This is a genomic window from Cyclobacterium plantarum, from assembly GCF_011290685.1.
Lineage (GTDB): Bacteria > Bacteroidota > Bacteroidia > Cytophagales > Cyclobacteriaceae > Cyclobacterium > Cyclobacterium plantarum.
Window position 1 is genome coordinate 115343 of sequence record NZ_JAANYN010000009.1, and the last position, 57671, is coordinate 173013.

Below are 57671 nucleotides of genomic sequence, written 5' to 3' on the forward strand. Positions count from 1 at the left end.
TTTAAATATTAAAAACCAACAAATTATTATACTGTTATTTATTCAATGATTCCCTGATGATTCCCTGAAAGTAAGCCACAAAATCCTCCAGCTTGAAGCTTCCCATATCCCCTTCACCGTGCTTTCGTAAGGAAAGCTCATTTTCTTCCTGCTCCTTTTCACCTACGATAACCATGAATGGAATCTTTTTCACTTCTGCATCTCTGATTTTCCGGCCAATTTTCTCATCCCTGTTGTCAATTTCCCCGGAAATACCATTATCTCCTAGCAAAGATTTGACCTTGGCCGCATAGGTAGCAAATTTTTCGGAAATCGGCAAGATCACCAATTGCTCCGGCGCAAGCCAAAGTGGGAAATTCCCTGCGCAATGCTCAATAAGCACTGCCACAAAACGCTCCAGTGAGCCAAAAGGTGCCCGGTGGATCATCACTGGTCGGTGTTTCTGGTTGTCAGAACCGGTATATTCCAGCTCAAAGCGCTCAGGCAACTGGTAATCTACCTGAATGGTACCCAATTGCCAGCTTCTTCCCAGGGCATCCTTGACCATGAAATCTAGCTTTGGCCCGTAAAAAGCCGCCTCCCCAAGTTCAGTGACCGTCTGCAGCCCTTTTTCGGAAGCGGCTTCAATAATGGCTGCTTCCGCTTTGTTCCAGGCCTCCCCCTCTCCAATGTACTTCTCCATGTTTTCAGGATCCCGGAGTGAAATCTGCGCTGTGTAATCATTAAAGCCCAGGGCTTTGAATACATACAAGACCAGATCGATGACTTTGATAAATTCCTCTTTTACCTGATCCTGACGGCAAAAGATGTGTGCATCATCCTGGGTAAAGCCCCTCACTCTGGTCAAGCCATGCAGTTCACCGCTTTGTTCGTACCGGTACACGGTGCCAAATTCGGCATACCTTACCGGCAGGTCTTTGTAGGACCTGGGCTTGCTTTTATAAATCTCACAATGGTGGGGGCAATTCATGGGTTTCAGCAAAAACTCCTCCCCTTCATGGGGTGTGGTGATGGGCTGAAAGGAGTCCTTGCCATATTTTTCATAATGGCCCGAAGTCTCATACAGGGCTTTGTGACCTATGTGTGGGGTAATCACCTGCTGGTAACCGGAATGATCCTGCTCCTTTTTCAGGAAATTGACCAGTCGCTCACGAAGCAGTGTGCCCTTGGGAAGCCATAAGGGCAAACCCATACCCACCTTTTCCGAAAAGGTAAACAAGTCCAACTCCTTGCCCAACTTACGGTGATCCCGTTTTTTGGCCTCTTCCAGCATCTCCAGGTATTCCTTCAATTCTTTGGCTTTGGGAAAGGTAATGCCGTAAATCCGGGTAAGCATTTTGTTTTTTTCATCGCCACGCCAGTATGCCCCTGCGATATTGAGCAATTTCACGGCTTTCACAAATCCCGTATTCGGGATGTGTGGCCCACGGCAAAGATCGGTAAATTCACCCTGCTTGTAAAAGGTAATGGAGCCATCTTCCAGCCTGTCCAAAAGGTCAAGCTTGTATTCGTCTCCTTTGTTTTGGTAATAACTGACCGCTTCATCCTTCGAAATTTCCCTGCGGATGTATTCATTTTTTTGCCGGGCCAATTCCACCATTTTGGCTTCAATTTTTTCCAACTCTGCCCCTTCAAGGGTCATGTCTCCAAAATCCACATCGTAGTAAAACCCCTGAGCTATCGGAGGCCCGATACCAAATTTAATTCCGGGATAAAGGGCTTCCAGTGCCTCAGCCAAAAGGTGGGCAGAAGAATGCCAAAAAGTGGATTTTCCTTCCTTATCGTTCCAGGTAAGCAGGGAAATGCTCACATCTTTATTTATCGGCCGTGTAGCATCCCATACCTCACCATCTACCTTTGCTGCCAGAACATTCCGGGCCAGGCCCTCGCTAATACTCCTGGCGATATCCAGGCCGGTAACTCCCTTTTCAAATATCCTGACAGATTGGTCGGGAAAGGTTACATTGATTTCATTTTCGGATTTTGACATGCTTTCGCTTTCTGTTTAACCTACACCTTTACAAACAGGTGATTTTAACGGACTGCAAATATGCACATTCGGGAGGGGAAAAAAAAGAGGAAGCCGGGCTTATCACTGGGATTGGGATAATGGGGGCTGGATTGGCTGGGATTTAGCTAGTCTTGGCAGATACCTTAAGAAACAAACTGCTATTCGATGCCGAAGCCTGAAGGGCTTCAACCACAATAACCCTAGGCGCAACCCGGGGTTTTGAATCAGACCAAAAAATTTGTGTAAATCTGTGGCTATCTTTGGTGAATTTATCCCTAAATTAAACCGCTCTGCGGAATTTGTAATTCCGTGGTACAGATGAAGGGGATTTGTAATCCCCGGACGTATTTGAAAAAATAATAATCCTCCGCCCTCCTTTGCGGTGAAGGGATTTTGTGTGCAATGGCTTTGGTGTCTCCGTAATCAGGATTGCAAATCCTGTTTATCTGGATTCGACATTGCAAATGTCGAACAGCAGGGCAAACACCTTAAAACACCCTATAAGCCAGCTCCTAACGCCCTCTGAGTCCCTTCTATCTAATCATAATGAAACCTGCATTTTGCAATCAAAATCTCATCTGCTTTTACCTGATAAATCAGTCGATGTTCACCATTAATCCTCCTGGACCAAAAACCGGAATATTTGTATTTCAGTGGCTCGGGTTTACCGATTCCATCAAATGGGTGCCTTGCAATATCCTTTATCAGGGAATTAATTCGCTTCAGCATTTTTTTATCCGTCTGCTGCCAATACAAGTAGTCTTCCCAGGATTCATCCACGAACACTAACCTCATTCCTCTATCAGGCCTTTTTCAAATGAGGAACCTGAATTAAGTTTGGAGATAGCCGCATCAAGCCTCTTTTCGTTGGCCTTTGAGGATAATTCATGCTGAGTTGCCGTAAGCGAATTGTACTCTTCCAAGGAAATGATCACTACCCCGGTATCCTTGCCGCGGTTAATAATCAAGGTTTCAAAATTACCTGTAACACTGTCCAGATATTTTTTAATATTTTTCCTGAAGTCGGATAAAGTGGTTGTCAGCATGCTTTTAATTATTTTTGTACACAAACATGTACAAATATACCAAATTCAGGATACCAGGAAAATGTTTCTCAGACAAATGAGCCAACATTCAGATAAAAAATGTGCCCTTCCGACATTACTGGGCTATATGAAATTGGTTTGATGACTAACCTTACTCATTCCCATCCAATTTGCAAGGGAATCCAACATGCAAATACCGGCCTTCGATCTGATAAAGATAATTTGCTTATGCCCCGGCTTTTACTCGGGTGTATTTATTCCAGAAACAACATTAGTGGGAGTGGTAGGAATAACCACCCGGAAAATTTCGGAAACGAAGCAAGATGCAAGCCGGATTAAAACAAGCCCAATTGCTCCTTATCCTCATCATCATCCTCGTCTTTCTTCTTCAGATCAAAATTGACAGTGGAGCCAACAGAAAGGTTTTCATCGGCTTTGCCCTGCTTTCTTTTTTCTGATTCCACCAACTGCACGGCTTTTACCGCATGGTTGCTCAGCCGGTTACCAACGGACCTCCAACCCTTTACATCAATGAGCATGTCCATATCGTAAACATTTTCCTCAACCTCTTTTCCCTTCTGCAATTTCACCTTTACCTGTGGTTGCTTCTCGGTGGTGACCACTATTAGCCGCGAATTTCTGTGGTCAGAAATAAAATTAAACTTCTTGTTTAAGGTTGATGTCTCTATCTGAAATCTTTTGATAAAGTGCTGCTTGCTGGCCCCATCAAAATAGATAACAGAAACAACCCTTTCCGGATCGAATTTTTGAATCAGCAGCAGGTTTTCCTGATCAAAGCGATTGGTCAATTCAAAATTAGTCAGTTCATAATGACCGTCTTTGAAAAAAGCGATGATTTTGTCATCCCCCAGGAAATTTCCCACCAATTCACCCCGCTCGTCGGTATTGAGTCTGCCCACAGAGGGGTCATAATAGATGTTCAATCCCCCCAAAGTGGAAACTCCTTCCATTTTGAGCTGAATTTTCCGAACAGGATGTTTGGTCAAAATATTTCCCTGAGCTCCTCTTCCCTTGATTTCTATGTCTTTGAAATCAAAATCGAAAACCTTGATCCTGGCTTTGCTCCCTGCTGTCAGGTAAACCGTTATGATTTCGGCTTCTCCATTGGAATTGGCCGTAAAATACAAAATTTTAGACCCTTTGGTCCCTTTGGTAAGCGGATATTCCCGGTCTCTGGTCACGCTCAGCACCTGAAACCTTTTGATCATCGCCCTCCCGGTGGCACCATCCAGATACACCAGATTGTAGACCATGCGCTCGTCCCCTTTCCGGTACACTGCCACATGAATGATATCCTTGCCCACAAATACCTTGTCCTGAATCCGGGACACCTGGCAAACACCATCCTTGCGGAAGACAATGATATCATCCAGATCCGAGCAATCGCAGACAAACTCATCCTTTTTTAGACCGTATCCGATAAAACCATCTGCCCGGTTCACGTACAATTTTGCATTGTTTGCCGCTACCACATTGGCTGCAATGGTGTCAAAAGTGCGAATCTCGGTTTTTCTCTCCTTGCCTTTGCCATATTTTCCTAGCAGGTTTTTATAGTATTGAATGGCATAATCGGTGAGGTTTTCCAGGTGATGGTTTACTTCTTCCAGCTCTTCCTGAAGCTTCCGCATCAGTTCGTCTGCCTTAAAAGTGTCAAATTTGGAAATACGCTTGATTTTGATTTCAGTGAGCCGAATGATGTCGTCCCGGGTAATTTCTCTGTAAAATTCGGGTTTAAAGGGTTCCAGTCCTTTATCGATGGTTTCGATAACTGCTTCCCAGGTTTCGCATTCTTCGATGTCCCGGTAGATCCTATTTTCTATAAAAATCTTTTCGAGAGAAGAAAAAAGCAACTTCTCCATCAATTCCCCTTTACGGATTTCCAGCTCCCGGTTCAGCAGGGTTTTGGTCTGATGGGTATTGTATTCCAAAATTTCATTTACCGTCAGGAAAACGGGTTTTTCCTCGATGATCACGCAGGCGTTGGGCGAAATGCTCACCTCGCAATCGGTGAACGCGTACAGCGCATCAATGGTCATGTTGGGAGATTGTCCGGAAGCCAATTGTACCTGGATTTCCACCTCCTTGGCCGTATTGTCCACTACTTTTTTGATCTTGATCTTGCCTTTATCATTGGCTTTGATTATAGATTCGATCAGGGAGTTGGTGGTGGTACCGTAGGGAATATCTTTGATCAGCAAGGTCTTGCTGTCCTCTTCTTCAATTTTGGCACGGACCTTTACCCTTCCTCCACGCAGACCTTCATTGTATTCGGAAAAATCGGCCAGTCCACCAGTGTTGAAATCAGGAAGCAGGTTGGTTTTTTTGCCTTTGAGAATTTGTATGGATCCTTCGATCAGTTCACAGAAATTATGTGGGAGGATTTTGGTGCTCAAGCCCACGGCTATACCCTCCACTCCCTGCGCCAGCAGCAAGGGGAATTTTACCGGCAGGGTTACGGGTTCCTTTTTTCTTCCGTCGTAGGACAACTGCCATTCCGTAGTTTGCGGATTGAAAACCACCTCCAGGGCAAACTTGGATAGCCTGGCTTCAATGTACCGGGCCGCAGCAGCACCATCACCGGTACGTACATCTCCCCAGTTACCCTGTGTTTCGATCAATAGGTCCTTTTGCCCCAGGTTCACAATGGCATCGCCTATAGAAGCATCTCCATGAGGATGGTATTGCATAGACTGTCCAATAATGTTGGCCACCTTGTTAAATCGTCCATCATCCATTTCCTTCATGGCGTGTAGGATGCGGCGCTGCACGGGTTTAAGCCCGTCTTCTATGGCCGGAACCGCCCGCTCCAGGATCACATAGGAGGCATAATCCAAAAACCAGTCCTTGTACATCCCTGTGACGGGGATAGAATCGTGCAAACTTTCGTCCCCGTTTTCGGGGTTTATGTCGTTATCACTCATATTTTATTCAAATAACTCCAATCCATAATTCATTCAGCCGTAAAATATCACGTCAAAGATATACCACGGATTACTTTCTGCATAACTGGATTATCAAAGATCTTATACATCTAGAAAAACCATAGGTCCTTACCTTTTCATAAAAAATGAAATAAAGGAGGTTGTTTCACAAAAAGTGAAATACCCTAACTTAAATGCCCACCAGTCATCAGACTGCCTCGGTCTCCTCCTCTTCCGTTGTCTTTACCGCCGGATCATCAAAAACGATGTCTTTTTCTATTTTCAGGTTATCGATGATGAAAGTTTGCCGGTTAGGGGTATTTTTGCCCATATAAAATCCCAGCAGGTCTGCAATTTTGGTCTCCTTATTTAGAATAATCGGCTCAAGACGGATATCTTCTCCAATAAACCCGCCAAACTCTCCGGGCGATATCTCTCCCAAACCCTTAAACCGGGTTATTTCAGCCGTTTTACCCAATTTATGGATGGCCCGCTGCCGTTCTTCATCGGTGTAACAGTAAATGGTTTCCTTTTTATTCCTGACCCTGAACAGGGGCGTATCCAGAATATACAGGTGCCCATTCTTGACCAGATCAGGAAAAAATTGCAGGAAATAGGTCATGATCAGCAGGCGGATGTGCATGCCGTCCACATCGGCATCAGTGGCAATCACGATTTTACGGTAACGCAGGCCCTCAATACCGTCTTCTATATTTAAAGCATGCTGCAGGAGATTAAACTCCTCATTTTCATACACCACCTTTTTGGTCATTGAATAACAGTTCAAGGGTTTACCTCTCAAAGAAAAGACGGCCTGGGTCTGTACATTCCGGGACTTGGTAATGGATCCAGAAGCTGAATCACCCTCTGTGATAAACAGCATGGTACCGTCCTTTAACTCTGCATCCGCCTTATTGTCATCATAATGCACCCTGCAATCCCGAAGCTTTTTGTTGTGCAGGTTGGCTTTTTTAGCCCTTTCATTGGCCAGTTTCTTGATTCCGGAGATTTCTTTTCTTTCCCTTTCAGATTGCAATATCCTTTTTAGCAGGGCATTGGCCGTGTCCGGGTGCTTGTGCAGGTAATTGTCCAACTCCACTTTTACAAAGTCATTGACAAAGGTCCGCAGGGTGGGTCCATCCGGCCCAACGCTGTGAGAACCCAGTTTGGTTTTGGTCTGGGATTCAAACACCGGTTCCTGCACCCTTACGGCAATGGCGGCCACTACGCTCTGCCGGATGTCAGAGGCATCATAATCTTTTTTGAAAAACTCGCGGACCGACTTCACAATGGATTCCCTGAATGAAGACAGGTGTGTACCCCCCTGGGTGGTGAATTGCCCGTTAACAAAGGAGTAATATTCTTCTCCATATTGATTGGAGTGAGTAAGTGCGATTTCTATATCTGTGCCCTTTAAATGGATGATGGGGTACCTGCGGCTATCCTCATCTACTTTTCTGTCGAGCAAGTCCAGCAAGCCATTTTGGGAGTAAAATTTGACCCCATTGAAATTGATGGTCAACCCTGAGTTCAGAAAAGCATAATTCCAGATCTGATTTTCAAGGTACTCCGGGATAAAATGGTAATTTTTGAATACTGTGGAGTCCGGAGAAAAAACAATCTTTGTACCGTTTCTTTCTGAACTCTTTTCTACCTTTCTGTCTTCGACCAACTCTCCTTTTTGAAACAAAGCCACTTTGCTCTCCCCTTCCCGGAAGGACTGTACCATAAAGTTTTCCGAAAGTGCATTGACAGCTTTGGTACCGACTCCATTGAGGCCTACTGATTTTTGAAATGCCCCGGAATCGTATTTCCCTCCGGTATTTATTTTGGATACACAATCGATGACCTTGCCCAGGGGAATACCCCTTCCATAATCCCTGATTTCGACCTTGTGCTCGCTGATTTTTACTTCAATGGTCTTTCCGTGACCCATCATGTGTTCGTCAATACTGTTGTCCAGTATTTCCTTTACCAGCACATAAATACCGTCATCCTGAGCACTGCCGTCACCCAGTTTCCCAATGTACATACCTGGCCTGAGCCGGATATGTTCCTTCCAATCAAGGGATTTGATGCTGTCTTCTGTGTATTGTACGTTAGCTGCCATATTTTTCAACTTAAAATATTACCCGTTCTCACTTGTTTCATTTTGCCTGCCAAAAGGTAAAAGAGCACCAACACCCAAACCAGCATCAGTACCGGAGCCAGGTAAAAAAAGAAACTGAATTCTGAACTACTGATTTCATTTTGATTACTAAGGCTGTGGATATAAAAAACAAGCACAGCCGTTGCAATATTGAGTATGCCAATAAATGAATAGATCCAGGAGAGCATTTTATCCCTGTAGGGATCTCCTACCGGAAACAGCTTTTTTAATGAAACATTGATTTTCATTTCTATTAATTTGGCTGGTATGATCAAGAGCAGATTATAAACCAAAAACAAAGCCACCGTACCATAAAAGAAACTATCCTTGCTCACCTGCTTGAGTGGCATCCCTGCTTCGTTCACAACATAAGTAGCAAATTCAGGCAAAGCCGCATACACATATAACAATAAAAACAAAAATAAACCTATGGACAGAAAATAAAACACTTTGGCAAAACGGGTATACATGATTTCTCTTTTAATCCGCTAATATAAAAATTAATCCAGTACCAAAAGGGGAAATTTCGAGAGGCTTTTCAATGGACCAGGGGTACCCGGGAGTAATCACCTGAATTCCAGTATCCGATCTGCTTCATGACCAATGCCATGGATGATTAATTTATTTGGGTGTACTGTCACCACTGCCCCTAGTACCGGAGAAGTGGCTTCCACCATACCCTCAAAAGTCAGGTGGTGCACCCCATGTTCATCTTGCACATAATTCCCCTCATGGTGGTGTCCTGAAAACCAGGCAAGCAAAGCGGGGGATTTGCCTATGGTATCCAATACTTCCCGGCTGTTGAGCAGGTGAAGGCCATTTTCAGGCAATAGGGGATAATGGCAAAAGACCAACACTTTTTTACCTGCGCTTTCTGCATCCTTTACCTGACTGCTTAACCATTGCATCTGGGCTTTTCCGATCGCCCCGTTCCAGGGCTTGGCATTATTGGCGCCTGCAACCTCCAATCCGGCCATCATTGCCTCCGCTTTTTTATAATTTTCACTGCCTTTAGGGTGACCTTCCAGACTGATATCCATGCCATTCAAAACCAAAAAAACCATCCTTCCATGTTCAAAGGCATAGTAACCCTTTTCATTGCCCAGTCTTTTTCCCACTTCCTGCTTGAGGCTGTCAGCCACGGAAAAGTCATGATTTCCCCAAACATGGTGAAAAGGTGCCCGGCTGTTCTCCAGTAGGGCCAGGGGCTTGTCGAAACTTGCAAAGTCCCTGTCTATCAGATCGCCCAGACTGACAGAAAAGTCGAGATTATAGGCATTCAGAAATGGAATGGTTTGTTCAAGAATGTTCAGGGTTCCCCGGTAATTGCGCTTGCCGGCGGTTGCCACATCTGCATATTGCACATCGGCTATCACGCCAAAGGCGAAGCTTTCTTTTGCCTGTTTCTGATCCAATAGTGTCTGCATTTTATAGGCGTACCTTTCTCCCAGCAAAATCTGACTGGGACTGTCAAAATGAGTACTGTCAAAGGTAGTCGTTCCATGGCTGCTTACCACTGCAGTATAGGGCAGCCTATCAGGTAAATTAAGGATCATTTGATTGAAAGGTTTCCTATTTGCTTTGTCCTCAGAGACCTGCCCCGCCACAAAAGGAAGGTCTGCCAGGCCCAGGGTATCCCGCAAAGCGACGATCAACTGACTGAGCTGGTCCAAATACTGGTCCGCCCTGTTAACATTGGACTCCCCTTGGTGCCATATTACCCCTTTGATCGTGCCATTCTTTGCTGCAAGCCTGGATTTGGCTACTATTTCGTTAAAAAAATGAGTTCCCGGCAACCATTCTTCAATGGCACTCCCCCCTTTGGCATTCACCACCATACCAATTTTCTTTTCTGGATTCAACGCACTGATTTTTTGCACAAAGCCATAGGCAGGACTAAGCCTTTGCATGCTGCTGTCCTTTCTTATACTGGAATAAATATTCATGGGATTGGCCGCAGGCACCCAATCGGTTCCGGTAAATAGATAAACACCGGTTAAAGGAGCTGCCAAGTCCTCCTTCACTTCTGCCCTGCCTGCCATATTGGATTGCCCTATGCCCAGGTAAATGTCCAGAGAATCTTGTGCTGACAATTGGCCACAAAGAAAAAGAAATAAGGGTAAAAGAAATGATCTTTTTAAAAGAGGGCTCATCATATGTGGTATTTGTGCCTGTTAACATGAATACCCAAGAATAAATAAAAAGTACTGAAATTCCCCCAAATTAATCACCTTTTTCCAACAGCCCAGCCAATTTTTCTTCTATCAGGGGAACCGAAGTATATAAAGCGGCATAATCCTCGATAATAAAATACCTGTCCTGGAATTTATTTTTCCAGTATGGGGTATTCAATACCATCTCCACTTCATAGGGAAAGTGTTGGGGTTCATCAGACAAACAAAATTTAGTCTCCCCGGCTGAACTAAGAATACCTGCCCCATAAACCCTGAGTTGCCCTTTCTCCCGAATCAAACCAAATTCTATGGTGTACCAATAAATCCTGGAAAGCAGGTCAATGGCCAGGGGGTTATCTATGTGTTTGAGCGCAATTGCTGCCAGGTCTTTTAAAAAACGGGTGTAATCCGGGTCTGTAAGTAGAGGCAGGTGGGCAAAGGCATCATGAAACATGTCCGGTTCCTCCAGGTAATCCAGGTTTTCTTTTTTGCGCAGCCAGGTAGAGGCCGGAAAACGTTTGTGGTACAACAGACTAAAAAACAGGTCATCATCGATCAAACCCGGTACAACCTGAATGGCCCATCCGGTTACCCCTGCCAAGCTTTTGTTTACCTCCTCAAAATTGGCTATGCTGTCTGCTGAAAACCCAATGGTTTCCAGCCCCTTCATGAATTTCTCAGAGGCGGCTCCTGCGAGGATTTTATATTGACGCTCGTAAAGAATTCTCCAAACCTGAAAATCTTCAGGGGTATAGCTGTCATATTCTTGATCAAGCTTTTTTAGCCTGGGGTCTAAAAAAACATCTTCCGGTTTTCTTTCAATCATTATGCTTTCATTCAATGGTTAGGAATACCCACACTTTCCCCTTCTTCATTCAAATCCTGCAGCTGGCAAATACCGGGTAACCTTCTTTTAAGAGAACGAAAAAATATACTTCCTGTTTAGTACTCTTTACAGATTCATGTTTTTACCAGGTAAATTTTAAATTTATAACGATAGAAACTATAAATTATTTTTTTATCTCGATCATGTTATAAAATTGGGCAAAAAATCGTGCCAAAAATAGCTGAAGGTCCATCCCTTCGCAGACGGGAAATACCCAGCTTTCCTAACTACAGCTAAATCAGCCGGAGACAGCTTTCCAACTCATGTCCATCAGGAAAGGGTATTTTTCCCTTAAAAAAGGTTTTCCCGGATAAAGTAAGCTCGCAAACACCACCATCAAGAAAAGAAAGGGACTCCAACCTGGTCTTATTAAAAAGAACTCGCAGCCGGTAGCATAAAACCTAAACTCCCGGCCAAATTATAACTTCAGGGCATGGCCTTTACAATAAATCAAAAGTTTTTCTCAAAGCAAATGTTCTTCTGATCTGATCGGCCAGAAGGGCACTTTGGTCAAAATTTAAGGTTTGCTGCCCGTCTGAATAGGCTTTATCAGGGTTTTCATGAGACTCGTAGATGATGCCATCCGCACCTGCCATCACCCCGGCCAATGCCATTTGGGGCACAAATTCCCTGATACCGATTCCATGGGACGGATCTACTATTACGGGTAAATGGGATTTGGATTTCAGGATTGGTACAGCGTTCAGGTCAAGTGTATTTCTACTGGCCTTCTCGTAGGTTCTGATCCCTCGTTCACACAGGATCAATTTTTCATTTCCTCCGGAGAAAACATATTCGGCAGATTGCAAGAGCTCTTCTATGGTTCCGGATATCCCCCTTTTGATCATCACAGCCTTATCCACCTTTCCCAATTCATCCAAAAGGTTGAAATTCTGGGTGTTTCGGGCACCTACCTGAAACACATCTACATAATCGTGCATTTCCTCAATCTGGGATACCTGCATGACTTCAGTTACAATTTTGATCCCCGCAGCTTTGGCCTGTTGGTACCATAATTTAAGCCCATCCATTCCCAATCCCCTAAAAGCATAAGGGCTGCTCCTGGGCTTGAAAACACCACCCCGCATCATCGTGATCTGGTTTTCCTTCATGTGGGCTATCACCTTGGCAATCTGTTCTTCGGACTCAATGGAACATGGCCCGGTAATGATGGCCATATCCCCGTCTTCTATTCCAATGCCCTCACCCAAATCAATTCTTGTGGGCTTTACTTTCCATTTCTTAGAAACCAACTTGTACTCATCGGAAACGATATGTATATCCTGAATACCGTCAAGCACCCCAATTTTCCTGATATCGAAAGCAGATTTACCGATACCTATCAGGTAATCTCCCACCTGGGTTTTTACTTCCGTCACCTTGTAGCCCATGCGGTTGACTTTATCCATCAAGGCCTCTTTTTGGGAAATACTGATATCCTGGTTAAGTTGAATGATCATGCTATAATACTTTGAATATAATGGTAAATGTCTTTTTTCAGATCCTTTGAGTCCCGGAGCACATGGATAAAGGCACTACCGATTATGGCACCATGAGAGTGGGCCGCAGCAGTATTGAACGAAGCCTTATCTGAAATGCCAAAGCCGATCAGTCTTGGATTTGATAGTTCCATGGCCTTTACCCGCTCGAAGTAAGCTATTTGCTCGGGTGACACGGCTTTTTTGGCACCGGTAATGCTGGCAGATGAAACCATATAGATGAACCCATCCGTATTTTGATCGATTTGCCGGATACGGGTTTCGGATGTCTGAGGTGAAATCAAAAAAGTATTCCTGAGATCATAAGCATCAAACAGGCTTTTGTATTCGGTCAGGTATTGCTGCATGGGCAAATCAGGCAAAATAAGTCCGTCCACGCCTACCTCTTTACACTTTTTGCAAAAGGCCTCCATTCCATACTGCACCACTGGATTCAAGTACCCCATCAAAATTACGGGAATGCTAATCTTTTCCCTCAGATTTTTTAGCTGCTCAAACAAAAGGTGAAGTGTCATCCCATTCTTCAGGGCTACATTATTGCTTTCCTGAATGGTGGGTCCATCAGCAATGGGGTCGGAATAGGGCACACCTATTTCAATGATATCTGCCCCGGCAGCTTCGATGGCTTCCATAATAGGCAGGGTATCTTCCAACTGAGGGAAACCAGCGGTAAAATAAATGGACAAAATCGACTCCTTCTTGTTTTGAAATAATTTATCTATGCGGTTCATAACGGTTTAGTAATTTCCCCATTTGATGTAAGTTTCGAGATCTTTATCGCCCCTTCCGGAAAGATTGATCACTATCACATCCGTTGATTTGTATTCGATTTGGTTCAGGGCATGGAATGCATGTGCAGATTCAATGGCAGGAATAATCCCTTCCAGGCGGCTGACCTCTATACCAGCCTTCATGGCATCTTCATCCTCTACAGCCACAAACTCTCCCCTTCCGGAATCAAATAAATGCGCATGAACGGGTCCTATGCCCGGATAATCAAGGCCTGCTGAGATGCTGTGGGGTTCCACTACCTGCCCATCTGCCGTCTGCATCAACAGGGTCCGGCTGCCATGTAGGATGCCCGGCTTTCCAAGCATGGTCGTCGCCGCTGATTTGCCGGAACTGACCCCCAAACCTGCGGCTTCCACAGCAATCAACCTTACCTCCGGCTCATTGTAATAATGGTAAAATGCCCCGGCGGCATTGCTTCCTCCTCCCACACAGGCAATCACCAAATCGGGATTTTCCCTGCCTTCTTTTTCCTTCAACTGGATTTTCATTTCAGCAGAAATCACCGATTGAAACCGGGCCACCATTTCCGGATAAGGGTGAGGACCTACTACAGATCCTATGATGTAATGGGTGTCTACCGGATTATTGATCCATTGCCGCATGGCTTCATTGGTGGCATCCTTCAACGTTTTGCTCCCTGAGTTGGCCGGCACTACCTTAGCTCCCAGTATCCGCATGCGTTCCACATTCGGTTTCTGCCGCTCCATGTCAACTGCACCCATATAAACGGTGCATTCCATTCCCATTAAGGCACAGACAGTGGCCGTGGCCACACCATGCTGTCCTGCTCCGGTTTCTGCGATGATGCGCTTCTTGTTCAATTTTCTGGCCAAAATAATCTGCCCAACTGTATTGTTGATCTTGTGAGCTCCCGTATGGCAGAGATCCTCCCTTTTCAGATAAATTTTTGCACCATATTTTTCAGATAGCCTGTTGGCATAAAAAAGAGGTGTAGGCCTTCCGACATAGTCTTTTAAAAGCCGTTCAAATTCTTCTTTGAAAGCCTCAGACGCCATGATCTGCTCATAATTTTCCCGAAGCTCCTCTATGTTGGGATACAGCATTTCGGGGATAAAGGCACCCCCAAATTGACCGTAAAATCCATTTTCGTCTACTTTTATCATTGATGTATCCATCTATTCTTTTATTTTCATTGCTTTGTTTCTAATCCTGAGGGTAAATTCACGGATCAAATCCAGGTCTTTTAACCCGGGTCGTATTTCAAATTTGGAATTGATATCTATGCCTGCCATGGCTGGCAAGTTATGGTAACATTCCATGATTTCGTCCACCTGATCAATACTTATCCCTCCACTCAACAAAAACGGTTTGTTGAAGGGGTATTGTTTTAAAATTTCCCAATTGAACCTGTGACCGGTTCCTCCAAATGAGGGCCCATCGGTATCAAAAAGAAAATAATCCACATGGGCCAGGTAGGCCTCCAGTCCCTTCCAGGACCAATCTGCGCCAATCCGAAACACTTTGATGAGCTCTACATTGGTTTGATTCCTAATTTCCTCCACCTCTTGGGGGGTCTCATCCCCATGCAACTGCACCTTTTCCAAACCATAAGCCTTAACTGCTGAATGGATCGTTTCTGCGGATGCATTTACAAATACACCAACTTTAGGGATGGTCCATCTGCGATAGGCCTCAGGGGGCTGACCAAAATCCGGCACATACCTTTTGGACGGGGGATAGAAAATCATGCCCATCCAGTCGACAAGGCCCAGTTCCACAAGGCCTTCCATGTTGGCGATATCTGCCATGCCACAGACCTTGATGATCATGCTCCTGTGGTTTTGGTTTGCCCGGCAAGTAATTTCCTGTAATGCTGCATGAAATTGTAAGCAGCCTGATGGGGTCTGATGGTTTTCATGAAATTTTCCCCTATAAGGAAGCCATCAAAACCCGCTTCCTTTAGCTGAACCAGGGTGCCCGGATCAGAAAGACCGCTTTCTGAAATTTTTACAAATCCTTCCGGTATCATTTCTGCCAATTCCAGTGAAGTGTCCACATTAACCTCAAAAGTTTTGAGGTTTCTGTTATTGACACCTACCAGATCTATGTTTTCGTTGAGGCTTTCCTCCAACTCTCTCCGGTCATGAACTTCCAACAGTACTTCCAGGCCCAGGTTTTTTGCCAGGCCTGCAAGTCGTTTCAATTCCATCGGGGCCAGGGCTGCTGCAATCAACAGGATACAATCGGCCCCCAGTGACCTGGATTCTATGAGCTGATATTCGTCTATCATAAAGTCCTTTCGCAAGATGGGACAATAATTGAACTTTCTGGCCTGCTTCAGGTCATCTTCCGATCCGCCAAAAAACTCCTGATCTGTCAAAACAGACAAGGCTGAAGCTCCTGCTTGCATGTATCCTATGGTGGTTTGCTCCACTTTGGCATTCGGGTTGATCCAACCTTTGGAAGGAGACTTTCTTTTGAATTCGGCAATGATACCGGTTTTCTCAGGGTCCTTCACATATCGCTTCATGGATACTGTCCGGCTATCGAAAAAAAGGCTTTTTTCCAGTAATTTAACCGGGTAAAGGCTTTTCTTTTCTTCGACTTCGGTTTTCTTAAAGGCAATGATTTTATCCAGAATATTCATGATCAACTAATGTTTATTGAGGTTTTAGGATCTACCAGTTCTTTAAACACCTTCAGCGCTTTTCCATTTTTCAGGCAAGCGGTAGCTACCTCCCTGGCTTTATCATAATCCCATTCCGGTTTTGAGGTGAGCAAGGCGGCGGCGGCATTGGCGATTACCACGGCTTCTTGTTCTTTACTGCCCTTTCCCTCCAGTATCCGGATAAATATTTCGGCAGATTTTTCCACCGTGTTGCCCCCTTTGATGGCCTCTGGGCTAATGGTCTTAAATCCCAGGTCCTCCGCACTCAATACCTGTTCACCACGGTTGGAAATCCACTTGAGACCTCCTGTCAGGGATATTTCATCATAGCCGTCCAAAGCATGCAAAATACTGAACCGGACATCATTATTTTGGTACAGATAGGCATATAGCCTAGCCAATTCCAGACTAAAAACCCCCACCAGCTGCTTTTTAGGAAAACTGGGATTAACCATTGGGCCCAGCATATTGAAAAAGGTTTTGACACCCAAGTCTTTTCTCACGGGGCCTATGTGCTTCATGGCCGGATGAAAAAGCGGGGCATGAAGAAAACAAATGCCTGCCCTGTCCAGACTGCTCTTCAGTTTATCTATATCATTGGTAAATTCATAGCCGAAATGAGCCAGGAGATTGGAGGAGCCACAAACCGAAGACACCCCTACATTACCATGTTTGGCAACCGGCTGTCCTGCACCTGCTACGATAAAGGAAGCAAGGGTGGATATATTAAAGGTATCCTTACCATCCCCACCTGTTCCGCAGAGGTCTATGGCATCATATTCCGGAATTTCTACCGGAATACATCGCTCCAGCATGGCCTCCCTAAAGCCCATCAACTCTTCTACCCGCACACTGCGCATCATAAAAACTGTAAGAAAGGCGGCCATTTGGCTATTGTTTACCTCTCCTGAAGTCATTTCTTTCAGCACCCCTTTGGCTTGTTCCTTGCTGAGGGTTTTATGCTCGATCAGGTGATTCAGTATTTCTTTCATTGTACTTGATTTAAGCTCCTTCAATCCAGTTTTTGATAATCTGCACCCCATTTTCTGTAAGAATGCTTTCCGGATGAAACTGCAGACCTTTCACCCGGTATTCTTTATGTCTTACTGCCATGATCTGTCCATCAGGTGTTTTGGCTATCACTTCCAGCTCTGCCGGAAACAGCGTTTCATCAATGACCCAACTGTGGTACCTGCCAACAGTAAAAAACTCAGGCACCCCCTCAAACAAAGGATCCGCCTGTATCCTTACTTTTGAAGCCACCCCATGTACCACTTCCGTAAGGTTAATCAGGCCTCCCCCAAAAGCCTCTCCTATAGCCTGATGTCCCAGGCAAATGCCCAGGATATCTTTATAAGCAGCATATCTTTTTATCAATTCGGGCATAATTCCTGCTTCAGACGGAATTCCGGGTCCGGGAGAAAGCAATATTTTGTCATAAGCTTCCACTTCTTCCAGACTTATTTTATCATTCCGGTAGATATCCGGATTGTAGCCCAGGTCTCGGATAATATAGACCAAATTATACGTAAAAGAATCGTAATTGTCCAGTACCAGTATTTTCATTGGTTAATCATTTTCTTGTAAAAATCTAAATACCCTCTGCTGATTTAAGGGCCACCCTCAGTGCCTCCAGTTTGTTGCTTACTTCCTGCAATTCACTTTCAATGGAGGACTTGGCTACTACCCCCGCTCCGGCCTGAAAGCGAAGCTGGTTGTTTTCGGAAACAAAAGACCGGATCAGGATGGCATGGTTAAAATCCCCGTTGAAACCCAAAAAACCTATGGCCCCGCCATAAAACTTCCTGGAACAATTTTCCAGGCCGTCGATCAATTCCATTGCCCGGTATTTGGGCGCTCCCGACAAAGTGCCCGCAGGAAAGGTATCGGCCACCAATTGGAGCGGATTGGCTCCTTTTGGAAGCTGTCCGGTCACTTTGGAGACCAGGTGTATGACATGGGAATAATACTGAATCTCTTTAAAAACCTCTACATTCACCTTTACCGAAGAGCGGCTCAGGTCATTTCTGGCCAAATCCACCAACATCACGTGTTCTGAATTCTCTTTGGGATCGTCATAAAGTTTGACCGCCAGTTTGGCATCTGCCGCATCATTACCGGTACGCTTAAATGTTCCGGCAATGGGATAAATGGTGGCTTTGTCTCCCTTGACAACTATCTGGGCTTCCGGACTGCTGCCAAAGACCTTGTAGGATCCGTAATCAAAATAAAACAGGTAAGGGGAAGGATTGATGGAGCGCAAAGCCCGGTAAACATTGAATTCATCTCCTTTAAACCCGGTAGAAAAAGTGCGGGAAAGTACAATCTGAAAAACATCTCCCCTGAAACAATGATCCCTGCCTTTGGCCAGAATCTCCAGAAATTCAGGATCGGTATAATTGGAACTTACCTCGCCTTCCAACTGAAAACCATAGCTGGGAAGGTTTTTATTGTTGAGGATCATTTCAATTTTTGGAATGCCTGATTCTCCTGGATCACCCTCAAGGTAATGTTCAAAAATGTGCAGCTCATTTTTGAAGTGATCCACCACTATCATGTTTTTATACACGGCATAATGGATCAATGGTATGTCCGAATCCTGGGTATTTTGCAAGTTGATGTCTTCAAAATAATTAACGGCATCATACTGTATGTACCCAAAAAGCCCATTGGTAATGAATTTATAATCAAGCTGCTCTTCCTGAAAATTATTGGAAAACGCCCTGAGGGCATCCATTATTTTTTCCCCTTTAGTAAGACCATGCAGGGTAGTTTCCTGCCCTGGCAGTGATTGTCGTATTTTGCCCCTAACGAGAGAAAAAGATGCCATGGGCTCACAACAAATATAGGAATAGCTGTTTTCATTACCGTGATAATCAGAACTCTCCAGAAGAATGGTATTGTTGTACCTGTCACGGATCTGCAGGTAAATACTCACCGGAGTGATGGTATCTGCCAGCAGTTTTTTGTACCGGGTTTTGATTTTGATAGGTTTCATTGACTGAGTTTTACATAAAAAAAGGCTTGCCGGGAGTCCAGCAAGCCTAAGTATATTTGTATTATCAAATTTTGGCAATGGTTAGCTGTTCTCCCTCTAAAAGAAGTAAGTAAGCCACCACCAGATTTGAATCGTTTTTTTCATAAGCTGAGGCAAATATAGAAAAGGCCCTTCATTTTCAAAAGTTATTTTGATTTATTTTAATGCCAAATACAACAGCTTTTCCCAAGGGAATTTTGGAATTTATCGCATGTTGAAATTTTGATTTAAGTTAAAACCAGGAATTTGCATCAGCCTTAGTAACTGTTGAGTTATGGCCTTTTTAATACCCAAAATGAGAAATACCTCCGGTTTGATGGAGGTAATTATTCATTTTTTAACCCTTTTTGGCAAATCCTTGCCTTTAGCCTTTATATTTGAGTTAAAACTACAAAGAAACAATTATTGTATGAACCAGACTGCACCACTAATCAGCGTCAAAGACCTTTTGATTTTAATGGAAGCCCAAAACCTGGTATTGATTGATGCCAGTTTTGACAAGGAAAAATACCAATCCATACACCTGAAAGGAGCCCTTCATGTGGACCTCAACAGGCAATTGTCCCATATCAGGGAGGATGCCTCGATAGGAGGGCGTCATCCCCTACCAGATCCCGGGGAGTTCGGAAAAACACTGGGTGCCCTGGGCATAAGCCCGGAAAGCCGTGTAGTGGTTTATGACGATAAAAATGGAGGCATGTCTGCTGCACGGTTTTGGTGGATGCTCAAAGCACTGGGTCATGATAAGGTGCAGGTGTTAGATGGAGGGAAAGAGGCAGGGCTAAAGGCCGGCCTTTCTACAAGCAGCCAAACCGAATTCCCGAAAGCAACTTCTCCCTATCCGGCTAAGGAATGGCAATTACCTTTGGCAGATTTTCAGGAAGTAGAAAAAGCAGCCAAGGATAAAGATAAAATGGTCATTGATGTACGGGAATCCACCAGGTATTTGGGAATATCGGAGCCAATAGATCTGGTAGCAGGACATATCCCCGGTGCGGTCAATATCCCGTTTTCAGAGAATTTGGATGAAAAGGGAGTTTTTTTAAAGCCTGAAACTTTAAAGCAGAAATATAAAACCGTATTGGACAAATCATCCAAAAACACCATCGTGCATTGTGGTTCAGGGGTCACCGCCTGCCATACACTGCTGGCATTGGCCCATGCGGGTATGGAAATCCCTAAATTGTATGTTGGGTCCTGGAGTGAGTGGTCCAGAAATAACCTGCCAGTGGCAAAAGGGAATGAGTAAGATAAGCCTCCGGTCCGTTAATGTCATGCAATACAAAATGCCCCTGCGGGAAGGCGGTTCTTTACCCGCTTTAGCGTTGGCAGATGATGGGTTTACGTACGTGGTGAAATTTCGCGGTGCCGGGCAGCGGGAAAAGGCTTTGCTGGCAGAACTGCTGGGCGGGGAGATCGCCCGACTTTTGGGATTCAAGGTACCGGAATTGGTCTTTGCCAGGCTGGACGCGGCATTTGGACAAACGGAGGGAGACGAAGAAATACAGGATTTATTAAAAAGCAGCCAGGGATTGAACCTGGGGCTTCATTTCTTGTCCGCAGCGGTCAATTTTGACCCGGCAGCCGATGTGGTTTCAGGCGACCTGGCTTCCGCCATCGTATGGCTGGATGCCTTCATCACCAACGTGGACAGAACCTTTCGGAATACCAACATGCTAATGTGGCATCGGGAACTATGGCTCATTGATCATGGCGCCTCCTTTATTTTTCACCATACCTGGGAAAACTGGGAAAAACATGCCAAAGGCCCTTTCCCTTTAATCAAAGACCATGTATTATTGCCTCGTGCAGAAAAGCTCGAAGAAGTGGATGCAGCCTTCAAACGAATCCTTTCTCCGGAATCCCTGTGGCAAATCGTCAACTCACTTCCCGATGAGTGGCTGAAAGCCATGGGCGAAACAGGCACCGTAGAAGTTTGGAAACAGGTGTACCTGGATTTTCTATTGCTCCGGCTCAAGCATTCTGAAATATTTGTAAATCAAGCCCAAAATGCCAGAAAAGCACTTGTATGAATACGCCATCGTCCGGGTAGTTCCACGGGTGGAGAAGGAGGAATTTATCAATGTCGGAGTAATCCTGTGCTCCATACAACAACAATTTTTAAAATGCGCCATCCGCTTGGATAAAACCAAATTGCAAGCCCTTGATCCGGATGCGGATCCGGACACCATACAAGATCATTTGAATGCCTTTATCCGGATTTGTAAAGGTGAAAAAGCAGCCAGCCCTATTGCTTCGCAAAATACCGCTTCGCGTTTCCGTTGGCTGACAGCCGTAAGAAGTTCTATGATTCAAACCTCCAGACCACATCCGGGCCTTTCGCACAATTTGGAGGAAACATTTAAAGCCCTTTTCGAGGCCTATGTCGGCGCTTATTAGTTTATCATTCGCTGCATATAACCAGCACACATAACCTCTCGCTTATTTTCTGATCGCTATAAAAAAACAAGGGTTAGCGGGAGTTACCATTTTCCCGGACCAGGTTAGTTTACCCGGCATGATTGAATTATCGTATTATTTTTTACCTAAGGATCGGGGAAATGCGCCGCAGGTTATTATTTTTGGTTTTCTAAAAATAGAAAATGAACGATAACTTACAAAAAAACAGCCTGTTGGATCGCTTTTTAACTGCTATTGAAAAAGCAGGGAACAAACTTCCTGACCCTGCCATTTTATTTTTATTCCTGTTGCTGCTTACCTGGTTTTTATCAGCTTTGCTGGCTCCGGTAGATTTTGGCGAACTGGATCCCAGAACGGGAGAAAAGTTGTACATACAAAACCTGCTGACGGGTGAAAAAATCGCCGATTTCCTATCCCGAATGATTTCTGTTTTCATCAATTTCCCCCCTTTGGGTGTGGTATTGCTAGCCATGTTGGGCGTAGGAGTGGCAGAATACTCCGGATTTATTCCCGCCGGATTAAAATACCTTTTGGGTTTTACTCCTAAAAGCCTGCTTACTCCCATACTGGTATTGGTAGCCATAGTGAGCCATACTGCTGCTGATGCCGGGTATGTGCTTGTCATTCCTCTGGGAGGGGTCATATTTTATGCAGCAGGAAGGCATCCATTGGCAGGAATTGCAGCTACCTTTGCAGGGGTGTCCGGCGGCTTTAGTGCCAATTTTATCCCTTCTGCGATAGATCCTCTGCTGCAAAGCTTCACCCAATCTGCGGCCAGGATTATCGACCCTGATATCAATCTCAACCCCCTGAATAATATTTATTTTACAGGACTTTCCAGCATTGTGGTAATAGGAGTGGCCTGGTACCTGACTGACCGGATCATTGAACCGCGATTAAACAGCAATAATCCGGTAGATAAGGACCTTAATGATATACCCAAAATGGATCTGCTGGAAAAATCAGAGAAAATAGGATTTAAAATTGCCAGCCTTGTCATGATCCTTGGCCTGACAGGCTTATTTTTTTGGGCTTATCCGGTCGGATCCAGTCTGCGGGATCCTGAAGGAGAAATCACCTCCTTTGCAGCACCACTGATGCAGTCTATCGTTCCGCTGATTTTCCTTGTTTTTTGGATTCCCGGAATCATTTTTGGTTTCATCTCAGGAAGCTACAAAAATTCAAAAGATGTAATTGCATCCATGAGTAAAGCTATGGGAGGCATGGCGCATTATATTGTCATGGCCTTTTTCTGTGCCCTATTTATTGATGCCTTTACCCAGTCCAATATAGGATCCATGACTGCCCTGAAGGGAGCTGTTTTTCTTCAAAGTTTACAGCTTCCTTCCCAGGTAACGGTGGTGGGCATCGTCTTTTTAAGTGCCTTTGTAAACCTGCTTGTGGGTTCCGCTTCTGCAAAGTGGGCACTGATCAGCCCCATTTTTGTCCCCATGTTGATGCAATTGGATATTTCACCTGACCTTACCCAGGCCGCCTATCGGGTGGGAGATTCGGTATCCAATATCATTACCCCATTAATGCCTTATTTTCCTCTGGTGGTGATCTTCTGCCAGCGGTATGTGAAAAACACGGGAATAGGCACATTGGTATCCCTGATGCTTCCTTATACCTTATTCCTCTTGCTGATCTGGACAGTATTTTTATTGATTTACTGGACTTTGGGCTTACCTTTAGGCCTACAATCTTCCTATACTTATCCAGCCATTTAAGCCCTCCCAAATGATACATCCCAGGGGTATAAAATCCTTGTTTTTGTTAATGCTGCTCTTCCCCGGTTTTGCCTCCGCCCAGAAGGATTGGCAGGATTTTATGAAGCAGTTTCCCGATCACCTGGATATCTCCCTGTTGATTCAGGATGAAACAGGAGAGCCCCTTTTCCAACAGCATGCCGGCAAACGCATACCCTCTGCCAGCATCATAAAAATACCCATTTTGATCAGCCTGATGGAGAAAGTGGACGAAGAACACATGCACCTGGATTCACTATATACCCTGCAGGCATCCGATAAGGTGGGTGGAGCGGGAGAGCTACAGCATTTGCCGGAGGGCTCCAGGATTACTTTTCGCTATCTGGCTGAGGAGATGATCCGCATCAGTGACAACACCGCCACCAATATCCTGATCCGTACCATTGAAATGGATTACATTCAGCATTGGCTAAGGGAATATGGATACGAGGACACCCAATTGAACCGGATTATGATGGATTTTAAGGCGATTGAAGAAGGGAGACAGAACTATACCAGTCCTCAGGAAATTAACGACATACTTATAAAACTGTGGAATGGAGCCTGGCTGAATGAAAATTCAAGAGCAGAAATCATGCATTGGCTCAAAGGATGTGCAGACAACAGCACCATACCCAGCCAATTGCCCGCAGGTACGGTAGTGGCGCACAAAACAGGTACCCTGGATTATGTACGGGGAGATGCGGGAATAATCTTAGGGGATAAACCGCTGATATTGTCCGTATTTGTAGAGAAATTTGACTCTATGGAGGAAGCAGAGTCTGCTATAGGACAGATTGCCTTAAAAGCCTTCAGGGATTTTGGCAGGTAATATCTATTATGCAAACCAGATTCTGCGTAAATGGGGCATGGTTTTTGGACATCTGAGATTTTAAACCCAAATGAATTAACCATGAAAAGTGCTGATTTAATCCAAATTCTAAATGAATGCGCAATGACCTGTAACCATTGCGCTAATGCCTGCCTGGATGAAGACAATATTCACCATATGGTAGACTGCATCAGGACAGACAGGGCCTGTGCGGAAACCTGCAGTACCACAGCAAAATTATTGTCCATGTCTTTCGGTCCCCTGGATGAATTGCTGAAATTTTGTGCAAGAATATGCGGGGCATGTGCCGATGAATGTGAGAAACATGAGCACGAGCATTGTCAGCGATGTGCCAAAGCCTGCCGCAAATGTCAGGAAGCCTGTTTATCGGTATTGACTGACTAATGACAGTTTTTGATTGCTGTATTGAAAAAAGCCCGGTAAATTCTTCTACTTCAATGAACCCGAAATCAAGTCCAATTACAGGGCGCTGTTTGAAGTATTGGCCTATTGCATTCAGGTTCAACTATTTCTTTGCCCAATTCACCTTTTCCCGGTATTGGGAAATCTAATAATCTGAGTTCGACTGAATTTCGTTAAAAAACCGTCATTCCGAGACCTAACATTTTATTAAACGCAGAAATCGGGATGACGATAGGTTTTTTGCACTATATGGGAATATAAACTTCTCATTGTTTAAGGGATAATTATGAGTTAAAGTTTATTTTTAGTATTTTACCGTATTTCTATTGTACTTTTTCCTTGATGAAAAAGTACCAAAAAATCAAGACAAAAAAATCCTTCCCCCCTCCGACCTGCCGCACCCCCGGTTTTTTGTCAGGCCAGCCCTCTATGCGTATTAAAATATATTTCTTTTTTTTTTCTCATATTTTCTAGGGTTTCTACAATATCAAAAACAACTGGTTCAATTACGTCATCGGTAGACCTAACATTTTAAAAATTGCAGAAATCTGGATGACAATATATTTTTTTAACTCATTAAATTCTAATCATTTGAATACATATCTAAGTAGCCCATACAGATACGCACCGGTTCAGATCGCTACGCTGCACTCGCGATGACGTAGAAAACGTTATCGGTACGCCTGGAGCCGATTTTGAGCGGTGAAAGCCGTGGGAATCTCTAGCCAAACGAGACTGCCACACCCTTTCCCAACTCCTATAGCCACGACAAAGGGTTCGCAGTGACGATTCAATTGGTTTTTATTGACGATCTTAATTCGAACTCAGGTTAATACCTAATCCGGGTTGAACTTCCAACCATCAAATTTTTCTTCATCTTTTGGTTTGGAAAAAATTGACCCAAACTGAGGCAATCAAAGCCAGAAAGGCCAGCAAAACGGTAAAGAAATCCACCCATCCAGCAGGAGGCAAAATACCGAAAAACCTGCTGAACAGGTAGCTGATATAGGAATTGGGCATACTGGATTCCCCCAAATCTCTCAGGATCTGCCAATGCCAGTCGGTGAGGAAGCAATAACCCCAACCATACCAGATACCCAAAAGAAACCAGGACAAAAAAGTTAGGGAAATCGTCAAAAGATGTGCTTTATGCCACTTTTTCACCATCCATCCAAATAAATTGAATCCGATAAGCGTAGTATGCAATACCAAAAACGAGTAATCGGCAAAAACTAACCAATTCACTGAAATTGCTGACATTTTTTCAAGGTTTATACAAACAAAAAGATTGCCCGGAAATGGTTTGTACCTATCCGGAATAAAGCCATCCATTCAATATACGGATTCATCCGCAATTTAAACGGGTCCGTCCAACATGATTTCCGTCTGGCCTGACAGCCCCTTTACTTTGCCTGCATGATAACCACACACGACATGAGACAACAACTAATCACACTAATGATGCTGCTATGCCTGAGCCATTGGGCAGCAGCGCAGGAAAAGACACCGTACACCCAAACAGTAAGGGGCAAAGTACTGGATATGGTAAGTCAATCTCCCCTGCCGGGAGCTTCGGTAAGCATTCCGGGTACGGATCCACTGATAGGAACTGCCACTGACCTGGATGGCAGTTTTGAATTGGAGGAAGTACCTACCGGCAGGGCAACGATTCAAATCAGTTATCTGGGGTATGAATCTACCAGTCTTCGGGAAGTCCCCATTACCAGTGGCAAGGAGGTCGTACTGACCATCGCCTTACAGGAAAACCTGGAACAAATGGAAGAGGTAGTGGTACAGGCCGGAGGGGATTCCCGGGAAGCTCAAAATGAAATGGCCACCGTTTCTGCCAGGGGTTTTGACATGGAAGCTACCAATCGCTTTGCCGGAAGCAGGAATGATCCTGCCCGAATGGCTCAGAATTTTGCTGGGGTAAGTGGTGCCAATGATTCCCGGAACGACATCATCATTCGGGGAAATTCACCTACCGGCGTACTTTGGAGACTGGAAGGGGTGGACATTCCCAACCCCAACCATTTCGGTGCCATGGGGACGACGGGAGGTCCGGTAAGCATCCTGAACAGCAACCTCCTGGATAAAAGTGATTTTATCACAGGGGCATTTCCAGCTACCTATGGAAACGCCACCGCAGGGGTTTTTGATCTTAATTTAAGAAAAGGGAACGCCTATCGCAGAGAGCATCTGTTCCAAATGGGTTTCAATGGATTTGAGCTGGGCACAGAAGGACCCCTGGGAGGCAAAAACAAAGCATCCTACCTGCTGAATTACCGCTATTCTACCATTGCCATGATGCAGGAAGTAGGTTTTTCTGCCGGCACTGGTGATGCCGTGCCTTATTACCAGGATTTTTCCATGAAAGTGGATCTGCCCACCGAAAAAACAGGACGTTTCTCCTTATTTGCTCTTGGAGGAAAAAGTAACATCGATTTACTGGGTTCGGAATCGGACAGCAGCACCACAGATTTATATTCCGAGATGTCCCAAAACATTTATAACCGTGCCAAAATGGGTGTGGTAGGCATCAACCACACACTATATTACGATCCCCAAACCTTTGCTGTGATCACCCTGTCCGCTGACCATAGTTTTTCCGGTAACCGGGTGGATTCATTGAGTATGGAAAACAGGGAAGCTGTACCGCTTTACCGCAACCATTATGGTTTGAGCAAATTCAGGGCGCAATATGAGGTTCACCGGAAAGTGGACAACAAAAACAATTTTCGTGCGGGTATGAATTACGACTACCTGAACTTCAATCTGCGTGACAGCCTGTACCAGGCCGATGAAAACCGCTTCCGGGATTTGAGAAATGAATCCGGTAATTCCGGCCTGTTTCAATCCCACCTGCAATGGCAACATCGTTTTGACCAAAGGTTCAAAGCCAATATAGGGATACATTACCAAAACTTTATGCTGAACAATGCCCAACAGCTGGAACCAAGGCTGGGTCTTTCCTTTGATCAAAACGAAAGAAACACCTTTAGTCTTGGCTATGGACTGCACAGCCAATTGCAGCCCTTACCCGTTTATTTTCTGGAATCTGAAGGTCTGAATCAGGACCCCATTAAAACCAACAAAAACCTGGATTTCACCAAATCTCATCACTTTGTAGCCGGACACAGGTATCAATTAAGCCCGGACATTCACCTGAAATCTGAGATTTACTACCAGCATTTGTATGGCATTGCCATAGAAGAAAATGCCAGCAGTTTTTCCATGCTGAATGCTGGTGCGGATTTTGGCATACCGGATGTGGACAGCCTGACCAATCGCGGAAGAGGCAGGAATTATGGTCTGGAACTTACCCTTGAAAAACAATTTAGCGGCGGCTCCTATTTTCTGCTCACCACATCATTGTTTGATTCCAAATACAAGGGCAGTGATGAAGAATGGAGAAATACGGCTTTCAACAGTCAATATGTACTGAATGGCCTACTTGGCAAAGAATGGCAAATAGGAAGTCCGAATCGCATTTTGTCCCTGGACTTCAAAATAACCTTTGCAGGCGGTCAATACATTACACCCATCGATTTGGAGCGCAGTATCATGGAAAACCAGGCCGTCTATCAGGAGGAGAGGGCCTATTCGGTAAAAAACCCCGATTATTTCCGGTCCGATCTGAAAATAAATTACCGGGTGAACAAGAAAAACCTGACGCACGAATGGTCGCTGGACATACAAAACCTGACCAATCACCAGAATTTGTTCCGGCAAACCTATAATCCCATTACTGAATCCGTGGTGAACAGTTACCAGTTGGGAATTTTCCCCATTCCTCAGTACAGACTTACCTTTTAACCCCGTTTATGCATTAGAAATCGCAATGAGAGCTGAAACTGCAAGAAAACCAGGCAGTTTGGAGACTGAGGCATAGCATCGCTATGGTGAAATCGAAAACAGCAGCGTAGCGGCTGATTTTGAAGCAGTTTCAGGTCGTAATAGATAGGCTAATGCATATTTCGGGTTTAACCAATAGCTTTGATTATATTGTCAGCAAAGCGTCCTGTAAAATGAAAATAAAAGCTCCTTTTGACCGATACCTGTTGATGCTGGGCCTGGCTGGTATTCTGGCCTATTTTGGACATGACGCCGATTTTTGGCCTTATGTTCTGGTCAACCTGGCCTATACCTTTGCCTTTTGGGAAGGGAATTACCAGCTTGTGGGTTGGGTCAGGGAGCGTTTTCCACTTATGCAACAAACCAGTAGAAGAATATTTACCCAAATCGGGCTTTCCGTTGCCTATACGCTACTTGCCGGTACGCTGGTTACTATATTTTTCCATTTGATTGACTGGATACCCTATGAATGGGATTTTCACCAGCGTATCCTGATCATGGGGCTATTTATTACAGCCATTATTGCCATCGTGTATGAAACTGTTTTTTATTTTGACCTGTGGAAATCCTCCTTGCTGGAAAGTGAGCGGTTAAAGAAAACAGCAGCCCGTTTACAATTTGAAAGCCTGAAAAACCAAGTAAATCCGCACTTCCTGTTCAACAGCCTGAACACCCTGGCCTCGCTGATCCCAGTGGATCCGGTAAAAGCAGAAAAATTCGTGCAGGAATTTGCGGGTATTTACCGGTATGTACTGGAAGTGAAGGACCGGAATTTCGTTTCCCTGAGAGAAGAGATGGACTTTGTCTCTTCATTTGTTTTCCTGCTTAAAATCAGGTTTGGCGAGCAGCTAAAATTTGAACACCAGCTGGAAAAACACCTGGACCATTATTATATTCCACCCTTAATCATGCAAAACCTGGTTGAAAACGCCATCAAGCACAATGCTATTTTGAAAGAACGCCCATTGATCATCCGTCTTGAGATACAAAATGACACCCTGCTGGTAAGCAATAACCTGCAAGAGAGGAGTTACCCTGCGGCTTCAACCCAGACAGGATTGCGGAATATGGTACAGCGGCTGCAGCTGGTAGCAAACAAGGAGGCAAAATTTTATAAAAAGAGGGATATTTTATGGCTGAAATCCCACTGATTACTGAATCTGATTGATCAAAGATGTACAGTACTTTACTTGTAGAAGATGAAAAACTGGCGGCAGACCGGCTAGAACGGATGCTCCAACAGATAGCTCCGGATATCCGTATCCTGGCAAAAGTAGACTCCGTAAGTGCAGCAGTAGAATTCCTGAAAAATAATAATCCGGAACTTATTTTTCTGGACATACACCTGGCAGATGGATCGGGCTTTGAAATTTTCGATCAGGTAAGGGTTGCCTGTCCTGTGATTTTCACCACGGCATACGACGAATACGCCCTGCGGGCCTTTCAGGTCAACGGCATTGCCTATCTGCTGAAGCCCATCAGTCAGGAGGCATTGGCAGGCAGTTTACAAAAACTAAAAAGCATTCAGGCATCAGACAAACAGCTGGCCCAGGTGGATAGGCTACTGGAACAAATCAGGAAGCGTGAGATAACTTACCGGAAGCGGTTTCTGGTAAGCGCTGGAAATACCATTAAATCCATTGCCATTCAGGAGCTGGCTTATTTTTATGCCGAAAACAAAGCGGTTTATTTGGTGGAGCAGACAGGGTACAAATATGTTTTGGATGAAACTCTGGACCAATTGCAGGAAGTTTTGGACCCGGAGCAATTTTTCCGGGTAAACCGCAGTTTTTTGGTGCAGGTTTCGGCCATCCGGCAAATGCACCCTTATTCCCGCAGCCGCATCAAACTGGACCTGGAGCCTCCCTGTAGCAAAGAATGCATCAGCAGCTCGGAGAAAACGGCGGAATTTAAGGATTGGTTGGGGAGGTGAGGAAGGGTATGTTATCGCCTTGCTCAACGCTGCGGGACAATAGACCTCCCCCTGCTTGATAGCCCATTCCTTCGTACCGGTTTGTACATTCCTGGATACACGCGTTCGTTACCCAGGTAGCAGGCTAGTCGAGGGTACAATTCGCAACCCACGGTTAATCGCAAGGTTCCTTTTTTGAGCGATGCTTGGTACCGCATGGAAAGCGTCAGTGAGCGCAAGTCAGTTCCCCGGCAGTATTATCACTTACGATTGCGTGCAAACCGGAGGATCCAATCCCCAGTTAATACAGCCGTGTTTTTACTGTCCCTGAACGCTTCCATCTTTTTTTAAAAAAAAATTTGTAACAACCGTGTGAAGCGGGCGGTGTTGGGGATTACAAGTGAATACAAACCATAACTTAAGAAACCATGAAAAAATCTGCAGTAACATTCGCCTTTGTTCTTTTCTTTTCCGTGTTCATGACTGAGACATCCTTCGGCCAGGTTATAAAATTGAAGACCACCGCCCTGGCAATGAAATTCAAGCATGACGACAACCGATGGAGCGACTGGTCCGATTGGGAACGTACTTCTGTCTTGATCGTCGCCGATGACAACCGCATCACCGTTTATTCCAAAGAAAAACAGGTATACGATATCATCGAAAACGAAGGAAAAAAAACCGATAGCGACGGCGACGATGTTTGGTCGTACTTCTGCATCAATGAAGATGGCGCCAGGTGCCGCTTGCGACTGATTAAGCGCAACAGCCGAAACGGTGAAGCCCAGCTATATGTCGATTTCAACGACATGAAATGGGTCTACAACATCGAATTACTGGAAACCTAAGATCCTAAGATGTGGCAAAGCAAGGGACCCTCTTGCTTTGCCGCATTCCCATCCAAAAACTTCGAAATTCTCCAGCGGATTTGTCAACAGGCCGCAAACCGAACCGGTTGCTTTTTTGAATACAGCCAACCGCCTATAATTAAAAAAATACCAGGATCTCCGCAGGAATACCTTGCGCTGCATGCGAAGGATTTGTAAATTAGGCAGATAGAAATACAGACCTACCATGTACCGACTTCTTTTCTTACTTTTCTGCACCCTACTATCGAGTACTGCCATTAACGCCCAGACCCCACTACTCGATGCCATCAAAGCCGGAGACCTGCCCCAGGTGCAGGAACTGGTCGAAGCCGGGGCAGATGTAAACGCACTGGATACAAACGGTGCCACCCCGCTGATGTGGGCAGCCTATCGGGCCGATCTGGAAATGGTGAAATGGCTGGTCGATTACGGAGCCGACCCATTTTTAAAAAAAGGGGTCATTTACCTAAATGAAGAAAAAACCGCCTACAACGGCAACCTCACGGGCATAGCCGCAGGAGAAGGCAAGTTGGAGATGCTCCGCTACCTGATAGAAGATGTGGAGATTGAGGTGGACGACAGGGAATACAACCCCGAAACCGGCCAGGAAGATGGCTGGACAGCCGCAGAATGGGCGGATAACAGGGTACAGGGTGAGGTGATGGCCTATCTGGAAAAAAATGCCAACCTCAGTTTTTTGTCGGATACGCTCAGGAATGTCAATGGAGATCTTAAAAATGGAGCCGACTTCTATGCTTCATCAGCTTATCAGGCCTCCATGCTACTTTTTGAAAAGCATATCGCAACACTCAAGGAAACCTTTGGCGCAACAGATACCACAACCTATGCGAAATTTCTTTATGCATTGGCAAACGCAGCTAAGCAATCCGGTAATTACGAGGGGGCAGAGCAATACTATTTGGAGCTTACGGTCCTCTGGAAATCAGTCCTGGGCGAAGACCACCCCGACTATGCCAACTCCCTGAACAGCCTGGCCTTGCTGTATAAAAGTATGGGCCGATACGCCGAGGCAGAGCCGCTCTACAAGCATTCCATGGAAATCAGGAAAGAACAACTGGGCGAAGACCATCCCAACTATGCCACCTCCTTGAACAACCTGGCATCGCTATATGAAAGCATGGGCAGGTACGACGAGGCTGAGCCGCTGTATGTGGAGGCGATTGGAGTATTGAAAGCGCAACTCGGTGAAGACCACCCCTCCTACGCCACTTCCCTGAACAACCTGGCCGTGTTGTATGAAAGCATGGGACGGTACGCCGAAGCAGAGCCGCTTTACCTACAAGCCATGGAAATCAGGAAAGTACAACTGGGCGAAGACCATCCCGACTATGCCACTTCCCTGAACAACCTGGCATCGCTGTACGAAAGCATGGGCCGGTACGATGAAGCAGAGCCGCTGTATGTGGAGGCCATTGGAGTATTGAAAGCGCAACTCGGTGAAGACCACCCCTCCTATGCCACCTCCCTAAACGGCCTAGCAAGGCTGTACGAAAGCATGGGCCGGTACGACGAGGCTGAACCGCTCTACTCGCAGGGTTTGGAAATATATAAAGCCCAACTCGGAGAAGACCATCCCTACTATGCCACCTCTCTACACAACTTGGCGGGGCTGTATGAAAGCATGGGCCGGTACGACGAGGTTGAACCGCTCTACACGCAGGGTTTGGAAATATATAAAGCCCAACTCGGAGAAAACCATCCCAACTATGCCAGCTCCTTGGACAACCTGGCGGACCTTTATAAAAGCCTGGGCCGGTACGACGAGGCTGAACCGCTGTACATGCAGGGTTTGGAAATATATAAAGCCCAACTCGGCGAAGACCACCCCTTCTATGCCACCTCCCTAAACAACCTAGCATGGCTGTACGAAAGCATGGGCCGGTACAACGAGGCAGAGCCGCTGTATCTCCAAAACTTGGAAATAACGAAAAAAGCACTGGGGGAAAACCACCCCTACTATGCCACCTCCCTGCACAACCTGGCATCGCTGTATAAAAGCATGGGGCGGTATGCAGAGGCAGAGCGGCTGTATCTCCAAGACTTGGAAATAACGAAAAAAGCACTGGGGGAAAACCACCCCTACTACGGCATATCGCTCTACCAACTGGCCAGCTTGTACAACAAGACCTATCGATTAGAAAATGTGGATTCTTTGCTTTTGCAATCTGCTTCCGTCATCGAAAAAGCATTGGGTCGGGAACACCCACGATACACCAACATAGTCTATCAAAAGGCCCTACTCGCCCGAAAAAGAAATCAATTTACGGAAGCAGAGGTGCTGTTTGCTACGGTTTTGGAAAAAAGGGCAGGTATTTTTGGGAAAACCCATCCTGATTATGCACTTGCCCTGGGGGAGCTGGGCAAACTGTATTTAGCCACCAATCAGCACCAAAAAGCGGAGCAAGCCTATCGGAAAGCCAATGAAACACTAAAGGCCATCGTGGGAGTGCAGCATCCACGATACTTGCAAAACCTCGGCGAACTGGCGGGCATGTATCAGAAAACGTTTCAGTACGATAAAGCAGGCACCGTCTACCAGGAAATACAGCGCATATCCGAGGGGATACTGAAAAGCGGTGAAACAGACCGTGAGCAGGTGCCCCGCAACTTGCAGGCATCGGGCGAAGAGGCGCTTAAAACAGCCAATACCCATCCTTTTATCAATATCTACTCCCCCGAACCATTGCAACGCAACGAGCGGGGCGTCAACCGGCTTGCCGCCGCCAATTTTACCATTAAGGGTTTTGCCACTGCTGCCCATGGCATAAAACAGTTGCAGGTAAATGGGCAGGAAGTATCCGTTTTCCCAGATGGGGTCTGGCAGTACCCGATTCAACTAAAAGAAGGCGAGAACCAGGTGCTCATCAAAGCCGTGGCATATTCAAGGGATGAAACAATCGATACCCTGCTCCTACATTACGAAAACAAACAGGTAATCCGCTCAGAAGCACCCCGTCGCTTTCTATTGTCCATCGGCATCAATGAGTACAACTTCGAAAGCTGGGAAACGCTCAATATGCCCGTAAAAGATGCCCGCGATCTGATTGGGGCGCTGGTAGAAAAGTACGATATCACCGATGTAGATACGCTATTCAACCAATTAGCGTCCTTTGCCAATGTGCGTGACCGGCTGAAGCACCTTATCGGTGCCACCCGACCGCAGGATGAGGTCATTATCTTTTTTGCCGGGCACGGTGAGTACGACGAAGATTTTGATGAGGATGGCAAATGGATTTTAGCCAATGGCCGCCTCGGTAATGCCAGCCTAGCAGCGGTTATCGAAAAAATGGAAGCAAAACATGTACTGGTGCTGGCCGATGCCTGTTTCTCGGGTTCATTTTACCTGAAGCGTGGCGAAGGGCAGGAAGCTGCCGAGGCACGCAATCAACGGAGATCCCGCTGGGTGCTGGCTAGTGGTAGTATGGAAACGGTGCTGGATCAGATGCCGGGCAAACAAAACAGCCCTTTCGCCTGGCACCTGATTGACTTCCTGCAAAAAGCTGAAGGCGATGTTCCGCTTTCCACGCTCCGCGACCACCTGGAAACCCAAGTGCCAAAATATACCGATCAGCAGCCCGTTTCAGGACCCATCCGGAGTGATGATGGCGGCGAATTCATCTTCCGCCAAAAAACGAAATTAATACCCTGAACCCCCACTAAAAAAAGCGGAATAAAAATAAAGAGAATGGAAATCTCAAAAAAATTACTGGTTTACCGATTGCTCAATTCCTAAAAAATTTTGTAAATGCTTAATGATGTTTAAACCGGTCCAAAAACCTTCACCTGGGGAAGCCGTGGCTAAAAAAAACCCTTCTTTTTGCTTACAAAGTAAATGGGAACCGGCAGCGGGTGGCAGCATACCCGCATGGTTGTGGACAACCCCGGCTTCCTTGGATCTTGGCTTCAGCAAGCTACCTTGTTTTCCAGCCCCCATAAATCTGCCTATCCAGTATGTTTAGCCGAAGTAGGTAAAAAAGTTACCCAATAACCATGTGAGTTGGAAGCTATTATGTATTATTGTTAGTATCTAGAAAAATGTAACCCCTAATCCACTACCTGATTATGAATTTTTTTGACAATTTTGATGGTGATGATTTAAAGGATGCGATCAACAAACAACTAATTGATCGGTTTTGTACCCTTTCCGAGACGGAGCAGCAAGAAAACGTATTTGATGAATTACACAAAAAAAACATGCTGGTGCCTGCCGTATACCTGGACAAAGTCTTGACCAAAGCACATCGGGAGTGGGAAAACAAAGAAATTAAAAAGAGGCTATTTTCGATAATACCTAGTGTTAACCGCCGAATTAAACGAGAGTTTTTTGAAGTATGTCAAACCAGGAAAGAGAATTTGACGAGCAAAAATAAATTTTATTTCCTTCGGAAAAGCTTTCGGATCTGGGTACGGGAAAATGCCTTAAATGTGCTAAACAAGGACACCATTACGCAAATTATTGATACGGTGCAAGGTGAAAAAGAGCCTGTCTTTGGTTTGCTCATGCAATACAACGATGAATGGCCCTATGGTTTCCTCGCGGGTAAATCCCAGCCCCAGGATGTATCCCGGGAGCTCATATCAACATCCTGGGAACGCACCGAAGAAGACCTACTAGCTGCTGAGGCGACGGAACAACTTAACCAAATCTGCTGGGTGCATTTTACGATCTGGTTTAAGAGCAAATTAAATTGGGGATTGAGAAATCGGGATTATGCGGTAAGAGATGAGGCGGATGTCGACAGCCAAGCCATCAGCAACCGTTTGACAGATGAAGCGGCGGACGAACCGCTGGAAGAGGACTCCTTGCGGCTGATCCCCTTGTTTGGCGTCTTCCTCCTGAGAGAAGAGCAGTACACCTGTATCAATAAAAGGTACCGGTTTGACGACCCTGATAACGATGAAATGCGAACCTATCAAGAGGTGGCCGATGCATTGTGCATCACGGTGAGGGACGTAACCACACATCTTTTTAGGGGGCACGAACGCCTGAGGACAATGGTGAAAAATGCGTATCGCGGTTCGGTAGCCGTCCCCACCGATAAAGAAGCCTACAAAACTTTGATGGATATATGTAACATCGAAGCGAAAAACGCTGATGATGAAAAGCATTGGATAGCGCCCTGTATGCGCATACTGGGGCAGGATGAGCGAACCGTACTGGAAAAGCTTATTGCGAACGAACCTCAAAGGGAACAACTGGATCAAAACGAGACAAAAGTTTTTGAAAGTGCAACAAGTAAGTTGTCGTCCATGATTTTGGGAAGAAGGGCCTACCCTTATCTATCCATTTAACCTATGATTGCTGCCATGCAACACCTGTTACTTACATCCGATATATTGATCGCCTATGTTAAAAATCGCCTGAACCGCCAACAGGTCCTTCTCCTGGAAGAGGCCTTGCCCCAGCAGCCGGAGGCCTACGAAGAGGTGCTCTGGATACGGGACATGCTGGAGCAGGGAGAGTTGGATGCTTACCTGGAAATGCAAGGCTGGGAGGACGCAATCGATTACGAAGCGCTATTTGACGCCAATCTCAAACAAGCTGAGTCACTATTGGAGATCAGCACCGAGGAGATGGTGGCTTATGTGAAGGGCAGGCTACCGAAAGAAGAGGTATTGCGCTTTGAGGAAAAGCTCCCGCATGATAAGGAGCATCAGGACACACTTTCCTTTTTACAAGATTTACATAAGGAGGGGATGTTGGAAGAAGGTCTGGTTACCATGGAGAAAGGATGGACGCTGGATGGAGGAGACGGAAAGGAAGAGACGGACGAAGAAAAACCAACGGGCTCGACTGGCGCGGAACGCAATCCCTCATTCTCCTTTCTACAAATAGCCGCAACCGTGGTAGGAATTCTTATAACCGTAGGGGTCCTATTCAATATCATTATACCACAATTCAGTTCGGACAAACCGACAGTTCCTGAACGACCGGTTCGCGGGGGCCATGTAGCTGACCAAGCCTTGGAGAAGGCATTGGCAACGAATAGTTTTGATACACCTGGTAAAAAGCTGCGGGTAGCAGCCTATTTGCTCGATTATACCCAACGCCCAATGGGGCCATTCACCCAAAAGGTTTTGTGGGAAAACTATTACCTGCTACCAGCACAGGAGATGTCCGGTTTGAGAAACTTTCAGCCAGTCGAACACATGGCCTTTCTGGAACAATGGCAAGATGCGAACCAACTGCCCATCACTAATGAATGGATGACGGTGGACTGGAAAGACGGAGAACTACAAGTTTACCACCCTGAGGGACCAATCATCGGCTCCGTGGCGGTAGATTCTCCCAAACAATTGGGCTTGGAAATTTCGGGTAAAGGCTTGTGGGTACTCACAAACGAGGAAGCACTCCTACGCTTGCGTACACCCGAGGGTATACGGGATTGGTTGCGCTCAGCGGAAGCGGATTTTATCCCGGCCCTGGACGAACAAGAAAGGCAGGCAGCGATACCCAACTAACGAACCCCTTTTTTTAGGAGCGTAATTTTTAGAACGACATTTTTAACGCATCTTATTACCTAAAAACAAAAAAATACCACTATGTCGTTAGGAAGGCCTTGCGCTGCATTCGAAAGGTTTCTATATTAGGTACTTAGAAACCCCGACCTTCCATGTACCGATTCCTCTTTTTACTCGTTTGCAGTTTAGTAACCACCACTGCCCTCCAGGCCCAATCCCCGTTCCTTGATGCCATCGGAGCCAGGGACCTGCCCCAGGTGCAGCAACTGGTAAAAGCGGGGGCAGATGTAAACGCCCTGGATGAAAACGGGGCCACCCCGTTGATGTGGGCGGCCTACCAGGCCGATTTGGAAATGGTGAAATGGCTGGTCGATAACGGCGCCGACCCTTTTCAAAAAAAAGGTGCCATTTTTCTAAATGAAGAAAAAACGGCTTACTACGGCAACCTCACGGGAATAGCAGCCGGAGAAGGCAAACTGGAAATGCTTCAATTCCTTATAGGTGAAGTCGGCATCGCAGTAGATGATAAAGAATACAACCCCGAAACGGGCCAGGAAGATGGCTGGACAGCCGCACAATGGGCGGATAGTGGGGTACATGGTGATGTGATGGCCTATTTGGAGAAAAGAGCAGATCTCACCTTTTTGTCGGATACGCTCCGGAGGACCAATGTGGATATCACTAAGGGAGCGACTTTTTATAAAGAATCTAGTTATAAAGCCTCCATGATACTGTTTGAAAAACATATTACTTTACTTAAGGAAACCTTTGGTGCAACGGATACCTCAAACTATGCTACGTTTCTCTATGTATTGGCAAACGCCTGCAAACAATCCGGTAATTACGGAGAGGCAGAGCAATATTATTCAGAGCTTACGGTCCTCTGGAAGTCAGTCCTGGGCGAAGACCACCCCTCCTATGCCATCAGCCTACATAACCTAGCAGTGCTATACGAACAAATGGGCCGGTACGCTGAAGCAGAGCCGCTCGAACGGCAGATCTTGGAAATCTTTAGGGTCCAACTGGGGGAAGACCATCCCAACTATGCCATCGCCCTGAACAACCTGGCAATTACATATGCAGAAATGGGCCGCTACGCAGAGGCAGAGCCGCTGCACACGCAGGCACTCCAAATCCACAAACAACAACTGGGCGAAGACCACCCCGAGTATGCTAGGTCCCTCAACAACCTGGCACTTGCGTACAAAGTCATGGGCCGCTACGCCGAGGCAGAGCCACTATACAAGCAGGCCCTGGAAATCCGGAAAGAGCAACTGGGCAAAGACCACCCTGACTATGCCAACTCCCTGGACAACCTGGCATTGCTATATGAAAAAATGGGCCGCTACGCCGAGGCAGAGCCGCGCATGCGCAAGGCCAGCGAAATATGGAAAGTGCAACTGGGGGCAGACCACCCCGAATATGCCAGCTCCCTGAACAACTTGGCCGGGTTGTACCAAACCATGGGCCGGTACGCCGAGGCAGAGCCACTGTATGCGCAAGCCATGGGAATCAGGAAAACCCAAATGGGCGAAAACCACCCCGACTATGCCAGCTCTCTGAACAACCTGGCCGGGTTGTACCAAACCATGGGCCGGTACCCCGAGGCAGAGCCACTGTATGCGCAAGCCATGGAAATCAGGAAAACTCAACTGGGCGAAAACCACCCCTCTTATGCCGCCTCCCTGAACAACCTGGCCGGGTTGTACCAAACCATGGGCCGGTACGCCGAGGCAGAGCCACTGTATGCGCAAGCCATGGGAATCTGGAAAGCGAAACTGGGCGAAAACCACCCCGACTATGCCGCCTCCCTGAACAACCTGGCAAACCTGTACGAAGATTTGGGCAGGTACACCCAGGCAGAGCCGCTATACACGCAAGCTATGGAAATCATGAAAACGAAACTGGGGGAATACCACCCAGACTATGGCCTCTCCCTGAACAATCTGGCAAAACTATACCAACGCATGGGCATGTTTACTGAGGCTGAGCCGCTGTACAAACAGTCCATGGGAATCCAAAAAGAGCAACTGGGCGAAGACCACCCCGACTATGCCAACTCCCTGAACAACTTGTCGGAGCTGTTTAAAAACATGGGCCGTTACGCCGAGGCAGAGCCGCTACTGTTGCAAAGCCAACAGGTGTACCTCCATCAACTTCGGACTATTTTCCCCACACTGTCGGAGAAGGAAAAGGAGCAGTTCCTCCATACCTTCAATTTCTCTTTTGAGTTTTTCAACACTTTCACTTCTAAACGCCGAGGCGATAACCCAGAAATCACCGCCCCCCAGTATGACAACGCCCTGCTGCTGAAAGGGCTGCTGCTAAAAAGCAGCTCGCAGATGCGTGACCGCATACTCGCCGGCGGGGATACCACCGCCATCCGCCTGTTCGGGGACTGGCAGACACTGAAACGGCAGTGGCTGCAAGAATCAGATATACCCAAAAGCGAACGGGAAAAGGGGGGCATCGCCCCCGAGGCCACCTTGGAAAAAGCCAATACACTGGAAAAAGAGCTTTCCCTTCTTTCGGAGGCCTTTGCCGAGGCCACCGATACCGTGCGCACTACCTGGAGGGAAGTACAGCAAGAGCTGCAGCAGGGAGATGCCGCCATCGAACTGGTCAGGTACAGGTGGCATGATAAAAAATGGACGGACACCGTCCATTACGCCGCCCTTATCGTTACCCCCGAGATGCAAGATCATCCCCACCTTGTGCTGCTGAAAAACGGTAACGAATTGGAGGAGCTGGGAGCGCAAAGTTATCAGTCCGCTTTTGCCACGAGGGGTGCAAGCCGGGTCGCGGATGGCGATAACCCCATCCCCGCCGATTCGCTCTATGCCTACTTCTGGCAACCCATACAGAAAGCGCTCGATTCCCTGGGCGGGGCCGGGAAAGTCTACCTCTCCCCTGATGGGGTCTACCATACACTTAATCTGCAGACCCTCAAGAACCTAGAAACAGGCAAATACCTCCTGGAGACCCTCGACATCGAACGGGTCGGCTCCACCAGGGACCTGGTCAAAAAGAAAAAACAGCAGGTCCCCTACAATAACGCCATACTGGCGGGCTATCCCAGCTACCCCGCTTCCCCCGAAGCCGTGGCCGATGCCTTGCAGCGTTACCAGCAGGGGCAGGCAATGCCTGTGCTCACGGCTTCCCTAAGCAGCAGCAACTATGGCAGCTACCAGACCTACCGCGCCATCGACTCCACCAGAAGCGATATCGATCCCCTGCCCGGAACCCTGGTCGAGGTAGAGCAAGTGGCTTCCATCCTTGATAGGAAGGACATTGATACCCAGGCCCTATTGGAGTATGCCGCTTCCGAGGATGTGCTGAAAAAAGTGAAAAGCCCCCGTATCCTCCATATCGCCACCCATGGGTTTTTCGAGCCGGAGCGCGAACAGCAAGCCGAACGCCTCAACAGGGAGACGCTGATGAGCGGACTGGGGAGGGAGACAGTCACGGAGAATCCGTATCTGCAATGCGGCCTTTACCTGGCCGGAGCGGAGACCACGCTCAAGAATCGCGGCAATCCGGACTTCCGGCGGCCAGCCGGGCAGGAGGACGGCATCCTGACGGCTTACGAGGCCACCCTGCTCGACCTGCGGGGTACCGAACTGGTGGTGCTCTCCGCCTGTGAGACGGGGCTGGGTATAACCAAAAACGGGGAGGGCGTCTACGGCCTGCAGCGCGCCTTTCAGGTAGCCGGGGCCGAAACCGTTATCTTCTCCCTTTGGAAGGTCGCCGACGAACAAACCCAGGAGATGATGGGGCTGCTCTACTGGAACTGGCTAGAAAAGGGCATGGGCAAGCGGGAAGCCTTCAATGCCGCCCAACAGACTATCAAGGAAAAATACGAAGACCCTTATTTCTGGGGAGCCTTTGTGATGATTGGGGGATGATATTTAAAGATTTAAACCTTTACGGATATGCTAAAAAAACTGTTTGTTATATTGTTTAGCTTGGGTATAGTCTTCAGTACCTCGGCACAGTCACGAGAAGAAAATTGGAAAGCCCTTAACCAAAAGGCACTGGAGCTTTATCGTCAGGGGCGTTATAAAGAAGCCATAGTTTATGCGGAAAAAGTGGTAGAAGATGTGAGGAATTCTTTTGGTATATCGTTAGGGTTTAACCCAGACTATGCAATCTCTTTAAATAACCTGGCATTAATGTACTATAGTCTGGGACGATACGAAGAAGCAGAGCCACTTTACAAGGATGCCTCATTACACCAAATGGTAGCAGTTGGTAAAAACCACCCAGAATATGCTACCACGCTAAATAATATGGCTTTGCTTTACGAAAGAATGGGGCGGTATGATAAGGCAATGAACCTACACACTGAGGCCTTGGAAATCAGAGAAGCAAAACTTGGCGAAAACCACCCCACCTACGCCAACTCCTTAGGTAACCTGGCGGGGTTGTATACCACAATGGGACGATTTTCCGAGGCAGAGCCACTTTACACAAAAGCATTAGAAATCATAAAAGTAAAAAACGGAGAGAACCACTCCGATTATGCCAACTATCTGGCCTTCCTGGCAGGATTGTATACAAGAACGGGACGATACGCAGAAGCAGAGCCGCTTATACTTAAGGCCAACGAAATCATGAAAGGGAAACTGGATGAAGGCCATCCAGGCCTGGCATTATTACTGAACGGCCTTGCAGAATTGTACCATAAAATGGGTCGGTACACCGAAGCAAAACCACTTTACATACGAGCATTGGGAATAAGAAAAACCCAATTAGGCGAAAACCATCCAGATTATGCAACCTCCCTAAATAACCTGGCCGAACTGTATGAAAGTATGGGCCTTTACGCAGAGGCTGAGCAGCTACTATTGCAAGACCAACAGATGTATCAACATCACCTTAAGACCATTTTCCTTACCTTTACCGAGAAAGAAAAGGAACAATTTCTCAATACCTTCAATTTCAAATTTGAACGTTTCCACTCCTTTGCTCTAAAGCGTCAAGCAGGCAATCCTGCAATCACCGCAATCCAATACAATAATACCCTTTCGCTAAAAGGAGTGTTGTTGCAGAGTAGCTCACAGCTTAAAGAGATTATCTTTGATAGCAAGGATACCACAGCGATCCAACTGCTAAATGACTGGAAAATGCAAAAAAGACAGTTGCTTCAGGAATCGAAATTATCCTCAATTGAAAAGCAAATTAATAAAGCCTTAGGGGAACTCGACCCTGATAGGGCAAATACCTTGGAAAAAGAACTTATAAATCGTTTAGAGGCTTTCGCCAAGGAAACGGACACGATACCTACTACATGGAGGGAAGTGCGGCAAGAGCTACAACAAGGAGATGCCGCCATCGAACTGGTCAGGTACCGGTGGCATGATAAAAATTGGACGGACACCATACATTATGCGGCGCTTATCCTTACGCCCGATACGAAAGATTATCCCCACCTCGTGGTTCTGAAAAACGGAAACGAACTAGAGGAACAGGGCGCGCAAAGCTATCAATCCGCCTATGCCACCAGAGGGGCGAGCCTGGTGACGGAAGGCAAGAAACCTATCCCCGCTGATTCGCTCTATGCCTACTTCTGGCAACCCATCCAGGCAGCTCTGGATTCCTTGGGCGGAGCCAAAAAAATTTACCTCTCGGCTGATGGGGTGTACCATACGCTGAACCTGCTAACCCTTAAGAACCCCGAAACAGGTAAATTTCTCCTAGAAACCATCGACTTACAAAGGCTTGGCTCGACTAAGGACCTGGTACAAAAGAAAAAGTCACCGTCCTCTAACAAAAATGCCGTACTGGCAGGCTATCCGACATACACCGCTTTGGCTGAGGGCATCGACTCCACACGAAATAGCACCAGTCCTCTTACACGGCTTTTAAGTCAAGCTTTTCCCTCAGACCGCACCATCGACTCCGCCCGATACAGCATCAGCCCTTTGCCCGGCACCCTTACCGAAGTAGAGCAAGTGGCTTCCATACTTCACAGGGAGGGCATTCCTACCTACGCTATGTTGGAAAATGCCGCTTCTGAGGATGTGCTGAAAAATATAAAAAGCCCCCGTATCCTCCACATCGCCACCCACGGGTTCTTCGAGCCGGAAAGCGAACAGAAAGTCCAGAATATAAATAAGCGCATGCTAATGAGTGGTTTCGGACAGGAAATTGTTAGCGAGATCCCCTATTTGCGTTCCGGGCTTTATTTGGCAGGAGCAGAGACCACCCTCCGAAACCTGAATAACCCAGATTTCCGACGACCTGAAGGACAGGAGGACGGCATCCTCACGGCTTACGAGGCCACCCTGCTTGACCTGCGGGGTACCGAACTGGTGGTGCTCTCCGCCTGTGAGACGGGGCTGGGTGTCACCAAAAACGGCGAGGGCGTCTACGGCCTGCAGCGTGCCTTTCAGGTAGCCGGGGCCGAAACCGTTATCTTCTCCCTCTGGAAGGTCGCCGACCAACAGACCCAGGAGATGATGGGGCTGTTTTACGGTAACTGGCTAGGGAAGGGCATGAGCAAACGGGAAGCCTTCAAGGCCGCCCAAAAGACCATCAAGGAAAAGTACGAAGACCCTTTTTTCTGGGGGGCTTTTGTGATGATTGGGGGGTGATGTTTACAGAATTAAACCTTTAAGCATGTTAAAAAAACCACTATACCATTAGGAAGGCCTTGCGCTGCATGCGAAAGGTTTCTATATTAGGTACTTAGAAACCCCGACCTTCCATGTACCGATTCCTCCTTTTACTTGTTTGCATTCTATTTTCCACCACCGCCCTCCAGGCCCAAACGGCACTACTCGATGCGATCAAAGGTAAGGACCTGCTGCAGGTGCAGGAACTTGTTAGTGACGGGGCAGATGTAAACGCACTGGATGAAAACGGCGCCACCCCGCTGATGTGGGCGGCCTACCAGTCCGATCTGGAAATAGTGACTTGGCTGGTCGATAACGGGGCCGACCCCTTTCTAAAAAGAGGTGCAATTTATATAAATAAAGAAAAAACCGCCTACTACGGAAACCTGACGGGCATAGCCGCAGGGGAAGGAAAGCTGGACCTGCTTCAATACCTAATTGAAGAGGTGGGCATTGACGTGGATGATAAAGAATACAACCCCGAAACGGGCCAGGAAGATGGCTGGACGGCAGCGCAATGGGCGGATAGCGAGGTACAGGGTGCGGTGATAGCCTATTTGGGGAAAAAAAATGCAAACCTCAGTTTTTTATCGGACACCCTCAGGAGAGCCAATGAGGATATCAAAAAGGGAATGACTTTTTATATTGCATCTGGTTATAAAGCCTCCATGATGCTATTTGAAAAACATATCACAACACTGAAGGCTAAATTTGGCGCAACGGATACTACGAAATATGCCCAATTTCTTTATGCATTGGCAAACGCCAGTAAGCAATCCGGCAATTACGAGGAGGCAGAGCAATACTATACGGAGCTTACGGTACTCTGGAAATCTGTTGTGGGCGAGAACCACCCCGAATATCCCACTTCCCTGAACAACCTGGCAGCCCTTTACGAAAGCATGGGACGGAACGCCGAGGCAGAGCTGCTATACCTGAAAACCATTGAAATAGATAAAGCACAATTGGGCGAAGACCACCCCGACTATGCTACCTCCCTGAACAACCTGGCAGGGTTGTACCAAAACATGCGCCGGTACGCCGAGGCAGAGGGGCTATACCTGAAGACCATCGAAATAGATAAAGCGCAACTGGGCGAAGACCACCCCGACTATGCCACCTCTCTGAACAACCTGGCGGGGCTGTATGAAAACACGGGCCGGTACGACGCGGCAGAGCCACTCATGCGCCAGGTAATGGAAATCAGGAAAACGCAACTAGGAGAAGACCACCCAGACTATGCCAGCTCCCTGAACAACCTGGCCTCGCTGTACTTAAGCATGGGCCGGTACGCCGAGACAGAGCCGTTGTACACGCAGGCCATGGGAATCAGGAAAACGCAACTAGGAGAAGACCACCCAGACTATGCCACCTCCTTGAACAACATGGCTTTGCTGTATGAAAATATGGGCCGGTACACCGAGGCAGAGCCACTCATGCTCCAGGCCATAGGAATCTATAAAGCGCAACTAGACGAAGACCACCCAGACTATGCCAGCTCCCTGAACAACCTGGCAGGGTTGTACCAAAACATGCGTCGGTACGCCGATGCAGAGGCGCTATACAAGCAGGCCATGGGAATCAGGAAAACGCAACTAGGAGAAGACCACCCAGATTATGCCACCTCCCTGAACAACCTGGCCTCGCTGTACTTAAGCATGGGCCGGTACGCCGAGTCAGAGCCGCTCATGTGCCAGGTAATGGAAATCAGGAAAACGCAACTAGGAGAAGACCACCCAGACTATGCCACCTCCCTGAACAACCTGGCAGGGTTGTACCAAAACATGGGCCGGTACGACGAGGCAGAGCCGCTCTACAAACAGGCCATGGGAATCAGGAAAGCGCAACTCGGCGAAGACCACCCAGACTATGCCAACTCCCTGAACAACCTGGCGGGGTTGTATTTAAGAACAGGCCGGTCCGCCGAGGCCGAGCCGCTATACACGCAGGCCATGGAAATCAGGAAATCCCAATTGGGCGAAGTCCACCCCTCCTATGCCACCTCCCTTAGCAACCTGGCAGTTCTTTTTGAAAGCATGGGCTGCAACGCCGACGCCGCGCCGCTTCTGTTGCAAGGCCAACAGGTGTACCTCCATCAACTGCAGACTGTTTTCCCGACGCTTTCCGAAAACGAAAAGGAACAGTTCCTTACTACTTTCAATTTTAATTTTGAATACTTCCACTCCTTCGCCCTAAAGCGGCAAAGGGATAACCCAGTTATCACTACCCATCAATACGACAACGCCCTGTTGCTAAAAGGGCTGCTGCTACAAAGTAGTTCGCAAATGCGGGAGCGTATCCTTTCGAGCGGGGATACCACCGCCATCCACCTGTTCGGGGACTTGCAGGTGCTGAAACGAAAGTGGCTTAAGGAATCAGAAATACCCAAAAGTAAACGGGAAAAGGCGGGAATTGCCCCCGAGGCCACATTAGCAAAAGCCAATACCCTGGAAAAAGAACTTTCGCGGCGTTCGGAGGTATTTGCAGAAGCGACAGACACGGTGCGCACCACCTGGCGGGAGGTGAAGCAAGGGCTGCAGGAAGGAGAGGCCGCTATCGAACTAGTCCGATACAGGTGGCACGAAAAAAATTGGACGGACACGGTTCATTACGCTGCCCTTATTGTTACGCCCGAGACGAAAGCGCATCCCAACCTGGTGCTGTTGGAGAATGGAAACGAACTGGAAGAGCGGGGCGCGCAAAGCTACCAGTCCGCTTTTGCCACCCGGGGGGCAAGCCGGGTGGCGGATGGCGATAACCCCATCCCCGCCGATTCGCTCTATGCCTACTTCTGGCAACCCATTCAGGAAGCGCTTGATTCCCTGGGCGGGGCTGGGAAAGTCTACTTCTCCCCCGACGGGGTGTACCATACACTTAATCTGCAGACCCTTAAAAACCCCGAAACGGGCCAATACCTCCTGGAAACTCTCGACATTAAACGGGTCGGCTCCACCAAGGACCTGGTCAAAAAGAAAAAACGGCAGTTCCCCAACAATAACGCCGTACTGGCGGGCTATCCAACCTACCCGGCTTCCCCCGAAGCAGTGGCGTCCGCCTTGAAGCATTACCAGCAGGGGCAGGCAATGCCTGTGCTCACCGCATCGGTAGGAAACAGCAGCTATGGCAGCTACCAGACCTACCGCGCCATCGATGCCACGAGAAGCGATATCAAGCCCCTGCCCGGCACCCTGACCGAGGTAGAACAACTGGCTTCCATCCTCGACGGGGAGGGCATTCCTACCCAGGCGCTATTGGAGCACGCCGCTTCCGAGGATGTGCTGAAAAAAGTTAAAAGCCCCCGTATCCTCCACATCGCCACCCACGGGTTTTTCGAGCCGGAGCGCGAACAGCAAGCCGAAGGCCAGGATAAAGCCATGCGGATGAGCGGACTGGGACAGGAAACCGTCTCCGACAACCCCTATTTGCGCTGCGGCCTGTACCTTGCCGGGGCGGAGACCACGCTTAAGAACCGCGGAAATCGGGATTTCCAACGACCCGAGGGGCAGGAGGACGGCATCCTCACGGCCTACGAGGCCACCCTGCTTGACTTGCGGGGCACCGAGCTGGTGGTACTCTCTGCCTGTGAGACGGGGCTGGGTGTTACCAAAAACGGGGAGGGCGTCTATGGCCTGCAGCGCGCCTTTCAGGTGGCCGGGGCCGAAACGGTCATCTTCTCCCTCTGGAAAGTCGCCGACCAACAGACCCAGGAGATGATGGAGCTATTTTACCAAAACTGGCTGCAGAAAGGTATGGACAGGCGCCAGGCATTCAAAACCGCCCAGCAAACCATCAAGGAAAAATACGAGGATCCTTACTTCTGGGGGGCCTTTGTGATGATTGGGGGGTGATGTTTACAGCTATAAACCTTCACGCATGTTAAAAAAAATTCTTATTTTGATTTTTACCTGGGGTGCAGTCTTCAGCACCCTGGCACAGTCACCGGATAATGATTGGGAAAGCCTTATCCAAAAGGTGGTAGAACTCAACCAAAAAGGACAAAATGAAGAAGCCATTTCATATGCAAAAAAAGCAATAATAGCTGCCAGAAAGGAATTTAGCGAGGAACACCCCTACTTCGCTGTCTCCTTAGTCAACTTAGCAATGCTATACAAAGGCATGAGACGTTATACCGAGGCAGAGTCACTCTACGCCCAGGCCACCGAAATCCTGAAAGCGCAACTGGGAGAAGACCACCCCGACTACGCCTTCTCCTTACACAACCTGGCTGGGTTGTATGAAAGCATGGGCCGTTACACTGAGGCAGAGGTGCATTATAAGCAGTCCACCAAAATCAATAAAGCGCAATTTGGAGAAAAACATCCTGCCTATGCCGGCTCTCTGCTCGGACTGGCGGGACTGTTCCAAAGTATGGGCCGCTATGCCAAGGCCGAGCCCCTGTACAACCAGGCCTTGGAAATCTATAAAACACAACTCGGCGAAGAACACCTCTACTATGCCACCCCCCTGGACAACTTGGCCTCGCTGTACCAACGAATGGGTCGTTATGACGATGCAGAGCAGCTATACACCCAGGCTATGAAAATCCTAAAAACGCAACTGGGAGAAGAACATCCTATCTATGCCGGCTCTCTAAGAAACCTCGCCTCGCTGTACCAACGTATGAGCCGGTATGCCGAGTCAGAGCAACTGTACATGCAGGCCATGGGAATCCAGAGAGCTCAACTGGGACAAAACCACCCCGACTATGCCACCTCCTTGGAAGGCCTTGTAGAGCTGCTCCTAGAATTGGGCCGTTACACCGAGGCAGAGCTCCTCATAAGCAACAAAATGGGGATCGTAAAAGCGCAGCAGCCTGGCGAAGACCACCCTAACTATACTAGCTCTCTTAACATCCTTGCAGTGCTGTACTCACGCATGGGACGTTACGCAGAGGCAGAGCCACTATATGTGCAGGCCATGCGAATCACGAAAGCCCAACTGGGCGAAGACAACCCCATCTATGCCACCTTCATGGACAACCTAGGCTTGTTGTACACGAAAATGGGCCGTTACGACAAGGCTGAGCAGTTGATGCGCAGGGCCACTGAAATCCGAAAAGCACAACTTGTCGAAAACCACCCAGACTATGCCACCTCCCTGAACAACCTGGCGGGGCTGTATCAAAGCTTGGGACGGTACGCCGAGGCAGAACCCCTATACACCCAAGCTATGGAAATACGAAAAAAGCAAATAGGAGAAGAACATCCTGATTATGCCGGATCCCTGAACAACCTAGCCTCGCTGTATCAAGATATGGGCCGTTACGATAAGGCTGAGCCTCTGTCTGTGGAGACCATTGGATTATTAAAAGCTCAACTCGGCGAAAACCATCCCTACTATGCTGGCTCGCTGATCGGCCTTGCAGCGCTTTACAAAAGCATGGGCCGGAATAAAGAGACAGAGCAGCTGTATTTGGAGGCCATTGGAGTATTGAAAGCTCAATTGGGCGAAAAACACACCTACTATGCTGCCTCCCTGACCAGCCTAGCGGGTCTGTACAGAAGTATTGGCCGTTACGACAAGGCTGAGCCTCTGTATGTGGAGGCTATTGGAGTATTGAAAGCTCAACTGGGCGAAAAACACCCCTACTATGCTCGCTCTTTGTTCGGCCTTGCGGCGCTAAACTCAATCATTGGCCGGCAGGCCTTGGCGGAAACGCTGCTATTACAAGGCCAAGAGGTTTACCTCCACCAACTCAGGTCAGTTTTCCCCAACTTTTCCGAGAAAGAGAAGGAGCAGTTCCTCAATACTTGCAATCAATATTTTGAATTTTTCCACTCCTTTGCCCTAAAGGGGCGGGAGCAGAACTCCGCCATCACTGCCACTCAGTATGACAACGCCCTGATGTTAAAGGGACTGCTGCTGCAAAGCAGCTCACAGACGCGGGAGCGCATCCTCGCCAGCGGGGATACCACCGCCATCCGCCTATTCGGGGATTGGCAGGCACTTAAACGGCAGTGGCTCAGGGAGTCGGAAATACCCAAAAGCGAACGGGATCAGGCGGGCATCGCCCCCGAAGCTACGCTGGCAAAAGCCAATACCCTGGAAAAAGAACTTTCCCGCCGTTCGGAGGCATTTGCCGAGGCGATAGACACGGTGCGCACCACCTGGCGGGAGGTGAAGCGACAACTGCAACCCCTTGAAGCCGCCATCGAACTGGTCAGGTATACATGGCATAATAAAAATTGGACAGACACCGTACATTACGCAGCCATCATCGTTACGCCCGAAACGGAAGGTCATCCCCACCTTGTTGTACTGGAGAACGGAAATGAACTGGAAGAGCGAGGAGCACAAAGCTACCAATCTGCTTTTGCCACTCGGGGGGCAAGCCGGGTCGCGGATGGCGATAACCCCATTCCCGCCGATTCGCTCTATGCCTACTTCTGGCAGCCCATCCAGCAAGCACTCGATTCCCTGGGCGGGACCGGAAAAGTCTACCTCTCCGCCGATGGGGTATACCATACCCTTAACCTGCAAACCCTTAAAAACCCCGAAACAGGTCAATACCTCCTGGAAACTCTCGACATCGAACGGGTAGGCTCTACCAGGGACCTGGTCAAAAAGAAAAAGCAGCATCCCAACAATAATAACGCCATACTGGCAGGTTATCCCAGCTACCCTGCTTCCCCCGATGCCGTGGCTTCAGCCTTGCAACGGTACCAGCAGGGGCGGGCAGCACCTGTACTCACTGCTTCTCGAAGCAGCATCAACTACGGCAGCTACCAGACCTACCGCGCCATTGACGCCAACAGAAACGATATCACGCCCCTGCCCGGCACCCTGGTCGAGGTAGAACAATTGGCTTCCATCCTCGACGGGGAGGGCATTGATTCCCAAGCCCTGTTGGAGCACGCGGCTTCCGAGGATGTGCTAAAAAAAGTAAAAAGCCCCCGTATCCTTCATATCGCCACCCACGGGTTCTTCGAGAGGGAGAGCGAACAGACAGCCGAAGGACTCAACGGTGAGATGCTTATGAGCGGGCTGGAGCGGGAAACCATCACCGAGAACCCCTATTTGCGCTGCGGCCTCTACCTGGCCGGGGCGGAGACCACGCTAAGGAACCGCGGAAATCCGGATTTCCAACGACCCGAGGGGCAGGAGGACGGCATCCTCACGGCCTACGAGGCCACCCTGCTTGACCTGCGGGGCACCGAACTAGTCGTGCTCTCTGCCTGTGAGACGGGGCTGGGTGTTACCAAAAACGGAGAGGGCGTCTACGGACTGCAGCGCGCCTTTCAGGTGGCCGGGGCCGAAACGGTCATCTTCTCCCTCTGGAAGGTCGCCGACGAACAGACCCAGGAGATGATGGGCCTGTTTTACCAAAACTGGCTACAAAAAGACAAGACTAAGCGGCAGGCATTCAAAGCCGCCCAACTGACCATCAATGAAAAATATGAAGACCCATATTACTGGGGGGCCTTTGTGATGATTGGGGGTAAACGGCATCAATTCATTAAATGATTAAAGCACCCATTTCTTACTACCGTCCAGAACTGCACGGCTATCTAATCTGAATCGCCATGAAAAATGTAATTACGTTTACGCTGTTGTTTATCATATTCGGAGCTGCTGCCATTGCCCAACAGGGCACCATACAACTTTTGCCACAGACCGGCCATGCGGCACCGGTTAAATGCCTTTCGGTAGATGCAGATGGAAATAAGGTCGCTTCGTTGGATCAAAATGGAAATATCCTGATATGGGACTTACTGCAAGCCCGCCAACTGTATGCATATGACTCCGGTGACGATGGAAAATATAGTCAGGTGGCTATGCACCCCCATCGCACCGAAATCTATCTGTTGGGCATGGATGCTATTGTCTGTATGAATTTTGAAACAGGTGAACAAAAATGGGTACTTCCGCTCCAACAAGCACCGCATGTGTTGTCGCTATCAGAAAATGGTTTTTTGCTGGCTGTGGGAATTGGCAGGCAGATATGGGTAGTAGAGGCCCTTTCCGGAACTATATTAAAGCGGATGCAGGATAGAAAAAAACAGCCCTATTCCGAAAGGGTAGAAGCGTTACAATTTAGTCAGTTGGGGGATACGCTGTATTCTGGACATAACGATGGTACTGTCCGGCAATGGGAGAGTCGAAAAGGGCGATTATTGAATAAGCGCGTGTTTCAGAATGGGCAGATATCGGCTTTGGCACTACATGCAACAGGCTCTCTGTTGGCCGTGACAGATAACTCAGAAAAAATCGTGCTTTGGGATACCCGCAACCTGAAAACAGTGAGGGAGTTTTCTGCCAGATACTCGTTTCCTGAATCTTTGGCCTTCCACCCCACCGAGCCCTGGTTATTGTTAGGCATTAATGAAGGATTGGAAGTCGATCTTGGATATAATGAGCAAGCCTTTTCCACAGGAATTATCGAAGCATGGGATTTTGAGCAAGGGGAACTGGTTTGGGAGCATCGCCAGGATGGTGGGATAAAAGAGCTTATTTGTATTCCAAACAGCCAGTTATTTCTTACGGGCGACAGGTTGTGGCAATTGAACCTTCGCCGCCTCTCTGACGGCATTCAGGTGCGCAGGTTAGAGGGGTTAACTGCCCGAATAAATGAGCTCCTTGCCATTCCCAATTCTTCCTTAGTGGTCCAAGCTGATAATTCCTCTTATTTGAAAGTGTGGGACTTAAGTACCGGAAGTATTCAGAGTAGTCTCTTTTTGGGAGATCATAACCGGGCCACCGCACTGGCGATTGATACCGTAAGAAATATGATGGCCGTAGGAATGGACAATCGGGTTTCTCTTTGGAAAATAGCAGAGAATTTTCAGATAACAGAGAAGTTATACGAGGTTGCTGCAAATCCTACAGGTATAATCAATAAAATCTTTTTTCTGCAAAACAGTGAGCGATTGGTGATAAGCGGTTCGGATATGTCACAGAGTATTTTGGATATAGCTGAGTTTTCAAGTAATGAAAATAACTTGTTTTTAAGCCCTGAACTTCAGGCACCTGCCTTCATAAAGATACTCGAAATAAAGACCGGAAATGAAATGGCTACATTTGAAGGCTACCAGCATGGAACAGGAAACGAAGTAGCAATACACCCGGTCAATGACTTAATGGCGATAGCCCAAAAAATTGGTAGCGAGACGGTTGTAGAACACTGGTCACTAATCAATGATCAGCAACTCGGTACGATCACCAATGCGCATCAGAATACCGTCACGGTAGGCAGATTCAGCCCCGATGGCAGCCGAATACTGACCGGAGGCTACGACCCTAATTTTCTGATATGGGATCTTGAGCAAACGCAATATGTAACCTTAGGTGATTATCCTAATTCCTATCTGCTGGATGCAGCCTTTAGTCCAGACAACGCTCTGGTGGCTATCGCAGAGAATAATTTGTTGCAGATCTGGGATATTGAAGAGAAAAAGCCTGTCAAACAATATATAAACTCATGTAATATTGTAAAAGTTACTTTTTCGGCTGATGGTGCCATGCTTATAGCGGGGGATGAAAGAGGGGAAATGATCTGGTGGTCGACGCGACAAGCTAAGCCAACGACCTTTGCAGCAGCTGTAGGGCAGGAAGGGTATTTGGTTTACACGCCAGAAAAATATTATTTAGCCTCCAGAGAGGCTGTTAAAAGCATGTCGTTCGCAGTCGGGCAAAAAAACTATGCTTTTGAACAGTTTGACGCACTGCTCAACAAACCCCATTTTGTCTTAGCGAACTTGCCTTATGCAGATCCCCAACTCATCCATAGAAATAAAAAGGCTTATGAAAAACGGCTGGAAACTTTGGCGATCAAAGACACCGTGATTGATTTTACCAATTTGCCCCTTTTGAAGATTGAACAAAAAAGCCTTCCAGTGGAGACATTGCAAACGCACTTGCTCCTGCCAATTGAAGCATGGGCCAGTACGGGCCGCCTCAGTCGCTTGCACAGTTGGATCAACGGCGTACCTTTATTTGGCAGGGCCGGAATGCAGCTGAGTGGCACCAATTACCGCGGGGAGATTTCTATTCCGTTGGCTAGCGGGGATAATTTGCTGGAATTTGCCGTAGAAGATGATAAAGGAAGAAGGTCCTCCAGCCTTTCTTTCAGAACCTTTTGTTCAGTCGAAGCTGTAGAAAAGAACACCTACGTAATTGGGATAGGAGCCTCCACCTACGAAGACAAGTCTAAAAATTTGCAATATGCCGCAAATGATATACGGGATTTTTGCAATTTTATGCAGAGCAGTGGCTCCCAGGTCACAGTAGATACCCTTTTCGATCGGCAGGTGACACTGGCCAATCTAAGGCAACTACGGCAAAAACTGGAACAGACGAGGGTTGACGATCAGGTTATTTTCTATTATGCTGGACATGGAATGATTGCCGATGATAATAACTATTACCTGGCCGCGTACAACACTGATTTTTTAAACCCAGAGGAGAATAGTTTGGCCTATGCAGCGATTGAGCAGCTTCTCGACGGGATACCTGCTCAAAAAAAATTGATCCTGATGGATGCCTGCCATGCGGGGGAACTAAGTTCTGGCTCGACTACGGAAACGACGATAAGCGATACTGTAAAAATTGCCCGAAGTTTCAGAGGGGCAACTTTGGTAGGGCCGACAGATTCAGGGAAAAATGCCTACTCGCTGATGAAAGAGCTGTTCATGGATATCAGAAAGGGAACAGGAGCCACCGTAATTGCTGCGGCTGGTGGTGACGAATATGCCTTTGAAGGCAGAAGCACGGAAGGTAACATCATTACTAATGGCATTTTTACCCATTGCTTGCTGGAAGGTCTGCGAACAAAGAAAGCAGATAGCAATGAAGATAATAGGATTACGATCAATGAACTGCAGCGGTATATCTCCACAGAAGTTCCCAAATTGACGAAAGGCCTACAGAACCCTACCTTCAGGATTGAAAACATTGCGAATGACTGGGCGATATGGGAATAACTCTGACTAGGGGTAGGATATTTCTAACCTGAGTTCGAGTTAAGAACGTACTTACAACCCGGCTATTTCGTCACTGCGACCCTTTTTTGTGGGCACTATGGTGTGGCAGTCCCGTTTTATGAAAGATTCCTACGGCTTCCTCCGCACCTACCCACTCTAGAAGCGTCGGAATGACGGTTTTATTATGAAAAAACGAAATTCCTTTGGTCAAGAAAGCACCCCGGTTCCATGGTTTTCCAGAACAACATATTAGGATGCTGCAAACGAGGATGTCCCTAAAGAGGGATCAAAACTGCTTCTGAAGCATACAGAAAAGCATTGGAAGGTACAAATTCCTGTTGCTATTATAGGTTCATTGAATACGCTCCGATGCAGGCAGGAGTGGCAAAGACCCGCTGGCACCCAGGCAGGCGACCGAACAGATTACTTTTTTTGGTTTCAGCCAACCACTTGGCTTAAAAAATCCCACGATATTCTCAGGAATACCTTGCACTGCATGTAAAAGGTTTCTAAATTAGGTAGTTAGAAATATCCCACCTGCCATGTACCGGATCCTTTTCTTACTTGTTTGCATTTTATTTTCCACCACTGCCCTCCAGGCCCAAACCCCACTCCTCGATGCGATCAAAGCCGGAGACCTGCCGCAGGTGCAGGAACTTGTGGAAACCGGGACGGATGTAAACGCCCTGGATAAGAACGGTGCCACCCCGTTGATGTGGGCGGCCTACCAAGCCGATTTGGAAATAGTACAATGGCTGGTCCATTACGGAGCCGACCCATTTTTAAAAATAGGTGCCATTTATCTAAACGAAGAAAAAACGGCTTACTACGGCAACCTGACGGGCATAGCCGCCGGGGAAGGCAAACTGGACCTGCTCCGCTATTTGATTGAGAAAGTGGGTATTGATGTGGATGATAAAGAATACAACCCCGAAACGGACCAGGAAGACGGCTGGACAGCAGCGCAATGGGCAGATAGCAAGGTACAGGCTGAGGTGATGGCCTACCTGGAAAAAAGTGCAGACCTCAATTTTTTGTCGGATACGCTCCGTAAGGCCAATATGGATATCACTAACGGGGCGACTTTTTATAAAGCATCTAGTTATAAAGCCTCCATGATGCTGTTTGAAAAACATATCAAAACACTCAAGGAAACATTTGGTGCAACGGATACCACAACCTATGCTACGTTTCTCTATGTATTGGGAAACGCCTCCGAACAATCCGGCAACTACGAAGAGGCAGAGCAGTACTATTCGGAGCTTTTAGTACTCTGGAGATCGGTCGGCGGCGGAGACCACCCCTCCTATGCAGCCTCCCTGAACAACCTTTCAGCGCTTTATAAAAGCATGGGCCGCTACAACGAGGCCGAACCGTTATTCACGCAGGCCATGGGAATCGTGAAAGCGAAACTGGGCGAAGACCACTCCGACTATGCCACCTCCCTGAACAACCTGGCCGGGCTATATGAAAGCATGGGCCGTTACACCGAGGCAGAGCCGCTCTACACACAGGCCCTAGAAATCAGGAAAGCACAACTGGGAGAAGACCACCCCGACTATGCCCAATCCCTGAACAACCTGGCATTGCTATACGGAAGCATGGGCCAGTACGTCGAGTCAGAGCCGCTCTACAAGCAGGCCATGGAAATCAGGAAAGCACAACTAGGCGAAACCCACCCCTCCTATGCAACCTCGCTGAACAACCTGGCCGGGCTATATGAAAGCATGGGCCGTTACTCCGAGGCAGAGCCGCTCTACACACAGGCCCTAGAAATCAGGAAAACACAACTGGGAGAAGGCCACCCCGACTATGCCCAATCCCTGAACAACCTGGCAGAGTTCTACCGAAGAAAGGGCCGATACGCGGAGGCAGAGCCGCTCTACTTTAAGTCCATGGGAATCCGAAAAACGCAACTCGGCCAAGACCATCCCGACTATGCCCAATCCCTGAACAACCTGGGGTTGCTGTTCAAAAGCATGGGGCGGTACGCCGAGGCAGAGCCTCTGTACACGAAGGCCATGGAAATCCGAAAAGCACAACTCGGCCAAGACCATCCTTCCTATGCCGCTTCCCTAAACAACCTGGCGGCAATGTATGTAGACATGGGCAGATACACCGAGGCAGAAGCACTATACATGGAGTCTATGGAAATCTATAAAATAAGAATCGGTGAAAACCACCCCAATTTTGCCCTATCCCTGAATAACCTTGCAGCCTTTTATAAAAACATGGAGCGGTACGCCGAAGCCGAGCGACTATACAGGCATGCCGTAGAAATCAGGAAAATGCAACTAGGAGAAAACCATCCCGAATATGCCAGCTCCCTGAACAACCTGGCAGGGCTATATGAGAGTATGGGTCGCTCTGCCGAGGCAGAGCCACTGTACGCGCAGGCAATGGAAATCTTTAAAGAACAACTGGGCG

The 57671-nt window shown here is 47.4% G+C and carries 36 protein-coding genes (1 of these 36 cut by a window edge); 19 read left to right on the forward strand and 17 right to left on the reverse strand.

Going from position 1 to position 57671, the window contains the following annotated elements; translation table 11 throughout:
- Window positions 1–34: 34 nt before the first annotated feature.
- From thrS to G9Q97_RS19250, 16 genes are all read right to left on the reverse strand, one after another.
- Window positions 35–1990 carry a threonine--tRNA ligase gene (thrS, locus tag G9Q97_RS19175; protein ID WP_166149812.1) on the reverse strand — a complete coding sequence of 652 codons (1956 nt, stop codon included), beginning with the start codon at window positions 1988–1990 and terminating at the stop codon, window positions 35–37.
- 558 nt (window positions 1991–2548) lie between these two features.
- Window positions 2549–2806 (reverse strand): Txe/YoeB family addiction module toxin, encoded by a 258-nt coding sequence (locus G9Q97_RS19180; protein ID WP_166149814.1) that lies wholly within the window; start codon window positions 2804–2806, stop codon window positions 2549–2551.
- On the reverse strand, window positions 2803–3057 hold the full coding sequence (locus tag G9Q97_RS19185) for a type II toxin-antitoxin system Phd/YefM family antitoxin (protein ID WP_166149816.1): 255 nt from the start codon (window positions 3055–3057) through the stop codon (window positions 2803–2805). The genes G9Q97_RS19180 and G9Q97_RS19185 overlap by 4 nt, the downstream gene beginning before the upstream one ends.
- 335 nt (window positions 3058–3392) lie before the next feature.
- On the reverse strand, window positions 3393–5999 hold the full coding sequence (locus G9Q97_RS19190; RefSeq protein WP_166149818.1) for a DNA gyrase/topoisomerase IV subunit A: 2607 nt from the start codon (window positions 5997–5999) through the stop codon (window positions 3393–3395).
- Window positions 6000–6207: 208 nt separating this feature from the next.
- Window positions 6208–8109, reverse strand: a complete 1902-nt coding sequence (locus G9Q97_RS19195; protein ID WP_166149820.1) for a DNA topoisomerase IV subunit B — start codon at window positions 8107–8109, stop codon at window positions 6208–6210.
- A gap of 5 nt (window positions 8110–8114) precedes the next feature.
- Window positions 8115–8618, reverse strand: a complete 504-nt coding sequence (locus G9Q97_RS19200; protein ID WP_166149822.1) for a DNA topoisomerase IV — start codon at window positions 8616–8618, stop codon at window positions 8115–8117.
- Between the two features lie 96 nt (window positions 8619–8714).
- Window positions 8715–10304 (reverse strand): sialate O-acetylesterase, encoded by a 1590-nt coding sequence (locus G9Q97_RS19205; RefSeq protein WP_166149824.1) that lies wholly within the window; start codon window positions 10302–10304, stop codon window positions 8715–8717.
- 67 nt (window positions 10305–10371) lie between these two features.
- Window positions 10372–11148: a phenylalanine-4-hydroxylase gene (locus tag G9Q97_RS19210; RefSeq protein WP_166149825.1), complete on the reverse strand. Its 777-nt coding sequence runs from the start codon at window positions 11146–11148 to the stop codon at window positions 10372–10374.
- 500 nt (window positions 11149–11648) lie between these two features.
- On the reverse strand, window positions 11649–12668 hold the full coding sequence (gene aroF, locus G9Q97_RS19215; protein WP_166149827.1) for a 3-deoxy-7-phosphoheptulonate synthase: 1020 nt from the start codon (window positions 12666–12668) through the stop codon (window positions 11649–11651).
- Window positions 12665–13438, reverse strand: a complete 774-nt coding sequence (gene trpA / locus G9Q97_RS19220) for a tryptophan synthase subunit alpha (protein WP_166149829.1) — start codon at window positions 13436–13438, stop codon at window positions 12665–12667. The genes aroF and trpA overlap by 4 nt, the downstream gene beginning before the upstream one ends.
- 6 nt (window positions 13439–13444) lie before the next feature.
- The gene (gene trpB, locus G9Q97_RS19225; protein WP_166149931.1) at window positions 13445–14623 is read right to left on the reverse strand and encodes a tryptophan synthase subunit beta; all 1179 of its coding nucleotides are present in this window, start codon (window positions 14621–14623) and stop codon (window positions 13445–13447) included.
- 12 nt (window positions 14624–14635) lie between these two features.
- On the reverse strand, window positions 14636–15289 hold the full coding sequence (locus G9Q97_RS19230) for a phosphoribosylanthranilate isomerase (RefSeq protein ID WP_166149831.1): 654 nt from the start codon (window positions 15287–15289) through the stop codon (window positions 14636–14638).
- Complete coding sequence (trpC, locus tag G9Q97_RS19235; RefSeq protein WP_166149833.1) at window positions 15286–16107, reverse strand: indole-3-glycerol phosphate synthase TrpC; 822 nt, start codon at window positions 16105–16107, stop codon at window positions 15286–15288. The genes G9Q97_RS19230 and trpC overlap by 4 nt, the downstream gene beginning before the upstream one ends.
- A gap of 2 nt (window positions 16108–16109) precedes the next feature.
- Complete coding sequence (gene trpD / locus G9Q97_RS19240) at window positions 16110–17120, reverse strand: anthranilate phosphoribosyltransferase (protein WP_166149835.1); 1011 nt, start codon at window positions 17118–17120, stop codon at window positions 16110–16112.
- Between the two features lie 10 nt (window positions 17121–17130).
- Window positions 17131–17694 (reverse strand): anthranilate synthase component II, encoded by a 564-nt coding sequence (locus G9Q97_RS19245; protein WP_166149837.1) that lies wholly within the window; start codon window positions 17692–17694, stop codon window positions 17131–17133.
- Window positions 17695–17719: 25 nt separating this feature from the next.
- Window positions 17720–19126, reverse strand: coding sequence for an anthranilate synthase component I family protein (locus G9Q97_RS19250; protein WP_166149839.1), 1407 nt, complete (start codon window positions 19124–19126; stop codon window positions 17720–17722).
- 448 nt (window positions 19127–19574) lie between these two features.
- On the opposite strand from G9Q97_RS19250, the gene G9Q97_RS19255 reads away from it, so the two are divergent.
- The 6 genes from G9Q97_RS19255 to G9Q97_RS19280 all read left to right on the forward strand — a co-directional run bounded on the left by G9Q97_RS19255 (window position 19575) and on the right by G9Q97_RS19280 (window position 24571).
- Window positions 19575–20414: a sulfurtransferase gene (locus tag G9Q97_RS19255; protein WP_166149841.1), complete on the forward strand. Its 840-nt coding sequence runs from the start codon at window positions 19575–19577 to the stop codon at window positions 20412–20414.
- On the forward strand, window positions 20407–21198 hold the full coding sequence (locus G9Q97_RS19260) for a HipA family kinase (RefSeq protein ID WP_166149843.1): 792 nt from the start codon (window positions 20407–20409) through the stop codon (window positions 21196–21198). Before G9Q97_RS19255 ends, G9Q97_RS19260 begins: the two co-directional genes overlap by 8 nt.
- Window positions 21176–21565 carry a DUF3037 domain-containing protein gene (locus tag G9Q97_RS19265; protein ID WP_166149845.1) on the forward strand — a complete coding sequence of 130 codons (390 nt, stop codon included), beginning with the start codon at window positions 21176–21178 and terminating at the stop codon, window positions 21563–21565. The genes G9Q97_RS19260 and G9Q97_RS19265 overlap by 23 nt, the downstream gene beginning before the upstream one ends.
- A gap of 203 nt (window positions 21566–21768) precedes the next feature.
- Window positions 21769–23316, forward strand: a complete 1548-nt coding sequence (locus G9Q97_RS19270) for an AbgT family transporter (protein ID WP_166149847.1) — start codon at window positions 21769–21771, stop codon at window positions 23314–23316.
- 10 nt (window positions 23317–23326) lie between these two features.
- On the forward strand, window positions 23327–24166 hold the full coding sequence (locus tag G9Q97_RS19275; RefSeq protein ID WP_166149849.1) for a serine hydrolase: 840 nt from the start codon (window positions 23327–23329) through the stop codon (window positions 24164–24166).
- Window positions 24167–24289: 123 nt separating this feature from the next.
- Window positions 24290–24571 (forward strand): four-helix bundle copper-binding protein, encoded by a 282-nt coding sequence (locus G9Q97_RS19280; RefSeq protein WP_246255788.1) that lies wholly within the window; start codon window positions 24290–24292, stop codon window positions 24569–24571.
- An 891-nt stretch (window positions 24572–25462) separates the two neighbouring features.
- Here G9Q97_RS19280 and G9Q97_RS19285 read toward each other — a convergent pair.
- Window positions 25463–25849: a DUF2784 domain-containing protein gene (locus G9Q97_RS19285; RefSeq protein WP_166149853.1), complete on the reverse strand. Its 387-nt coding sequence runs from the start codon at window positions 25847–25849 to the stop codon at window positions 25463–25465.
- Window positions 25850–26023: 174 nt separating this feature from the next.
- Here G9Q97_RS19285 and G9Q97_RS19290 point away from each other — a divergent pair, with 174 nt between their 5' ends.
- The 13 genes from G9Q97_RS19290 to G9Q97_RS19350 all read left to right on the forward strand — a co-directional run.
- Window positions 26024–28405: a TonB-dependent receptor gene (locus tag G9Q97_RS19290; RefSeq protein ID WP_166149855.1), complete on the forward strand. Its 2382-nt coding sequence runs from the start codon at window positions 26024–26026 to the stop codon at window positions 28403–28405.
- A 212-nt stretch (window positions 28406–28617) separates the two neighbouring features.
- Complete coding sequence (locus G9Q97_RS19295) at window positions 28618–29595, forward strand: sensor histidine kinase (RefSeq protein ID WP_166149857.1); 978 nt, start codon at window positions 28618–28620, stop codon at window positions 29593–29595.
- Between the two features lie 23 nt (window positions 29596–29618).
- On the forward strand, window positions 29619–30377 hold the full coding sequence (locus G9Q97_RS19300; protein WP_166149859.1) for a LytR/AlgR family response regulator transcription factor: 759 nt from the start codon (window positions 29619–29621) through the stop codon (window positions 30375–30377).
- Between the two features lie 407 nt (window positions 30378–30784).
- Window positions 30785–31204, forward strand: coding sequence for a hypothetical protein (locus G9Q97_RS19305; protein ID WP_166149861.1), 420 nt, complete (start codon window positions 30785–30787; stop codon window positions 31202–31204).
- A gap of 226 nt (window positions 31205–31430) precedes the next feature.
- Window positions 31431–34895, forward strand: a complete 3465-nt coding sequence (locus G9Q97_RS19310; RefSeq protein ID WP_166149863.1) for a tetratricopeptide repeat protein — start codon at window positions 31431–31433, stop codon at window positions 34893–34895.
- Between the two features lie 413 nt (window positions 34896–35308).
- On the forward strand, window positions 35309–36538 hold the full coding sequence (locus G9Q97_RS19315) for an RNA polymerase sigma factor (RefSeq protein WP_166149865.1): 1230 nt from the start codon (window positions 35309–35311) through the stop codon (window positions 36536–36538).
- Window positions 36539–36541: 3 nt separating this feature from the next.
- Window positions 36542–37708, forward strand: coding sequence for a hypothetical protein (locus G9Q97_RS19320; RefSeq protein WP_166149867.1), 1167 nt, complete (start codon window positions 36542–36544; stop codon window positions 37706–37708).
- Between the two features lie 152 nt (window positions 37709–37860).
- Window positions 37861–41613, forward strand: a complete 3753-nt coding sequence (locus tag G9Q97_RS19325; RefSeq protein WP_166149869.1) for a tetratricopeptide repeat protein — start codon at window positions 37861–37863, stop codon at window positions 41611–41613.
- A 27-nt stretch (window positions 41614–41640) separates the two neighbouring features.
- The gene (locus tag G9Q97_RS19330; RefSeq protein ID WP_166149871.1) at window positions 41641–44304 is read left to right on the forward strand and encodes a CHAT domain-containing protein; all 2664 of its coding nucleotides are present in this window, start codon (window positions 41641–41643) and stop codon (window positions 44302–44304) included.
- A 113-nt stretch (window positions 44305–44417) separates the two neighbouring features.
- Window positions 44418–48173, forward strand: coding sequence for a tetratricopeptide repeat protein (locus G9Q97_RS19335; RefSeq protein WP_166149873.1), 3756 nt, complete (start codon window positions 44418–44420; stop codon window positions 48171–48173).
- 25 nt (window positions 48174–48198) lie between these two features.
- The gene (locus G9Q97_RS19340) at window positions 48199–51789 is read left to right on the forward strand and encodes a CHAT domain-containing tetratricopeptide repeat protein (protein ID WP_166149875.1); all 3591 of its coding nucleotides are present in this window, start codon (window positions 48199–48201) and stop codon (window positions 51787–51789) included.
- Between the two features lie 59 nt (window positions 51790–51848).
- Entirely contained in the window at window positions 51849–55244 is a 3396-nt protein-coding gene (locus G9Q97_RS19345) for a caspase family protein (RefSeq protein WP_166149877.1), read from the forward strand.
- Between the two features lie 542 nt (window positions 55245–55786).
- A protein-coding gene (locus G9Q97_RS19350) for a tetratricopeptide repeat protein (RefSeq protein ID WP_166149879.1) crosses the window boundary here: on the forward strand, window positions 55787–57671 show its 5' end (the start). The gene runs 1994 nt beyond the window's last position; only the first 1885 of its 3879 coding nucleotides appear in the window; it begins with the start codon at window positions 55787–55789; its stop codon lies off the right edge, out of view.

What these genes read in the sequence shown, in the direction of transcription:
- thrS (WP_166149812.1), bottom strand. Translation starts at nt 1,990, where the DNA reads ATGTCAAAATCCGAAAATGAAATCAATGTAACCTTTCCCGACCAATCT.
- G9Q97_RS19180 (WP_166149814.1), bottom strand. Translation starts at nt 2,806, where the DNA reads ATGAGGTTAGTGTTCGTGGATGAATCCTGGGAAGACTACTTGTATTGG.
- G9Q97_RS19185 (WP_166149816.1), bottom strand. Translation starts at nt 3,057, where the DNA reads ATGCTGACAACCACTTTATCCGACTTCAGGAAAAATATTAAAAAATAT.
- G9Q97_RS19190 (WP_166149818.1), bottom strand. Translation starts at nt 5,999, where the DNA reads ATGAGTGATAACGACATAAACCCCGAAAACGGGGACGAAAGTTTGCAC.
- G9Q97_RS19195 (WP_166149820.1), bottom strand. Translation starts at nt 8,109, where the DNA reads ATGGCAGCTAACGTACAATACACAGAAGACAGCATCAAATCCCTTGAT.
- G9Q97_RS19200 (WP_166149822.1), bottom strand. Translation starts at nt 8,618, where the DNA reads ATGTATACCCGTTTTGCCAAAGTGTTTTATTTTCTGTCCATAGGTTTA.
- G9Q97_RS19205 (WP_166149824.1), bottom strand. Translation starts at nt 10,304, where the DNA reads ATGATGAGCCCTCTTTTAAAAAGATCATTTCTTTTACCCTTATTTCTT.
- G9Q97_RS19210 (WP_166149825.1), bottom strand. Translation starts at nt 11,148, where the DNA reads ATGATTGAAAGAAAACCGGAAGATGTTTTTTTAGACCCCAGGCTAAAA.
- aroF (WP_166149827.1), bottom strand. Translation starts at nt 12,668, where the DNA reads ATGATCATTCAACTTAACCAGGATATCAGTATTTCCCAAAAAGAGGCC.
- trpA (WP_166149829.1), bottom strand. Translation starts at nt 13,438, where the DNA reads ATGAACCGCATAGATAAATTATTTCAAAACAAGAAGGAGTCGATTTTG.
- trpB (WP_166149931.1), bottom strand. Translation starts at nt 14,623, where the DNA reads ATGATAAAAGTAGACGAAAATGGATTTTACGGTCAATTTGGGGGTGCC.
- G9Q97_RS19230 (WP_166149831.1), bottom strand. Translation starts at nt 15,289, where the DNA reads ATGATCATCAAGGTCTGTGGCATGGCAGATATCGCCAACATGGAAGGC.
- trpC (WP_166149833.1), bottom strand. Translation starts at nt 16,107, where the DNA reads ATGAATATTCTGGATAAAATCATTGCCTTTAAGAAAACCGAAGTCGAA.
- trpD (WP_166149835.1), bottom strand. Translation starts at nt 17,120, where the DNA reads ATGAAAGAAATACTGAATCACCTGATCGAGCATAAAACCCTCAGCAAG.
- G9Q97_RS19245 (WP_166149837.1), bottom strand. Translation starts at nt 17,694, where the DNA reads ATGAAAATACTGGTACTGGACAATTACGATTCTTTTACGTATAATTTG.
- G9Q97_RS19250 (WP_166149839.1), bottom strand. Translation starts at nt 19,126, where the DNA reads ATGAAACCTATCAAAATCAAAACCCGGTACAAAAAACTGCTGGCAGAT.
- G9Q97_RS19255 (WP_166149841.1), top strand. Translation starts at nt 19,575, where the DNA reads ATGAACCAGACTGCACCACTAATCAGCGTCAAAGACCTTTTGATTTTA.
- G9Q97_RS19260 (WP_166149843.1), top strand. Translation starts at nt 20,407, where the DNA reads ATGAGTAAGATAAGCCTCCGGTCCGTTAATGTCATGCAATACAAAATG.
- G9Q97_RS19265 (WP_166149845.1), top strand. Translation starts at nt 21,176, where the DNA reads ATGCCAGAAAAGCACTTGTATGAATACGCCATCGTCCGGGTAGTTCCA.
- G9Q97_RS19270 (WP_166149847.1), top strand. Translation starts at nt 21,769, where the DNA reads ATGAACGATAACTTACAAAAAAACAGCCTGTTGGATCGCTTTTTAACT.
- G9Q97_RS19275 (WP_166149849.1), top strand. Translation starts at nt 23,327, where the DNA reads ATGATACATCCCAGGGGTATAAAATCCTTGTTTTTGTTAATGCTGCTC.
- G9Q97_RS19280 (WP_246255788.1), top strand. Translation starts at nt 24,290, where the DNA reads ATGACCTGTAACCATTGCGCTAATGCCTGCCTGGATGAAGACAATATT.
- G9Q97_RS19285 (WP_166149853.1), bottom strand. Translation starts at nt 25,849, where the DNA reads ATGTCAGCAATTTCAGTGAATTGGTTAGTTTTTGCCGATTACTCGTTT.
- G9Q97_RS19290 (WP_166149855.1), top strand. Translation starts at nt 26,024, where the DNA reads ATGAGACAACAACTAATCACACTAATGATGCTGCTATGCCTGAGCCAT.
- G9Q97_RS19295 (WP_166149857.1), top strand. Translation starts at nt 28,618, where the DNA reads ATGAAAATAAAAGCTCCTTTTGACCGATACCTGTTGATGCTGGGCCTG.
- G9Q97_RS19300 (WP_166149859.1), top strand. Translation starts at nt 29,619, where the DNA reads ATGTACAGTACTTTACTTGTAGAAGATGAAAAACTGGCGGCAGACCGG.
- G9Q97_RS19305 (WP_166149861.1), top strand. Translation starts at nt 30,785, where the DNA reads ATGAAAAAATCTGCAGTAACATTCGCCTTTGTTCTTTTCTTTTCCGTG.
- G9Q97_RS19310 (WP_166149863.1), top strand. Translation starts at nt 31,431, where the DNA reads ATGTACCGACTTCTTTTCTTACTTTTCTGCACCCTACTATCGAGTACT.
- G9Q97_RS19315 (WP_166149865.1), top strand. Translation starts at nt 35,309, where the DNA reads ATGAATTTTTTTGACAATTTTGATGGTGATGATTTAAAGGATGCGATC.
- G9Q97_RS19320 (WP_166149867.1), top strand. Translation starts at nt 36,542, where the DNA reads ATGATTGCTGCCATGCAACACCTGTTACTTACATCCGATATATTGATC.
- G9Q97_RS19325 (WP_166149869.1), top strand. Translation starts at nt 37,861, where the DNA reads ATGTACCGATTCCTCTTTTTACTCGTTTGCAGTTTAGTAACCACCACT.
- G9Q97_RS19330 (WP_166149871.1), top strand. Translation starts at nt 41,641, where the DNA reads ATGCTAAAAAAACTGTTTGTTATATTGTTTAGCTTGGGTATAGTCTTC.
- G9Q97_RS19335 (WP_166149873.1), top strand. Translation starts at nt 44,418, where the DNA reads ATGTACCGATTCCTCCTTTTACTTGTTTGCATTCTATTTTCCACCACC.
- G9Q97_RS19340 (WP_166149875.1), top strand. Translation starts at nt 48,199, where the DNA reads ATGTTAAAAAAAATTCTTATTTTGATTTTTACCTGGGGTGCAGTCTTC.
- G9Q97_RS19345 (WP_166149877.1), top strand. Translation starts at nt 51,849, where the DNA reads ATGAAAAATGTAATTACGTTTACGCTGTTGTTTATCATATTCGGAGCT.